Origin of the sequence: Megasphaera sp. (assembly GCF_047831605.1) — a bacterium.
GTDB classification, from domain to species: Bacteria; Bacillota; Negativicutes; order Veillonellales; family Megasphaeraceae; genus Megasphaera; species Megasphaera intestinihominis.
In genome coordinates, this window is the sequence record NZ_CP181255.1 from 57,672 (window position 1) to 115,342 (window position 57,671).

58 protein-coding genes and 1 riboswitch (2 of these 59 cut by a window edge) are annotated in these 57,671 nt (G+C 53.8%); of the genes, 51 read left to right on the top strand and 7 right to left on the bottom strand.

The window, feature by feature from the left end:
• From ACFWUB_RS00300 to ACFWUB_RS00350, 11 genes are all read left to right on the top strand, one after another.
• On the top strand, positions 1–126 hold the final stretch of the coding sequence (locus ACFWUB_RS00300) for a glycosyltransferase family 9 protein (RefSeq protein ID WP_292298862.1). Its footprint begins 939 nt before the window's first position; only the last 126 of its 1,065 coding nucleotides appear in the window; the start codon falls outside the window, past its left edge; it ends in the stop codon at positions 124–126.
• Positions 127–1,128 (top strand): glycosyltransferase family 8 protein, encoded by a 1,002-nt coding sequence (locus tag ACFWUB_RS00305; protein ID WP_020310592.1) that lies wholly within the window; start codon positions 127–129, stop codon positions 1,126–1,128.
• Between the two features lie 169 nt (positions 1,129–1,297).
• On the top strand, positions 1,298–2,464 hold the full coding sequence (locus ACFWUB_RS00310) for a nucleotide sugar dehydrogenase (RefSeq protein ID WP_416183986.1): 1,167 nt from the start codon (positions 1,298–1,300) through the stop codon (positions 2,462–2,464).
• 16 nt (positions 2,465–2,480) lie between these two features.
• Positions 2,481–3,485 (top strand): NAD-dependent epimerase, encoded by a 1,005-nt coding sequence (locus tag ACFWUB_RS00315; RefSeq protein WP_020310590.1) that lies wholly within the window; start codon positions 2,481–2,483, stop codon positions 3,483–3,485.
• 29 nt (positions 3,486–3,514) lie between these two features.
• Complete coding sequence (locus tag ACFWUB_RS00320; protein WP_416183987.1) at positions 3,515–5,569, top strand: LTA synthase family protein; 2,055 nt, start codon at positions 3,515–3,517, stop codon at positions 5,567–5,569.
• 5 nt (positions 5,570–5,574) lie between these two features.
• Entirely contained in the window at positions 5,575–6,081 is a 507-nt protein-coding gene (locus ACFWUB_RS00325; protein ID WP_020310588.1) for a methylated-DNA--[protein]-cysteine S-methyltransferase, read from the top strand.
• Positions 6,082–6,410: 329 nt separating this feature from the next.
• A complete protein-coding gene (gene thrC, locus ACFWUB_RS00330; RefSeq protein ID WP_302491336.1) occupies positions 6,411–7,913 on the top strand; it encodes a threonine synthase in 1,503 nt (500 codons plus the stop codon).
• Between the two features lie 15 nt (positions 7,914–7,928).
• Positions 7,929–8,825 carry a DMT family transporter gene (locus tag ACFWUB_RS00335; protein ID WP_337563836.1) on the top strand — a complete coding sequence of 299 codons (897 nt, stop codon included), beginning with the start codon at positions 7,929–7,931 and terminating at the stop codon, positions 8,823–8,825.
• Between the two features lies 1 nt (position 8,826).
• Positions 8,827–9,564 carry a TVP38/TMEM64 family protein gene (locus tag ACFWUB_RS00340; RefSeq protein WP_292261398.1) on the top strand — a complete coding sequence of 246 codons (738 nt, stop codon included), beginning with the start codon at positions 8,827–8,829 and terminating at the stop codon, positions 9,562–9,564.
• Between the two features lie 21 nt (positions 9,565–9,585).
• Complete coding sequence (locus ACFWUB_RS00345) at positions 9,586–10,014, top strand: C-GCAxxG-C-C family protein (RefSeq protein ID WP_292261397.1); 429 nt, start codon at positions 9,586–9,588, stop codon at positions 10,012–10,014.
• A gap of 531 nt (positions 10,015–10,545) precedes the next feature.
• Complete coding sequence (locus tag ACFWUB_RS00350) at positions 10,546–12,180, top strand: IS1182 family transposase (protein WP_416183988.1); 1,635 nt, start codon at positions 10,546–10,548, stop codon at positions 12,178–12,180.
• A gap of 322 nt (positions 12,181–12,502) precedes the next feature.
• Here the strand turns inward: ACFWUB_RS00350 and ACFWUB_RS00355 are convergent, their stop codons facing one another.
• Positions 12,503–13,897 (bottom strand): NCS2 family permease, encoded by a 1,395-nt coding sequence (locus ACFWUB_RS00355; RefSeq protein WP_302681173.1) that lies wholly within the window; start codon positions 13,895–13,897, stop codon positions 12,503–12,505.
• Positions 13,898–14,114: 217 nt separating this feature from the next.
• Between ACFWUB_RS00355 and ade the strand changes: the two genes are divergently transcribed.
• From ade to hypD, 9 genes are all read left to right on the top strand, one after another.
• On the top strand, positions 14,115–15,848 hold the full coding sequence (gene ade / locus ACFWUB_RS00360) for an adenine deaminase (protein WP_416183989.1): 1,734 nt from the start codon (positions 14,115–14,117) through the stop codon (positions 15,846–15,848).
• Between the two features lie 12 nt (positions 15,849–15,860).
• Positions 15,861–16,103, top strand: a complete 243-nt coding sequence (locus ACFWUB_RS00365) for a TIGR04076 family protein (protein ID WP_020311639.1) — start codon at positions 15,861–15,863, stop codon at positions 16,101–16,103.
• Positions 16,104–16,211: 108 nt separating this feature from the next.
• On the top strand, positions 16,212–16,988 hold the full coding sequence (locus tag ACFWUB_RS00370; protein WP_292282473.1) for a lytic transglycosylase domain-containing protein: 777 nt from the start codon (positions 16,212–16,214) through the stop codon (positions 16,986–16,988).
• 89 nt (positions 16,989–17,077) lie between these two features.
• A complete protein-coding gene (locus ACFWUB_RS00375; RefSeq protein WP_020311641.1) occupies positions 17,078–18,148 on the top strand; it encodes an ABC transporter ATP-binding protein in 1,071 nt (356 codons plus the stop codon).
• Positions 18,141–18,968, top strand: coding sequence for an ABC transporter permease (locus tag ACFWUB_RS00380; protein WP_020311642.1), 828 nt, complete (start codon positions 18,141–18,143; stop codon positions 18,966–18,968). Before ACFWUB_RS00375 ends, ACFWUB_RS00380 begins: the two co-directional genes overlap by 8 nt.
• Complete coding sequence (locus tag ACFWUB_RS00385; protein ID WP_020311643.1) at positions 18,968–19,747, top strand: ABC transporter permease; 780 nt, start codon at positions 18,968–18,970, stop codon at positions 19,745–19,747. Before ACFWUB_RS00380 ends, ACFWUB_RS00385 begins: the two co-directional genes overlap by 1 nt.
• A 15-nt stretch (positions 19,748–19,762) precedes the next feature.
• Positions 19,763–20,827 (top strand): ABC transporter substrate-binding protein, encoded by a 1,065-nt coding sequence (locus ACFWUB_RS00390; protein WP_020311644.1) that lies wholly within the window; start codon positions 19,763–19,765, stop codon positions 20,825–20,827.
• A 237-nt stretch (positions 20,828–21,064) separates the two neighbouring features.
• Positions 21,065–21,850 carry a radical SAM protein gene (locus ACFWUB_RS00395; RefSeq protein WP_296820881.1) on the top strand — a complete coding sequence of 262 codons (786 nt, stop codon included), beginning with the start codon at positions 21,065–21,067 and terminating at the stop codon, positions 21,848–21,850.
• Positions 21,851–21,866: 16 nt separating this feature from the next.
• Positions 21,867–24,284 carry a trans-4-hydroxy-L-proline dehydratase gene (hypD, locus tag ACFWUB_RS00400; RefSeq protein WP_292298878.1) on the top strand — a complete coding sequence of 806 codons (2,418 nt, stop codon included), beginning with the start codon at positions 21,867–21,869 and terminating at the stop codon, positions 24,282–24,284.
• A 164-nt stretch (positions 24,285–24,448) separates the two neighbouring features.
• On the opposite strand, the gene ACFWUB_RS00405 is transcribed toward hypD, so the two are convergent.
• Positions 24,449–25,324, bottom strand: coding sequence for a phosphoribosylaminoimidazolesuccinocarboxamide synthase (locus tag ACFWUB_RS00405; RefSeq protein WP_292298879.1), 876 nt, complete (start codon positions 25,322–25,324; stop codon positions 24,449–24,451).
• Between the two features lie 263 nt (positions 25,325–25,587).
• Positions 25,588–26,310 (bottom strand): SIMPL domain-containing protein, encoded by a 723-nt coding sequence (locus tag ACFWUB_RS00410; protein ID WP_292262609.1) that lies wholly within the window; start codon positions 26,308–26,310, stop codon positions 25,588–25,590.
• A gap of 150 nt (positions 26,311–26,460) precedes the next feature.
• Positions 26,461–26,564: riboswitch (TPP riboswitch) on the top strand.
• A gap of 79 nt (positions 26,565–26,643) precedes the next feature.
• Between ACFWUB_RS00410 and thiC the strand changes: the two genes are divergently transcribed.
• A complete protein-coding gene (gene thiC / locus ACFWUB_RS00415) occupies positions 26,644–27,945 on the top strand; it encodes a phosphomethylpyrimidine synthase ThiC (RefSeq protein WP_020311363.1) in 1,302 nt (433 codons plus the stop codon).
• Positions 27,946–28,293: 348 nt separating this feature from the next.
• Here thiC and ACFWUB_RS00420 read toward each other — a convergent pair whose 3' ends face one another.
• On the bottom strand, positions 28,294–29,172 hold the full coding sequence (locus ACFWUB_RS00420) for a LysR family transcriptional regulator (RefSeq protein WP_416183990.1): 879 nt from the start codon (positions 29,170–29,172) through the stop codon (positions 28,294–28,296).
• 125 nt (positions 29,173–29,297) lie between these two features.
• Between ACFWUB_RS00420 and ACFWUB_RS00425 the strand changes: the two genes are divergently transcribed.
• Together ACFWUB_RS00425 and ACFWUB_RS00430 are read left to right on the top strand one after the other, a co-directional pair.
• Positions 29,298–29,873 carry a chromate transporter gene (locus ACFWUB_RS00425; protein ID WP_020311361.1) on the top strand — a complete coding sequence of 192 codons (576 nt, stop codon included), beginning with the start codon at positions 29,298–29,300 and terminating at the stop codon, positions 29,871–29,873.
• A gap of 15 nt (positions 29,874–29,888) precedes the next feature.
• Entirely contained in the window at positions 29,889–30,455 is a 567-nt protein-coding gene (locus tag ACFWUB_RS00430; RefSeq protein ID WP_020311360.1) for a chromate transporter, read from the top strand.
• Here ACFWUB_RS00430 and ACFWUB_RS00435 read toward each other — a convergent pair.
• Positions 30,448–32,979 carry a 3'-5' exonuclease gene (locus tag ACFWUB_RS00435; RefSeq protein ID WP_416183991.1) on the bottom strand — a complete coding sequence of 844 codons (2,532 nt, stop codon included), beginning with the start codon at positions 32,977–32,979 and terminating at the stop codon, positions 30,448–30,450. The genes ACFWUB_RS00430 and ACFWUB_RS00435 overlap by 8 nt on opposite strands.
• 286 nt (positions 32,980–33,265) lie before the next feature.
• On the opposite strand from ACFWUB_RS00435, the gene purE reads away from it, so the two are divergent.
• The 8 genes from purE (at position 33,266) to fumC (ending at position 41,986) form a co-directional block, all read left to right on the top strand.
• A complete protein-coding gene (gene purE, locus ACFWUB_RS00440; RefSeq protein WP_302681185.1) occupies positions 33,266–33,760 on the top strand; it encodes a 5-(carboxyamino)imidazole ribonucleotide mutase in 495 nt (164 codons plus the stop codon).
• A 44-nt stretch (positions 33,761–33,804) separates the two neighbouring features.
• Entirely contained in the window at positions 33,805–35,232 is a 1,428-nt protein-coding gene (gene purF / locus ACFWUB_RS00445) for an amidophosphoribosyltransferase (RefSeq protein WP_292260939.1), read from the top strand.
• The gene (gene purM, locus ACFWUB_RS00450) at positions 35,213–36,277 is read left to right on the top strand and encodes a phosphoribosylformylglycinamidine cyclo-ligase (RefSeq protein ID WP_170101555.1); all 1,065 of its coding nucleotides are present in this window, start codon (positions 35,213–35,215) and stop codon (positions 36,275–36,277) included. The genes purF and purM overlap by 20 nt, the downstream gene beginning before the upstream one ends.
• Entirely contained in the window at positions 36,270–36,884 is a 615-nt protein-coding gene (gene purN / locus ACFWUB_RS00455; RefSeq protein ID WP_020311355.1) for a phosphoribosylglycinamide formyltransferase, read from the top strand. Before purM ends, purN begins: the two co-directional genes overlap by 8 nt.
• Before the next feature lie 12 nt (positions 36,885–36,896).
• Entirely contained in the window at positions 36,897–37,502 is a 606-nt protein-coding gene (locus ACFWUB_RS00460; protein WP_302681188.1) for an IMP cyclohydrolase, read from the top strand.
• Positions 37,502–38,776 (top strand): phosphoribosylamine--glycine ligase, encoded by a 1,275-nt coding sequence (gene purD, locus ACFWUB_RS00465; RefSeq protein ID WP_292108267.1) that lies wholly within the window; start codon positions 37,502–37,504, stop codon positions 38,774–38,776. The genes ACFWUB_RS00460 and purD overlap by 1 nt, the downstream gene beginning before the upstream one ends.
• A 158-nt stretch (positions 38,777–38,934) precedes the next feature.
• Positions 38,935–40,491, top strand: a complete 1,557-nt coding sequence (locus tag ACFWUB_RS00470; protein WP_302681190.1) for an acyl CoA:acetate/3-ketoacid CoA transferase — start codon at positions 38,935–38,937, stop codon at positions 40,489–40,491.
• A 109-nt stretch (positions 40,492–40,600) separates the two neighbouring features.
• Complete coding sequence (fumC, locus tag ACFWUB_RS00475; protein WP_020724000.1) at positions 40,601–41,986, top strand: class II fumarate hydratase; 1,386 nt, start codon at positions 40,601–40,603, stop codon at positions 41,984–41,986.
• 3 nt (positions 41,987–41,989) lie between these two features.
• Here fumC and ACFWUB_RS00480 read toward each other — a convergent pair whose 3' ends face one another.
• The gene (locus tag ACFWUB_RS00480) at positions 41,990–42,727 is read right to left on the bottom strand and encodes a vWA domain-containing protein (protein WP_292282264.1); all 738 of its coding nucleotides are present in this window, start codon (positions 42,725–42,727) and stop codon (positions 41,990–41,992) included.
• Between the two features lie 178 nt (positions 42,728–42,905).
• On the opposite strand from ACFWUB_RS00480, the gene ACFWUB_RS00485 reads away from it, so the two are divergent.
• The 17 genes from ACFWUB_RS00485 to ACFWUB_RS00565 all read left to right on the top strand — a co-directional run bounded on the left by ACFWUB_RS00485 (position 42,906) and on the right by ACFWUB_RS00565 (position 53,946).
• Positions 42,906–43,511 carry a methyltransferase family protein gene (locus ACFWUB_RS00485; protein WP_014016580.1) on the top strand — a complete coding sequence of 202 codons (606 nt, stop codon included), beginning with the start codon at positions 42,906–42,908 and terminating at the stop codon, positions 43,509–43,511.
• Positions 43,512–43,656: 145 nt separating this feature from the next.
• The gene (mscL, locus tag ACFWUB_RS00490; protein ID WP_302420845.1) at positions 43,657–44,109 is read left to right on the top strand and encodes a large conductance mechanosensitive channel protein MscL; all 453 of its coding nucleotides are present in this window, start codon (positions 43,657–43,659) and stop codon (positions 44,107–44,109) included.
• 211 nt (positions 44,110–44,320) lie between these two features.
• Positions 44,321–44,749 carry a MarR family winged helix-turn-helix transcriptional regulator gene (locus ACFWUB_RS00495; protein ID WP_020311350.1) on the top strand — a complete coding sequence of 143 codons (429 nt, stop codon included), beginning with the start codon at positions 44,321–44,323 and terminating at the stop codon, positions 44,747–44,749.
• Between the two features lie 2 nt (positions 44,750–44,751).
• The gene (locus tag ACFWUB_RS00500; protein WP_416183992.1) at positions 44,752–44,988 is read left to right on the top strand and encodes a hypothetical protein; all 237 of its coding nucleotides are present in this window, start codon (positions 44,752–44,754) and stop codon (positions 44,986–44,988) included.
• Positions 44,901–45,458, top strand: coding sequence for a DUF6198 family protein (locus ACFWUB_RS00505; protein WP_416183993.1), 558 nt, complete (start codon positions 44,901–44,903; stop codon positions 45,456–45,458). Before ACFWUB_RS00500 ends, ACFWUB_RS00505 begins: the two co-directional genes overlap by 88 nt.
• 156 nt (positions 45,459–45,614) lie before the next feature.
• Positions 45,615–45,977 carry a biotin/lipoyl-binding protein gene (locus ACFWUB_RS00510; RefSeq protein WP_292106559.1) on the top strand — a complete coding sequence of 121 codons (363 nt, stop codon included), beginning with the start codon at positions 45,615–45,617 and terminating at the stop codon, positions 45,975–45,977.
• Between the two features lie 168 nt (positions 45,978–46,145).
• On the top strand, positions 46,146–46,742 hold the full coding sequence (locus ACFWUB_RS00515) for an HlyD family efflux transporter periplasmic adaptor subunit (protein WP_292282266.1): 597 nt from the start codon (positions 46,146–46,148) through the stop codon (positions 46,740–46,742).
• A complete protein-coding gene (locus ACFWUB_RS00520; protein ID WP_292298884.1) occupies positions 46,723–47,859 on the top strand; it encodes an ABC transporter permease in 1,137 nt (378 codons plus the stop codon). The genes ACFWUB_RS00515 and ACFWUB_RS00520 overlap by 20 nt, the downstream gene beginning before the upstream one ends.
• Positions 47,856–48,320, top strand: a complete 465-nt coding sequence (locus ACFWUB_RS00525; protein ID WP_416183994.1) for a universal stress protein — start codon at positions 47,856–47,858, stop codon at positions 48,318–48,320. Before ACFWUB_RS00520 ends, ACFWUB_RS00525 begins: the two co-directional genes overlap by 4 nt.
• A gap of 301 nt (positions 48,321–48,621) precedes the next feature.
• Positions 48,622–48,843, top strand: coding sequence for a hypothetical protein (locus tag ACFWUB_RS00530; protein WP_416183995.1), 222 nt, complete (start codon positions 48,622–48,624; stop codon positions 48,841–48,843).
• A gap of 55 nt (positions 48,844–48,898) precedes the next feature.
• Positions 48,899–49,237: a transposase gene (locus ACFWUB_RS00535; protein WP_020310576.1), complete on the top strand. Its 339-nt coding sequence runs from the start codon at positions 48,899–48,901 to the stop codon at positions 49,235–49,237.
• Positions 49,155–50,048 carry an IS3 family transposase gene (locus ACFWUB_RS00540; RefSeq protein WP_292298454.1) on the top strand — a complete coding sequence of 298 codons (894 nt, stop codon included), beginning with the start codon at positions 49,155–49,157 and terminating at the stop codon, positions 50,046–50,048. Before ACFWUB_RS00535 ends, ACFWUB_RS00540 begins: the two co-directional genes overlap by 83 nt.
• Before the next feature lie 73 nt (positions 50,049–50,121).
• Positions 50,122–51,183: an RNA-guided endonuclease InsQ/TnpB family protein gene (locus ACFWUB_RS00545; protein ID WP_416183996.1), complete on the top strand. Its 1,062-nt coding sequence runs from the start codon at positions 50,122–50,124 to the stop codon at positions 51,181–51,183.
• Between the two features lie 93 nt (positions 51,184–51,276).
• A complete protein-coding gene (locus ACFWUB_RS00550) occupies positions 51,277–51,453 on the top strand; it encodes a hypothetical protein (protein ID WP_416183997.1) in 177 nt (58 codons plus the stop codon).
• A 414-nt stretch (positions 51,454–51,867) separates the two neighbouring features.
• Positions 51,868–52,545: a TerC family protein gene (locus tag ACFWUB_RS00555; RefSeq protein ID WP_020311134.1), complete on the top strand. Its 678-nt coding sequence runs from the start codon at positions 51,868–51,870 to the stop codon at positions 52,543–52,545.
• Positions 52,546–52,761: 216 nt separating this feature from the next.
• Entirely contained in the window at positions 52,762–53,565 is an 804-nt protein-coding gene (locus ACFWUB_RS00560) for an extracellular solute-binding protein (protein WP_020311135.1), read from the top strand.
• A 15-nt stretch (positions 53,566–53,580) separates the two neighbouring features.
• Positions 53,581–53,946: a thiaminase I gene (locus tag ACFWUB_RS00565; RefSeq protein ID WP_020311136.1), complete on the top strand. Its 366-nt coding sequence runs from the start codon at positions 53,581–53,583 to the stop codon at positions 53,944–53,946.
• Between the two features lie 64 nt (positions 53,947–54,010).
• Here ACFWUB_RS00565 and ACFWUB_RS00570 read toward each other — a convergent pair whose 3' ends face one another.
• On the bottom strand, positions 54,011–54,622 hold the full coding sequence (locus ACFWUB_RS00570; protein WP_292282149.1) for a LysE/ArgO family amino acid transporter: 612 nt from the start codon (positions 54,620–54,622) through the stop codon (positions 54,011–54,013).
• A gap of 130 nt (positions 54,623–54,752) precedes the next feature.
• On the opposite strand from ACFWUB_RS00570, the gene ACFWUB_RS00575 reads away from it, so the two are divergent.
• The 3 genes from ACFWUB_RS00575 to yfcE all read left to right on the top strand — a co-directional run.
• On the top strand, positions 54,753–56,225 hold the full coding sequence (locus tag ACFWUB_RS00575; protein WP_416183998.1) for a PLP-dependent aminotransferase family protein: 1,473 nt from the start codon (positions 54,753–54,755) through the stop codon (positions 56,223–56,225).
• Between the two features lie 102 nt (positions 56,226–56,327).
• Positions 56,328–57,437: an NADH:flavin oxidoreductase gene (locus ACFWUB_RS00580; protein ID WP_020311139.1), complete on the top strand. Its 1,110-nt coding sequence runs from the start codon at positions 56,328–56,330 to the stop codon at positions 57,435–57,437.
• Positions 57,438–57,671 carry the start of a phosphodiesterase gene (gene yfcE, locus ACFWUB_RS00585; protein WP_072981310.1) on the top strand. 312 nt of this gene lie beyond the right edge of the window, so only the first 234 of its 546 coding nucleotides appear in the window; the start codon lies at positions 57,438–57,440; its stop codon lies beyond the right edge, outside the window.

Sequence of the window (57,671 nt, forward strand, 5' to 3'; positions counted from 1 at the left end):
TATCTGCCTTGTTCGGGAAAACATATTTGCATTGGGCCACGCAAATGTAAGAAAAATGATTGTGTAGAGGCGGTAACTGTATCTATGGTTCAAAAAGAAATATCTCGTATAATGGAGATGATATGAGTGAAATCGTTTAGCGATAACTTTTTTAGCAAAGACAATTTTATTACTACCCAATATGACTATAATTATTTGAAAGAATCTCAGCCAAGTTGCCATATTTGTTATAATGTTAATAATCAATTTATTCACATTATGGGAGTTTCTATTATTTCTGTTTTGGAAAATAATAAAGAAATGAACTTTACATTTTATGTTTTTACGGATAGTTGTGATAGGGAAAACCGAGAAAAAATTAGAACTTTGGCTCAAAAATGGAATTGCAGATGCGTTGTGTATATTTTGAACATGAAGCCATTTGAGGACTTTCATATTAAGGTTTCTCGTTTTTCAAGAATTACATATGCACGATTATATATGCCTAAGGTGTTGAAAGGAAAGGTAAAGAAATATATTTATCTTGATGCCGATACAATGTGTGTCAATTCTATTCAGCCATTATGCCATTTAGATATGAATGGTACACCCATGGGGGCTGTATCGGAACGAGATTCAGCGATTACTTATCGAGCGGACTTTTTAAAATTAAAGAGTGGAAAATACTTTAACGATGGGGTTATGGTTGTTGATGTAAATTCATGGGAAAATGCTTCTATTACAGAAAAGGCATTTTCATATCAAAATGAACCGCGTGAACGTTTTTTAGGGCAAAGTCAAGATGTTTTAAATCTTGTTTTTGATGGAGCTAATTATCACTTACCTGCTTGCTACAATGTTTACGATGGCGGTGCATATGACCAAGGTGATAGCGTTTTTATTCATTGGACGGGGCGCCGGAAACCTTGGCAAATGGTATTGACGGATTTTGACGCACAGTGGCGGAAATACAATGCACTATCGCCTTGGCCTACTATTACTAATATTTTACCGATAAAGAAGCCTGAAAATTATCATGATTTCCAGCAGTGGGGACGATATCAGAAAGCGCATGGAAATATGGCAGGATATTTTAAAGGTATTTTTTGGTATTCATGGTTACGGATTCGTTATAAATTGCATATTTAAATACTTCGTGCTTATAATATAGCCTCTATAGATTCTTATTACAATCTATAGGGGCTATATTTGTAACAAACTCTTTGTTTCTCTTTGTTTTTCAAAAGCATCATAATGGTCTGAATGGAATTTTATGGTATAATAAATATAATGTGCTAAAAGGAAAGTAGGAATTTATATGAATATAGCGATTGCCGGGACCGGGTATGTCGGTCTTTCAAATAGTATGTTGTTGGCACAGCATAATGATGTCATTGCTTTAGATATTATTCCAGAAAAAGTGGCTATATTGAATGAAGGAAAATCGCCGATTATAGATAGCGACATCTCGGCTTTTTTGCAGCGTGATGATTTACACTTCAAGGCGACCTTGGACCCCGTAGAGGCTTTTACGGATGCAGATTTCGTCATTATTTCAACGCCGACTAATTATGATCCGCAGAAGAATTTTTTTGATACGTCTTCCGTAGAAGCGGTCATTGAAGAAGTATTGGATATCAATCCGGAAGCGGCCATGGTCATTAAATCGACAGTTCCTGTCGGCTACACTCAGCATATCAAGGAACGCTACCATACCGACAATATTATGTTTTCGCCGGAATTTTTGCGGGAAGGCAAGGCCCTGTATGATAATCTTCATCCGTCGCGTATCGTCGTCGGTGAACGGTCGGAACGGGCTAAAGTCTTTGCCAATCTGCTGGCCGAAGGCGCGGTGAAGAAGGATATCCCCATGTTGTTTACTGGTTCCACGGAAGCCGAAGCTATCAAACTCTTTGCCAATACATATCTGGCTTTGCGCGTAGCCTATTTCAATGAACTCGATTCGTATGCTGAAATGCGTAGCCTGAGTACGAAGGAAATCATCGAAGGCGTCTGCCTCGATCCCCGTATTGGTGATTTTTATAACAATCCTTCCTTTGGCTACGGCGGATACTGCCTGCCGAAGGATACGAAGCAGCTTTTGGCCAATTATCAGGATGTCCCGCAGAACCTCATTTCGGCCATTGTCGCTGCCAACCGGACGCGGAAGGACCACATTGCCGATATGATCATCGCCAAGAATCCCCGCATCGTCGGCGTCTATCGGCTGACGATGAAGAGCCATTCAGATAATTTCCGGGCCTCGGCCATCCAGGGTGTCATGAAGCGCATCAAGGCCAAAGGCATCGAAGTAGTCGTCTATGAACCGACCCTGAAAGCGGATGGCTTTTTCCATTCCCGCGTCATCCGCGACTTGAACGAGTTCAAGAAGATGAGCGATATTATTATTTCCAACCGCTGGGCAGAAGAACTTAGCGACGTTCAGGATAAAGTCTATACGCGGGATATCTTTGACCGCGACTGAAAGGGAGTCGATGATAATGACAGATTTTAAACCTTTTGATAGTGCAAACAAAGTCTTGATTACCGGTGCCGCCGGTTTCATTGGATTCCATTTGGCCAAGCGCCTGCTGGCCATGGGGGCCACCATCCTTGGCCTGGATAACCTTAACGATTATTATGATGTTTCCTTGAAAGAAAGTCGGCTGGATATTCTACGCCAGTTCCCGGCATTTACCTTCGTCAAAGGGGACTTGGCTGATGAAAAAGTCGTGAATGATATCTTTACGTCATTTCAGCCGGATATTGTCGTAAACCTGGCGGCCCAGGCCGGAGTGCGTTACAGCATCGACCATCCCCGCTCCTATATCGATTCCAACATTATCGGGTTCTTTAATATCCTCGAAGCCTGCCGTCATCATAAGGTATCTCATTTGCTCTTTGCTTCCAGTTCTTCGGTCTATGGCAATCAGCAGAAGACGCCTTTTTCGACGACCGATAATGTCGACCATCCCATCAGTCTCTATGCAGCGACGAAGAAGTCCGACGAACTCATGGCTTACACATATAGCCATCTTTATGGCATCCCGGCGACAGGGTTGCGTTTCTTTACCGTCTATGGGCCTTTCGGCCGCCCCGACATGGCTTATTTCAAATTTGCCAATAAGATTCGCAGAGGAGAGGCAATCCAGATTTATAATCACGGCGACATGTATCGGGACTTCACCTATGTCGATGATATTGTCACCGGCATTGAACACATGCTGTGCAATCCGCCGAAGAAAAATGAACTAGGCGATTCGTATAAAATCTATAACATTGGCAACCATAAACCGGAACAGCTCATGCATTTTATTGAAGTCCTGGAAAAGGCCCTGGGCAAAACGGCAGAAAAAGAATATCTGCCCATGCAGCCTGGTGATGTATACCAGACCTATGCTGACGTCAGCGAATTACAGCGCGACTTCGATTTCAAGCCGGAAACGACGATTGAAGAAGGGCTGGGGAAATTCGCCCAATGGTATAAAGCTTATTACAAAGTATAAATCCATTATTTTTATGATGAGGTGTTATCGTGTTTGAACAATTTTTTTTATCGATGCAGCAGGATATAAAACTGTTTCTAATTTTTCCTATTTTATGTGCGATATTTCGCGCTGTATTTATTAAAGTCTATTCGCCTTATGAAACGTTGAAAGGACGATGGAATGTCGTATGGCATTGCTTTCGATACGGCTTTTGGTGGGGCATGGATTTTAATGCATATGCATTTTTATTGCCACTTATTTTTGTTTCATTGCCCGGGCTATTTTTTACTTCCTATTATGCACTAGGAAATGATGTAAGGCTTTGGGCTGGCATGATATATGCTATGGTGCTTTATATTGCTTTTATTGGTAAAATGATTTTTTACAATCATTTTCATGACACTTATAATCAGATTTTACGTCTTGGTGGAAAGGCGGAAAAGCATAACTTGCTTGATATTTTTTTTCATCAGGACCATGGACTCTTATTTATACTTATAGGGATTCCTTATTGGTGGATTGTTAAATTTTCTATTCAAGCCTTCCTTTCTTTGCCAAGTGTTAGTTATCCTCATTTTTCCTCCCCTATCCTGGCGTATGGTTTTAATGTTATTGTATGTGTTGCCATTATTTTAGGGTTTTATTGGTTCCGTTATGGAGGAACTTTAAGCCACGACGATAAACCGGAATGGGATACAATTCCCAGCATTGTTAAGAAGGACATTTTTTTTGCTAAAGCTACGGTAGATGATTTAGTCGCCTTGGAACAAGTAAAAAAACACAAATTGAATGATGCTTACAAGCATAGTGATGAAGAAGATTTAACATCTTTAAAGGCTATTCTGCCAGCAGGTCGTGACAATATTGAAAAGTATCCTAATCCCGTATATGCGTTCCAACACCATGCGAAAGGTCCTAGAATCTCTAAACCATCGCATATTTTTCTTCTTGTTGGTGAAAGTTATTTACAGCAGCTATTTGATCCAGCATATGCATGCTTAAATATTACGTCAGGTGGGAAACGGCTAATGAATGATCCACATACGGCAATATTAACCAATTCCCTGTCGGCAGGTATTATTTCGAGACCCTCTATTGTTAGCTTGATGTCAGGTATTTTTGATGCTGGGTTAGAATTAAATGAAAAAGAAACGTTTTGGCAGGGAACAGTACCGACTGCACTGCCTCTTCAGTTGAAAAAGTTAGGCTATACATCGACATACTGGTATGGTGGTAATGTAACTTATGGAAATTTCAATCAGTTTGCTCCTGCTTGCGGCTTTGACCGAGTCATGACGGCTACCGATTTTTGCGGTCCTCATGCTCCCAAGACTTGGGTTGGTGTCTATGATAATGTCTTTTTGGAAAAAGCAGCTGAACTGATTCAGAAAGACAATCCGGACCAGCTATCGTTCCACTTTGTCTACACCACATCTTATCATGGGCCGTTTAAAATTAATTTGAAAAAATACGGCTATGATACAGAAGCTGTTATGCCCAATGCTCCTGAAGATATAAAACAGAGTAAAGAATTGCAAAAAAATCTAGGTACATTTTGGTTATCGGATCAGGCTATTGGGAATTTTATTGACACTATGCGTAAAGTTTACCCAGATAGCTTATTTATTGTTACGGCAGACCATGCTATTACGATGACTCCTTTACAAAAGACGTCCTTAATGAATCGTGATTGCTCTATCCGAGAACGCCATTGTCCGGTATTTATGCTGAATCATCGCGATTTAGATCAAAGCATTTTTGCTGGTAATACTATTGGCAGCCATATGAATATTATGCCGACCATTTTTGAATTAATAGCCCCTAAGGGATTTACGTATTATTCGTTATTTTCTTCTTTAACTGAACCTATTGACCACTTAGTTTCTCCATACCATTGGCTTCGTCCAGATGCTTATGGGACTTTTGAAAATAATTTTTACCAACCATTGGGGGAAAATCACGCCGAAAATGAAATTTGTGAAGGACCTATTCCCTATATCGCAGAGAATGAAGCTTGGAAAAATTTAACTGGCTATATGGTTCGCCATCCTGAATTATTGCAATCTAAAGAGATATTACTTTCAGAAGTAGAGAGAGGGTGAAACAAATGTACTACAAAATGATGTATGAATCGCCGTTGGGTCCGATGATTTTGGCGGCTAGTGATACGGCGCTGGTCGGGGCCTGGTTTGAAGGGCAGAAGTATTGTTATGGTGCCTTGCAGGGGGAAGTCCTGCGTGAAGAGGATACGCCTATCCTGCGCAAGGCGGCGCACTGGCTGGATGATTATTTTGCCGGGCGGATGCCGGCTATCATGACGCTGCCCCTGGCGCCGCAGGGCAGTGCGTTCCGCCGCCTCGTCTGGTATCTGCTCTGCCAGATTCCCTATGGTCAGACGACGACCTATGGTGATCTGGCTAAACAGATTGAAGAACGGACGGGAAAGAAGATGTCGGCTCAGGCCATCGGCGGCGCCGTAGGGCATAACCCCATTTCCATCATCATTCCCTGCCATCGCGTCTTAGGTGCCAATGGCAGAGCCACAGGCTATGCAGGCGGCATCGATAAAAAAATCACCCTCCTGCATCTGGAAGGGGTGGCTGTCAAAGCCTAGATTCACGTGGCCTTTTTGGCCTGTCAGGTGCCGACCAGCGGAAGGCGCAAGACGGTTGCCAAAACGGACAGCAGAGGCTGGACGCCTTGTTCAGGACGTCCCCTACGAAGGCCCCACTTGGGGCCTTTTTTACGAGCTGAGGTTCACTCGAGGCGATGTCGTCATTCTGAGTTTGTTGCCGCAAAGCGGCATTTTGAGTCCGAGGCGAACTGCGAACTGCGGGGCCGTTAGGCCAATTCACAGAATAGTGGACAATGTGGCTATTTCCCTTTATAATATAAATACTTATAGCTATTCTATGAGGTTAGCTGAAAAGGGGGATTTCATCGATGAATTTTAGAAGTACACGATCTGACGAATGTGTTTCGCCGTCTTATGCGCTCCTGCATGGACTGGCTGCGGACGGAGGGCTCTATGTGCCGGAATCGTTCCCGGAAAAGGTCCTGTCCTATAAAGAACTGGCTGGCAAGTCTTATCAGGAGATTGCTGAAGCCGTATTGTCCCATTTCTTTACGAATTTCACGGCAGAAGAACGGAAGCAGATGATTGCTTCGGCTTATAATGATATGACCTTCCGCGATGACCGCATCGTACCGCTCCATTCCATCGATACGGATTTGTCCATTGCCGAATTGTTCCACGGCCGGACGTTGGCCTTCAAGGACCTGGCATTGTCCTTGTTCCCGTATTTACTGACGGCTGCCAAGAAGCAGGAAAAAGAGGACCGGGATATCCTCATCCTGACGGCGACCAGCGGTGATACGGGCAAAGCCGCCCTGGAAGGCTTCAAGGACGTGGCCGGTACGAATATCATGGTCTTTTATCCCAGCGAAGGCGTCAGCCCCATGCAGAAGCAGCAGATGCAGAAGCAGGAAGGGAATAACGTCAAGGTATCGGCCATTTATGGCAATTTCGATGACGCCCAGAGCTTTTTGAAACGCGTCTTTACCAGTGCTGAAGTCAACGCCTATGCCAACGACAAGGGCGTCCTCTTCTCCAGCGCCAATTCCATCAACATCGGCCGCTTGTTCCCGCAGGTCGCCTATTACGTATCGACGTATGTCTCCCTCGTCGATAACGGCGCCATCAGCGAAGGCGAAACGTTCGATGTCATCGTCCCGACGGGGAACTTCGGCAATATCCTGGCTGGCTATTTTGCCAAGAAGATGGGCGTGCCTATCGGCAAGTTGATTTGCGCATCTAACCAGAACAAGGTCCTGGCCGACTTCTTTGAAACCGGCGTCTATGACATGAACCGCGACTTCTACACGACGTCGAGCCCGTCCATGGACATCCTCTTGTCGAGCAATTTTGAACGCTTCTTGTTCTACGTCGCCAAAGAAGATGCCGCCAAAGTGGCCCAGTGGGAAAAGGACCTCCTGGAAACGGGGAAGATGAGCGTATCGGCTGACGAATTGAAGACGCTGCGCCAGGAATTTGAAGGCGGCTGGATTGACGACGATGAAACGAAAGCCGTCATCAACCACGTCTACAATGATTTCGGCTATCTCCTCGACCCGCACACGGCCGTCGCTTACGGCGTCGGCATGAACCGCCATCGCCAGGGCCTCGACGAAGGCCGCCACACGGTCATCATGGCAACGGCTCATCCCTACAAGTTCCCGCCGGTCATCTGCGAAGCCCTGGCCCTGCGTCAGAGCGATGATCCCTTTGACATGCTGGCCGACATCAGCAGTGTCACGGGCATCGCCCTGCCCAAGCCTTTGGCTGACCTCAAGAATAAACCGGTCCGCTTCAGCGACTCCATCGACAAGGAAGATATGAAGAAAGCCGTCTTGTCCTTCGTCGACGCCATTGCGGCCAAGCACTAGGAAAGAGGCTTTGATTTGAGTAGAGGTGTCATTTACGCAATCTTATCGGCTTTGGCCTTCAGTATCCAGAATGTCATCGTAAAAGAATTATCCTATACGACGAGCACTGGAGAAATCGCGTTCTTCCGCGGTTTCCTCAGTGCCCTTCTGATATTAGGGCTCATGCGCATCCAACACGTACATCTGTCGAAGCGGGATATACCGACGCTGACTTTGCGCGGCGTCCTCGGCGGTATCGGCATGATCTGCATTTTCTATGCCCTGCGCGGGATGCCCCTGGCCGATGTATCCATCATTTCCCAGTTGTCGGCGTTCTTCGTCATGCTCTTCGCGGCGATTTTCCTCAAAGAAGTCCTGCCGCCTGGGTCGAAGCTGCCCCTCCTGGTCATCTTCATCGGCGGCTGCCTCGTCGTCCGGCCCTGGAACTTTTCGTCATTCAACGTCTATTCCCTGTTCGCCCTGGGGCAGGCCGTCTTTGCGGCCGGTGCCTATACGACAGTCAGCAAGCTCACCGGGTCCGGACGCCACCATCCTTATGAAGTGGTCCTGTACTTTTTGGTCTGTGCAGCTCTGTCGGGCATCGTCCTCATGGCCCTGACTGATGGCTTTGTCATGCCGGCTCACGGCGACTGGATCTATTACGGCGGCCTGGCCCTGTTCAGCGTCATCGCCCAAATCTGGATGACCAATGCCTATGCAACGGCCAACCCGGTTGTCGTCAGCTTTGTTTCTTATATCGGCGTCTTCTTCAACGCCCTTTGGGGCTTCGTCATCTTTGGCGAAATCCTCACCGGCTTGACCGTCGCCGGCGGTGTACTCATTATCGGCGGTTCCATGTACCTGACCAAGCTCAAGCACGATAAGATTGCTGAAATGGCCAAGATGCAGGAACGGAAGCAGAAAGAGGCATAACATGACTACGAAACAGATTCATGAAACACACATTAAAATCGCCTTTTTTGCCATGCTGCTCATCATGCTGGCCGCTATCTATGTGGCCATCCCGGACTTTTACAGCACGGTCTGGCAGCTGTCGACGAGCGGCAATATGCAGGGGACTATCGACTACCTGCGCTCTTTCGGCGCCTGGGCCGTCCTGGTCAGCATGATCATCGATATCGTCATCAACATCGTCGGCTTTTTGCCGTCTATCTTCATTTCCACGGCCAATGGCGTCCTTTTTGGCGTTGCCGGTGGGACTGTCGTTTCCTGGGTAGCCGAAACAATCGGCGTCATCATCAGCTTTTTCTTCATGCGGACTTTGTTCCGCAACAAGGCCAAGAAGGTCATTGAAAAGAGCAAGATGCTGAGCAAGCTCGACCATTACAGTACCTGGCAGGCCATGACCCTGGCCCGGGCCGTCCCGTATTCGCCGAACGGCCTGGTCACGGCCCTGGGGGCGCTGAGCCGCATCAGCTACCGCGATTATATCCTGGGCTGTTTCATCGGCAAATTGCCGTCTGTCGCCTGTGAGGTCCTGGTCGGGCACGACTTGGTCATGATGGAAGAACATTCCCTGCGCCTGACCATCGTCCTTATCGTCATTGCCATCGTCTACGGCGGCCTGTGGTACTGGCATCGCCGTCAGCAGGCCAAGAAAGTCCTCCACAAGATCGCCGACGACCTCAAAGACGGCGAAGGCCGCAGTTAATTTCAGAAAGGATAAAGTATCATGGAAAAGGAATATAAATTAGCAGAACAATACCATTTGCAGGGCAATAACTGCATCGAATCGGTCCTCAAGACCTGTAACGACACGATGAACCTCCAGCTGCCAGACGTCGCCATCCGCATGGCTTCCGGCATGGGCGGCGGTATTGGCCGGTCGGGCTGTGTCTGTGGGGCCTTGAGCGGTGCCTGTCTGGTCATCGGCGCCCTCGTCGGCCGGCTCACACCCGATGAAAAGCCCTTGCCCGAAGTCTACAAATACACCAGTGAGTTCCATGACCGCTTCAAAGAACACTTCGGCGCCACCTGCTGCCGGGCCCTCAACACCCTCAGTTTCGGAACGCCGGAATACCGCAAGCACTGCATCAAGATTACGGCCACTGCCGCCGACATGGTCTCCGACTTCGTCGCCGAAAAAGGCTTGTTGAAGTGAGGTTAGTGGCTCGTGGTTCGTATAACAAAAAAGGGCCTGTCGCACGTAATCGTGCACAGGCTCTTTTTATGTATGCAAAAACATCATAGCTTTATGGTCGTTCTTCGTGGACGGTTTGCTCGGACTCAGAAGCGGCTTTGCCGCAATAGACTCTGGAAATCAGGCGCAGGAGCGCCAAAAGGCTCCCCTGTGAAGGGGAGCTGGCCGCCAACGGCGGTCTGAGGGATTCTTCTGAAGAGGTTGGCATCGGCCACCTGGCCCCTAGCTGGTTCGCGTGCTCCACTCCTCTTGCCGAGAGTGCCATTTGCTGGCGTGCTGAAACTCGCTGCGCTCAAACAAAGCAGCACGCCGGACGCAAATAGCACGCACGGCATCCGGCACGGCCTACCCGGACCGCGCCGGACCGAGGTCGTTCCCGCAATGTCACCCGCCAGGGGCCAGGCAGCCGTATCCATTAGGGCTGAACAAAAAAATCTGAAAAAAACAAATCCCGGACTGTAAAAAGCCCGGGATTGCGCGTAAAATAGAGTTATGACGACACTAAATACGCATGTCAATTATACAATATGGGAAGCGCCTTATCAACTATCACTTCCCTTGAATATTTCATTTCAGATTCCGGATGACGATCCCGTGCGGTTAGTGAAGCTGCTCATAGAAAGGATGGATTTATCACCGCTGTACCAGACGTATTCTCGTATCGAGAAAAATCAGGCTTCACCACGCCAGTTACTGGCCATCGTTATTTATGCCAGCATGAACCAGATTTTCAGTTCCCGTCGTATTGAATCGGCTTGCCGGAGAGATTTGAATTTTCAATATCTGCTGGAAGGGAAACCCGTTCCCGATCATGCGACTATCGCCCGTTTCCGTTCTCATCATATGGCGGCATGCAGCCGGACCTTGTTTGCCGACATGGATGCCGTCTTGGCTCAGGCCGGGGCCTTATCGCTGAAGAATTTGTTCATCGATGGGACAAAAATCGAATCTGTTGCCAATAAATACACTTTTGTCTGGAAGAAGAGTGTCACGAAACGGCAGGCCAAAGTATTAGCAAAAATTCCGGGCTTTATTCTTAAGACCCAGGAACTCTTTGGCATCCAAGTGCTCCATACACACGCTGTCCATCAGTACCATTTACGGCGGCTGTTGGGGAAATTAAAACGGCTTCAACGAGAAGGACACATCGTTTTCGTCCATGGCAAAGGCCATCGTAAGACGCCATTGCAAAAGGCCATTGAAAAAGCCAAGGATTTCCTGCATAAGACAAAAGAGTACGCCGTCCAGCTTCATTACTGCGGGGACCGGAACAGCTATGCCAAGACCGATATCGATGCCACCTTCATGCATCTGAAAGAAGACGCCATGAAAAACGGCCAGGTCAAGCCTGCATATAATGTACAATATAGCGTGGACGCTGGATTCGTTACCTGGGTCACTGTCGGACCGCAGACTTCAGATTGTACCACCCTGCTGCCTTTCCTCGAAGATTTTCGCAAGCATTTCCCTTTCCAGTATACCCGTATCATTGCAGATTCCGGCTATGAAAGCGAAGAAAATTACACGAAGCTCGCCGAACAGGGGTATGATGCTTACATCAAACCGTCCGACCATGAGCAGCGGAAAAAACGCCGTTTCAAAAAAGATATTGGCAAATTCCAGAATATGGACTATGATGCGAAAAATGATGTCTTTTATTGCCACAATCACCGTAAGCTGACCTGTGTTGGGAAAAAGACCGAAACAACCAGCACGGGATTTAAAATACGCAAAAGCCATTATGTCTGTGAGGATTGTTCGGACTGTCCCTATAAGAAAGGATGCATTCATGGCAATCGCAGCAAGAAGCCGTTGGAAAAAAGGACGAAGCAATTAGAACTTTCTAAAAGGTTCCAAGCCCAACGGGCCGAAATGGAAGCTCACATCAGTTCTCCTACAGGGAAGATGCTTCGAATGAACCGTTCCATCCAGTCTGAAGGCGCTTTTTCCGACATCAAGGCGAATCTGTCGTTCCGGCGTTTTTTGAGCCATGGAACGGAGAACGCCCTGGCAACCAGCATCATACTGGCAATGGCCCACAATGTCTTGACCTTACATCACAAGCTGCAATCCGGCAATTTCGGGACATACCTTTATTCCTTAAAAAAAGTGAAAAAGAGTGCTTGAATAACCATATACATAGCAAAGGCACACGTTTTTTGCCGACTGGATGGCCGGTCTGTTTCGTGTACCTTTTTTACGTTTAGCTAAAAAAAGAGAATAGAACGATGAAATAGAATAAAAAAAGAGAGCTGTCGCACAAAGCCGAAATGGCTTAATGCGACAGCCCCTTTTTTCGTCTGTAGGGGCTCGCACGTGGCGAGCCCGTTTCAGGATATGTTCGATTTTCCCGACATGATAAAGCGTTGGAACCATTTTTCAGGAGCGGGCGCCCCACGTGGCGCCCCTACGCATTTTTGGCGAATCACTAGCCACGAGCCACCATCTCTTACAAGAAGATGTACTTCATGACGAAGATGACGGCCAGGCAGTACATGAGGAGGGAAATCTTTTCCCGTTTGCCTGTGAGCAGGTTGATGACGACATACGAGATGATGCCGAAGGAGATGCCTTCGGAGATGCTGTAGCAGAAGGGCATCGCGATGATGGTGATGTATGCCGGGATGGATTCGCTGAAGTCGTCGAAGTCGATGCCGGCGACGGACGTCAGCATGAGGAAGCCGACGATGACCAGGGCCGGTGCCGTGGCAAAGGCCGGGATGGCCATGAAGAACGGCGACAGGAAGAGGGACAGGGCGAAGAGGACAGCGACGCAGACTGCCGTCAGGCCCGTGCGGCCGCCTTCGCTGACGCCAGTAGCGCTTTCGACGAAGGTCGTCGTCGTACTGGTGCCGATGACAGCGCCGACCGTCGTGGCGACAGCGTCGGCCAGGAGGGCGCCTTTGATGTGCGGCAGGCGGCCCCGTTCATCGAGCATATTGGCCTTGGACGAGACGCCGATGAGCGTGCCCAGGGTATCGAAGATATCGACGAAGAGGAAGGCGAACATGACGACTAAGAAGTCCAGGCTGAAGACGCGGCTGAAGTCGAGCTGGCCGAAGATGGGGCTCAGGCTGGCCGGGGCAAAGGCAGCGGCGCCGCCGGACAGGTCGGGGATGACGCTGAACATCTTCATTTCCGGATTGGGCACGTAGAGGCCGGTCAATTCGCAAAGAATGGCCAGGATCCAGGTAAAGAGGATGCCCCAGAGGATGTTGCCGCGGACTTTCTTGACCATCAGGACGGCTGTGAAGACGATGCCGATCATGGCCAGGAGAACCGTAATGCCGACAGTGTGGAAGGTGCCCGTAGCGGCAGACTGTTTGAACGAGAACAGGGCAATCTTGGTTGCCGGGTTGGCGACGATGATCTGGGCGTTCAGCAGGCCGATGAGGGCAATGAACAGGCCGATGCCGGCAGAAACGGCTTTCTTCAAGGTCATGGGGATGGCGTTGAAGATAGCTTCGCGGACATTGGTCAAAGACAGGATGATGAAGATAACGCCTTCAAAGAAGACGGCGGCCAGGGCCATTTCCCAGGTGTAGCCCATCTGCAGGACGACCGTAAAGGCGAAAAAGGCGTTCAGGCCCATGCCCGGTGCCAGGGCGAAGGGATAGTTGGCGAAAAAGGCCATGCACAGCGTCCCGATAAGGGAAGCCAGGGCGGTTGCCGTGAGGACGGCACCTTTGTCCATGCCGGCGGCGCTCATGATGGTCGGGTTGACGGCCAGGATGTAGGCCATGGTCATGAAGGTCGTGATACCAGCCAGGATTTCCGTGCGGACCGTCGTGCCATTTTCGCTCAAGTGGAAGAAACGGTCGAGGAAGGACGGTTGGTTTTCCATAATACATTCACACTCCTTTAGTAATAAAACAAGTTGACATCCATCCGGAAATACATGAAGCCAAATAGCAGACGACGGACATCAACTGGTATCATTATTATAGGGTGTTCTGCCTTTTTGGGCAACTATTTTGTCAAAAAAAGGAAATCTATGGTACAATGAGTCCGAAAGATAAAAATCTTACGCCTTTACCGATAGGAAGGAGTACATTATGACTATGACACGGAATCTTTTGAAACGGCGTATTGCCGTAGCCCGGGGCTTGGAACCGGGGGACGTCGTCCTTAAAAACTGCCAGATCGTCGACGTCTATACACAGACCATCCGGCCTGGGGATATCGTCATCGCCGACGGCATCATCGCCGGCGTCGGCGGCCCTTATGAAGGACAGGAAGTCATCGATGCCCATGGTGCCTATGCCGCACCGGGCCTCATTGAAAGCCATATCCATATCGAATCGTCCTATGTCAGCCCGGAAGAGTTCGGCCGCCTGGTCGTCCCCCTGGGAACGACGACGATTGTCGCCGACCCGCATGAAATCGTCAACGTCTGCGGCCTGGCCGGCCTTCGTTACATGATGGAAGCCGCTGAAAAGACGGCCCTGGACGTCCGTTTCATGGTGCCGTCGTGTGTCCCGGCGACGCCTTTCGACCACAGCGGGGCCGTGCTGGAAGCAGACGACATGAAATCGCCCCTGGCCGACGACCGCGTTCTCGGTGTCGGTGAATTCATGAACTGCCCGGGCATCCTGAACGGCGATGATGCCGTCCTGGACAAGCTCGTCGCCGCCTATGAGGCGAAAAAGCCCATCGACGGCCACAGCCCCGGCGTCACTGGCAAGGACCTGCAGGCCTATGCGTCGGCCCAGATCCGGACGGACCACGAATGTTTCACCTTGGACGACGTCGAAGCGCGCCTCCAGGCCGGCATGTACGTCATGCTGCGCAACGGTTCGGCCTGCCATGACCTGCCAAATCTGGTCCGGGCCGTGACGCCGGCCAATCTGCGCCGCTTCCTGCTCTGTTCGGATGACCTCCATCTCAAGACGATCTTTGAGAAAGGCCACCTCAACGAACACCTGCGCCTCTGCGTCGCCGCCGGCCTGTCGCCGCAAGCGGCTATCACCATGGCGACCCTCAACGCCGCCGACTGCTACCACTTCGACGACCGCGGCGCCTTGGCACCGGGCAAGCGGGCGGACATCGTCCTCTTTGAAGACCTGAAGGACTTCCACGTTCTGGCGACCTTCATCGGCGGTCAGAAAGCAGCGGAAAAGGGCCAGTATCTCCTGCCCTTTACGCGGGCTGATTACAGCGCCGTCGGCAGCTCTGTCTGCATCGCCGGTTTCTCCGAAGAGAAAATGGTTATGCACTTGACGTCGGACCGGGTCCGGACTATCGACATCGTGCCCGGCGGCGTCGTCACGGAAAAAGGGGAAGCCCTCATCCATCGCGATGGCCGCGGCGATTTCGTCTACGACCCGCAGGCCGATATCGTCAAAGTTGCCGTCGTCGAACGCCATCACGGCACGGGCTGCGTCGGCCTGGGCCTGCTGCGCGGTTATGGCCTTAAACGAGGTGCCGTCGCCGTATCCGTGGCCCACGATTCACACAACATCATCGTCGCCGGCACGAACAATAGGGATATGGCCGCTGCCGTCGAGGCCCTGGAGGGCCAGAAGGGCGGCATGGCCATCGTCTTGGACAGAACGGTCCTTGCATCCATCCCGCTGCCCATTGCCGGCCTCATGAGCGACCAGCCGGCCGCCGCTGTCGATGCAGCTATGGACGAGCTCTACGCCAAGGCCCACCATATCCTGGGTGTCAGCGCTGACGTCGATGTCATCATGACGTTGTGCTTCATGAGCCTGCCCGTCATCCCCAAGCTGAAACTGCTGGACACGGGTCTCTTCGACGTCGAAGCCTTCGATTTCGTTCCCATTGAACCTTAAGGAGGTATGATTATGGATGCCAAGAAAGTTAAGTTAGTCGTCATCAAGTCTCATTGTGATCTTTATAAAGAAGGCGATGAAATCGTCTTCGACGGGCCTGTCATCGATAAAGCAAAGAGCGGCGCCCTCTGCATGACGGCCCTCCAGGCCCTTTATCCTTATGTCTTCGCCGGCCGCCAGGGTTCGCTCTGGCCGTCGGATATCCAGTGTCCCGACTGCGACGAAGGCGTCATCTTCCGCGTGGTGGAACAATGATGCATAACCCTAATAGGGCAGAACGAGAAGGTGTTGGCAAATGGCTTGACGACCGTGATATAATGAAAGGTAGAATGATAGTCGTGTGAGTGGGGAGGAATGTGAAAGTTGATACTCAGCAAAGCCTGTAAGACAAAGATGGCTGCTCTTTTCATCGGCCTCATGGCCTTGATGCCGGTGCAGGCCATTACGCAGGAAGAAATGGTCTATGACCAGGTCAGCAAATATATCCGCGGCAGCGAAGCGGCGGCCATTGCCAAGGATATCTGTGATGCATCCTATACGTATGACGTCGACCCGATCCTCGTCGCCGCCGTCTTTACGACAGAAAGCCATTTCGATAATTCTGCCGTGTCCGGCGTCGGTGCCGTCGGCATTGCCCAGCTTATGCCGTCTACAGCGGCATCACTCAAGGTCAATCCCTACAACCGCAGGGAGAACATCTTTGGCGGCGTCAAGTACCTCGGCCAGATGGTCGAACGCTACCGCACATGGGACCGGCCCTTCGTCTATGCCGAAGCGGCATATAATGCCGGACCGGGCGCCGTCGACCGGGCCCGAGGCGTGCCGCATTATACGGAGACCATGAATTATGTCCAGACCGTCGAACAGACGCGGCGGGAAATCTGGCGCCTTGCCGGTCATGAAGCCATGGCCCTGAAGCCCTACAAGCGGTCGGCCATGACCGTGACGGAAACGGAAGCACCCATTTTTCCGAGCCTGAAAGAATGGCATGAACAGCACAGTCAGAAAGCAGCCGCTGTCCAGACTAAGACTACGGTCCGGCCCAAGACGGCCCGCGTAGCCAATTCGGTCCGCAGCCCGCAGCCTGTGTCGTATTGGACGACGTCGCGGCTCTGGGACACGCGGAGCAGTAAAAAATAATATCGAGGAAGGGACCTTGCATCAGCGATTATGCGATCTCCCTTTTTTTACGGCCTGGAGCCGTAAGAAATGAAAAAAGGAGTTGTGAAATGGAAAAAGAATTGATTCACCTGGAGCACGTATCCAAGACCTATGATGGGCACAAGGTATTAGATGGCCTTGATCTGACGATTTCTGAAAATGAATTCGTGACTCTCCTCGGCCCCAGCGGCTGCGGCAAGACGACGACGCTCCGCCTCATTGCCGGTTTTGAAACGCCTGATGAAGGGCGTATCCTCTTCGATGGGGCCGATATCACCCAGCTGCCTCCGAACCGGCGTCAGGTCAATACGGTGTTCCAGAATTATTCTCTTTTTTCCCATATGGACGTGGCCGAAAACATCGCCTTCGGGCCGAAGATTCACGGCAAGTCCCGCGATTATATCCGCGATAAGATCCGTTATGCCCTGAAACTGGTCAACCTCGACGGCTACGAACACGCCAACATCGTCGACTTGTCCGGCGGCCAGCAGCAGCGCGTGGCCATCGCCCGGGCCGTCGTCAATGAGCCGCGGGTCCTGCTCCTGGACGAACCCCTGAGTGCCCTAGACCGGAAACTGCGCCGCAGCATGCAGCTGGAACTCATCAAGATCAAAGAAGAACTGGGCATTACCTTCGTCTTCGTCACTCATGACCAGGAAGAAGCCCTGAGCATGTCCGACACGGTCGTCGTCATGAACCAGGGTTATATCCAGCAGATCGGCACGCCCGAAAGCATTTACAATGAACCGGAAAACGCCTTCGTCGCCGACTTCATCGGGGACAGCAACATCGTCGACGGCCTCATGGTACACGACAAACTCGTGCGCATCGCCGACTACGACTTCGACTGTGTCGACGTCGGCTTCGGGACCCACCGCCCTGTCGACGTCCATATCCGGCCGGAAGATATGGAACTGCAGCCGCCTCGCGACGGCGGTTTCAACGGCGTCGTCACCAAGACGATTTTTGAAGGCATGACCTATAACCTCACTATCCAGGCGCGGGGGATCGAGTGGCTGGTCAAATCGACGAAGCACTATCAGCCCGGCGACGAAGTCAGCCTCTGGGTGGACCCCTTCAATATCCAGATCATGAATAAACCGGAATCGGAAGACGAAAGGGCGATGGAAAATGATTAATTCAGCAGCGATCCGCAACCTCTTTGCCGCGCCCTTCCTCATCTGGGCGGTCTTATTTATCTTCTGTCCCGTCGTGGCCATCGCCTGGTACGGCCTGACCGATGCCCACGGCGCCTTTACCCTGGCCAATATCAGCCTCATCGCCCACTGGGAGTACCTGAAGGCCCTGGAACTATCCATCGTCCTGGCCCTCATCAGCACGGTCATCTGCCTGGTCGTGGCTTATCCGCTCTGCCTTATCCTGACGGAAAAGAAGCGGGGGAAGGGCTCGCTCCTGTTCCTGCTCTTCGTCCTGCCCATGTGGATGAACTCCCTGTTGACGACCATGGCCTGGCAGACGATCCTGGAAAAGAACGGTATCCTCAACCAGTTCCTGCGCCTCTTGTCCCTGCCTGACGTGAGCCTCATCAACACGCCGGCGGCCATCGTCATCGGCATGATTTACAACTTCCTTCCCTATATGATCCTGCCCCTCTACGTCGCTCTGAGCAAGATCAACGGCAACGTCATCGCCGCGGCCCGCGACTTAGGGGCCAATTCCTGGCAGACCTTCACCAAGGTCATCCTGCCCTTGTCCCTGCCCGGCGCCATCAGCGGCATCACCATGGTCTTCATCCCGTCGCTGACGACGTTCTTCATCAGCGGCCTCTTAGGGGGCAATAAGATTCTGCTCATCGGCAACATCGTCGAACAGGAATTCACCATGGCCTATGACTGGCATCTGGGCAGCGGCCTGTCTCTGGTGCTCATGGTCTTCATCATCGTCAACATGGTCGTGACGGCTTATTTCGACCGCAGCGAAGGGCAGGTGAAGAAGTGATGGAAAAAGTGAAGAAACTCTACGTCGCCCTGGTCGTCCTCTTCCTCTACGCGCCCATCGGCGTCCTCGTGGCCCAGTCCTTCAACGCCAGCCGTTACCGCGGCCACTGGACAGGCTTTACCCTGCAATGGTACGGCGAGTTATTCCAGAATGAAGGCATCTTTGACGCCTTGCAAAATACCATTACCATCGGTCTCTCGTCGGCGGCCATCGCCACCGTCCTGGGTCTTCTCACCTGCATGGCCCTGCGCGGCATGGGTCGCAAACAGCGGTCGGTCTATCTCGGCGTGGCTAGTATGCCGCTGCTCAATGCGGACATCGTCACCGGGATTTCCCTGATGCTCCTCTTTTTAGGCATGGGCCTGCGCCTGGGCTACGGTTCGATTCTCATGGCCCACGTCGTCTTCAACCTGCCGTACGTCATCTTGTGCATCATGCCCCAGTTCCTGTCGCTGGACCGCAGCTGTTATGATGCCGCCCGCGACCTGGGCGCGACGCCGTTCGTCGCATTCCGCCGCGTCGTCCTGCCGGAACTGCGGCCCAGTCTCCTGGCAGGCTTCATGCTGGCCTTCACCATGTCGGCCGACGACTTCATCATTACGCACTTCACCAAAGGGGCCGGCATCGATACGCTGCCGACGGAAATCTATGCCGAATTGAAATTGGGCATCCATCCGGAAATGTATGCCCTTTCGACGCTCGTATTCGTCTTTGTCCTGGTCTTCGCCGTCCTGCTCATCGTCAACCGCCGGCGCCTGGCCCTGGGTCGGAACTGGTAGGAAAGGGGAAACGCTATGAAATATATCCGCATGATTCTCCTCGGTCTCTGCTGTATCCTGGCCCTGAGCGGCTGTGGCTTCTTTGACAGCGAAGAAGACGGGGACAACGTGGTCTATGTCTATAACTGGGGCGATTACGTCGACCCGGATACGCTCAAGCAGTTCGAAGAAGAAACGGGCATCCGCGTCGTCATGGACGAATTCGATACCAACGAGAGCATGTATCCCCTGGTCGCGGCCGGCGCCGAACGCTATGACGTCATCTGCCCGTCGGACTACATGATCCAGAAGATGATCCACAATGATCTTTTGCAGCCTCTCGATTATTCCCAGCTGCCCAACGCCCGCCAGTACGTAGGCAAACAGTTCTGGACCCAGTCCGAGTCCTTTGACCCGGGCAACCGCTATGCCGTCCCTTATTGCTGGGGCACCGTCGGCATCGTCTACAATCGGACCATGGTCGATGAACCTGTCGACAGCTGGTCCATCCTTTGGAACGAGAAATATAAGAATGAAATCATCATGCAGGACTCGCCGCGCGATTCCTTCATGGTCGCCTTGAAGCGTCTGGGCTATTCCCTGAACACGACGGATCCTCAGCAGATCAAAGAAGCGCGGGATATGCTCATCGCCCAGAAACCCCTGGTCCAGGCCTATGGCATCGATGACGTCAAGGACAAGCTCGTCTCCGGCGAAGCGGCCATGGGCGTCGTCTTTTCCGGTGAAGCCCTGCGCATGATCCTGGAAAACAGGAACCTGGAATACGTCATCCCCAAAGAAGGGACCAACCTCTGGATTGACTCGTGGGTCATCCCCAAGAATGCCGAACACGTCGAAAATGCCCATAAATTCATCGACTTCATGAGCCGTCCCGACATCGCCCTGAAGAACTTCGAGTACCTGACCTATTCGACGCCGAATACGGCCGTCCCGGCCATGGAAGAAGACGAAGACTATAAAGATAACCCCGTCGTCTTCCCGCCGGAAGAAGCTTATGCCGGCCAGGAAACGTACAAATACCTGGGCGAAGAAGGGGACAAGCGCTATAACGACGAATGGATCCAGGTCAAGGTCTGGTGATTTTTTAGGATAAATGCTTTTCAAGAATACAAATGTGTAGTATAATGAGTACAAGTTCAGAATGAGACCAAAGAAGGAACCGTTGCACGAAGGCTTTTGCCATCATGCACGGTTCCTTTTGCTTTATAGTTTGTAGTATGGAGTTTGTAGAAAATGGCTTCAAATTTAAAAACACCCACTAAAAACTACAAACTACAAACTTCGAACTTCTGTTGTATGAGATTGGGAGGCGGGGATATGGCTGAGAAAAGGCCTTTGGTTTTCAATGTGCAGAAATTTTCCGTCCACGACGGGCCGGGGATACGAACGACGATTTTCTTCAAAGGCTGTCCCTTGGCCTGCCCATGGTGCCATAATCCGGAGAGTCAGCGCTTCGAGGTTGAGAGAATGGAGCGTAGCGATGGGGGACAGGATGAGGTCGGGACCTATTATTCCGTAGCAGAACTCGTCCGCCAGGCCGTGCAGGACCAGATTTTCTATGAACGTTCTGGCGGCGGCGTCACCTTGTCGGGCGGTGAAGTCCTGGCCCAGCCCATGGGGTATATCGCCGAGCTCGTCCGGGCCCTGGCTGAAAAAGGCATTTCCGTCGGCATCGACACCAGCGGCGCTGTTCCCTTTACGGCTTTTGAACCGGTCCTGCCTTATACGGACTTCTTCCTTTACGACATGAAGCTCTTTGACGCCGAACGCCACCGACAATATATGGGCCAGGGCAATAGGCAGATACTGGAGAACATGAAGCGCCTCAGCGACGCCGGCGCCGGCCTCTATCTGCGGCTCATCATGGTCGACGGCGTCAATACCGACGGGGACCGGGATATCCGGCCCTTCCAGGACTGGCTCCAGGCGCAGCAGATACGCGTGGAAAGAATCCATCTCCTGCCGTACCATGAGCTGGGACGCCATAAATATGAGGCCCTGCATCGGACGTTCCAGCCGTTCCATGCCCCGTCAGGGCAGGCCTTGGAAGCCATCCGGCAATCTTTTGCTGTACTCGGTTATGATACCGTCATCGGCGGTTAGATAGGAGGGAATTCACATGGCAACAGCTTTGAAAGAACAGAAATTCGTGGAAGGTATCCGGGGATGTACGGACCGTATCCGCCGGCTGCGGGAAGAAAGCGTTCACGGCGCCGTCCCGACGATTTCCATGGAACGGGCCGTGCTGCTGACCGAAGCGTACCAGCAGTACGAAGGGACTTGTTCCATTCCCGTCCTGCGGGGCAAAGCCTTTTACTATCTCATGGCCCATCGGACCCTCTATCTAGGACGGGGCTCGCTCATCGTCGGCGAAAAGGGGCCGAAACCCTGGGCGGCACCGACCTTTCCGGAACTGTGCTGCCATACCCTGGAAGACTTCGACACCCTGAACAGCCGCGAACGGGTCTTCTTCAGAGTGACCGACGAAGATAAGCGCATCCAGCGGGACGTCATCATCCCATACTGGAAGGACCGGGCCATGCTGACCAAGATGAACGGCCTGCTGCCCCGGGCATGGCAGAAATTATTTGCTGCCGGTATGTTCACGGAATTCCTGCAGCAGCGCGGTCCGGGCCATACCGTGGCCGATGGCAAGATATACTGGAAGGGCTATGGCGATTTCCTGCGGGACATCCAGGAACGCCTGGCCAGCCTCGATTTCAATAACGATATGGATGCCCTGGAAAAACGGGACGAATGGGAAGGCATGGCCTGGGTCTGCCGGGGCATGATCCTCTTAGGGAAACGCTATGCCGCCCTGGCCCGGGACATGGCGGCGAAAGAAAAAGACCCGGCCTGGCGCCGGGACCTGCTGGATATCGCCGCCGTCTGCGACGTCGTCCCGGAACACCGGCCACAGACGTTCCGCCAGGCCATCCAGATGTACTGGTTCACCCATATCGGCGTGACGACGGAAATGAACAACTGGGATGCCTATTCGCCAGGCAAGTTCGACCAGTATCTGGAACCTTTCTATGACCGGGACCTGGCCGAAGGGCGCCTGACCCGGGACGATGCCAAGGAGCTCCTGGAAGCGCTGTGGATCCAGTTCAATAACCAGCCGGCACCGCCGAAAGTGGGTATTACCCTCAAGGAAAGCGCGACGTATACCGATTTCTGCAACATCAATACCGGCGCCCTGCGGTCCGACGGGACCTGTGGCGTCAGCGATGTAAGCTATCTCATCCTGGAAGTCATGGACGACATGCGCCTCCTCCAGCCGAGCTCCAACGTTCAGATTTCCCAGAAGACGCCGGAACGCTTCCTGCGGAAGGCTCTGGAAATCTCCCGCAAGGGCTGGGGCCAGCCGGCGTTCTATAACAGCGAAGCCATCGTCCAGGAACTGATGTATCTGGGCAAATCCCTCGATGATGCCCGGGCCTGCGGCATTGCCAGCGGCTGCGTCGAAGCCGGGACGGCCGGGAAAGAAGCCTATGTCCTGACGGGCTATCTCAATATCCCCAAGGTCCTGGAACTGGCCCTGCATCGCGGCTATGATGCCTATACCGGGGAAAAGGCAGGTATCGACGTCGGCGACCCGTTGCAGTTTGCGTCATATGACGATGTATGGCAGGCTTTCCTGAAAGAACTGAAATACGTCGTCGATGTCAAAGTGGTCGGCAATAACCTCATCGAACGGCTCTATATGCAGTACATGCCCGTGCCGCTGCTGTCAGTCATCACCGACGACTGCATTGCCAATGGGAAGGACTACAATGCCGGCGGCGCCCGCTATAACACGAGTTATATCCAGTGTGTCGGCATTGCGACCATTACAGATTCCCTGGCCGTGCTGAAACAGCAGGTCTTTGAACAGCGGCGGTTCACCATGGAAGACATCATCACCGCCTGCGACCGGGACTTCGACGGCGACGATGCCTTGCTCGACGTCGTCCTCCATCATACGCCGAAGTACGGCAACGATGATGACTACGCCGACGCTATCCTCCACGACGTCGACCGGGCTCTGCAAGCAACTATTGCCGGCAGGCCGACGCCGAAAGGCTCGAAGACGGTCGTCGAATTCCTGCCGACGACGTGTCACGTCTACTTTGGCCAGGTCATGGGCGCCAGCCCTAACGGCCGCCGGGCCCATGTGCCCCTGCCCGATGGTATTTCGCCGGAAAAGGGCGCTGATACCCACGGACCGACGGCGGTCATCAAGTCCTGTGCCAAACTGGAACAGCTCAAGACTGGCGGCGCTCTGCTCAATCAGAAATTCACGCCGTCCGTCGTCGCCGGCCCGAAAGGCCTGGCTTGCCTGGCTGCCCTGGTCCGGTCGTACTTCACCATGGACGGCCATCACATCCAGTTCAACGTCGTCGACAGGGAAACCCTCCTCGATGCCCAGCGCCACCCGGAACAATACGAAAACCTCATCGTCCGCGTCGCCGGCTACAGCGATTACTTCAACAACCTGGACAAAGCCCTGCAGGACGAAATCATCAACCGCACTGAACAGAGCTTTGGGGCGTAAAAAAGACCGTGCATAATGGTTTCTGCCATCATGCACGGTTTCTTTTTTTTGTTTTAAATTGTTGTAAATTTTTTTCATTGTAGGGGCTCGCACGTGGCGACCCCTACAGTGCCAAAAGCGAGTTCACAAGATTCGCGGCGGGCCTTAGAGCCACGAGCCACGAACTACTTGTCGAAGGCTTTCCCAGTGAGCATTTCGTAGGCTTCTTTGTATTTGGCAATGGTCTTGTCGATGACGTCCTGGGGCAGGAGGTAGTCGCTGTCCGGGTTGGCTTTGAGCCAGTCACGGACGAACTGTTTGTCATACGACGGCTGGCTCTGGCCGGCTTTGTAGCCTTCGAGGGGCCAGAAGCGGGAGCTGTCCGGCGTGAGCATTTCGTCGCCCAAGACGATATTGCCTTTGTCATCGAGGCCGAATTCAAACTTCGTATCGGCAATGATGATGCCTTTGGAGAGGGCGTATTCAGCACATTTTTTATACAGGGCCAAGGTGTAATCGCGGATTTTTTCAGCGTATTCCTTGCCTTTTCCCGGGAAGGTCTTGTCGATGAAAGCAGCGCCTTCTTCGAGAGAGACGTTTTCATCATGGTCGCCGAGTTCGGCTTTCGTGCTCGGTGTGAAGATCGGTTCCGGGAGTTTTTCTGATTCTTTGAGACCTGCCGGCAGTTTGATGCCGCAAACGGTGCCATTCTTCTGATAGCTTTCCCAGCCGCTGCCAGTGATGTAGCCACGGACGATACATTCCATGGGAATCATAGTCAGTTTCTGGCATTTCATGCTGTTGCCGATGAACTGTTCCTGCTGGAAGAATTCCGGCATGTCAGCGTTGTCGACGGAAATCATGTGGTTCGGGATGATATCCGACGTCATATCGAACCAAAACTTGGACATCTGCGTGAGGATGGCGCCCTTTTTGGTGATTTTGTTCTTGAGGATGTGGTCGAAAGCGGAGATGCGGTCCGTTGCGACCATGATAATGCTGTCACCTGCGTCATAGACTTCGCGTACTTTACCGGATTTAAAAGGGGTGTATTCTTTCATCTTGTCTGGCCTCCATGATTCAGAACTTATTTTATTATGGTAGAACAGTATTATCATAGCATATTTTGGGGAAAGAAAAAAGGCTTTGTCATCAAAGGACAAAACCTTTTTTCGTGGCTCGTAGGGGACGCCCAGAGGGCGTCCCGCAAATCATGTGTGATGTGTATATAATAACTCTTCTGGACGGGCGCCCCACGTGGTCGCCCCTACAATGCGGTTTGTGAGGCCACGTGGTCGTGCTTACGATACGGTCGCGGTCCGGCTTACTGCAGATAATAAGTCAGGCTGACGCTTTGGCTGAGGGTGTTGGTGCCGGCTTCGACTGGTGTCGAGTCGGCTTCCATCTTGTTGACGGCCCGCAGGCTCATGGCAGCGCCGTAGACGCGGCTGTACGACGGGCTCGTACCGGAAATGTTGATTTCCTTGACGGCACCGAGCTGGCTGCCAGCGGCTTCAGCTGCGGCCTGGGCAGCGCGCTGACCGTTGTGGACGGCTTCTTTGATCAGGTTTTCCTTGATCTGGTCGGCGTGTTCATTGGTAAAACGGACGTTGTTGATCTGGTTGGCACCGAGGCTGCCGGCCTTGTTGATGACCTGCGATACCATAGTGAGGTCGGTCAGTTTGACTTCCAGGCTGTTGGTCACCGTATACGACGTGACTTTCTGGCCCTTCATGTCATAGTTCGGTGACATATAGAAGCCCGTGGTCTTCATGTTTTCCGCTGGGATACCCATGGCCTTCAAGGCATTCGTGACCTGGTTCATGGCCAGATTATTCTTGGTCCGGGCCTGCTGGGCATCGGCGTCGGTACTGGTTGTGCCGATAGTGACATAAGCCGTATCCGGGGCGACTTCTTGCTGGGCATAGCCCGTGACGGTAACGACAGACGGTTCCGGACCAGCTGCCAGGGCCTGGGGCGCAGCCAGGACCAGGGACGATGCCAGCATAGCGGCGACGACAAGGCCTTTCAAGGGTTTATATTTCATAAGTTAAGACCTCCTTTTTAAGATATTCCTATTATACCACGGCAGGGGGATGTACGTCTATGTGGGATAAAATGGCGAAATTGTCTATGATAAATGTTACGAAAGTGTTGCATTTTTTTTCGCGGCGTACTATAATAGCCACAGATACATAGAAAAAGCTAGGGGAGCCTTCGGGCTGAGAAAAGTGACGGATTACACTTGACCCTTTACCTGATGCGGGTAATGCCGCCGTAGGGAAGCTTTACGGGATTATAAAGCTCACCTGCGGAGGACCGCCAGGCGAGCTTTTTTTATTGCATTAAGGATTATTTTTATATAGGAAGGATGTTTGTAATGGATTACACAACACAGATGGACGCTGCCCGCAAAGGCATCGTCACGCCGCAGATGAAGATTGTCGCTGAAAAGGAACACATGCCCGTTGAAAAACTCATGGCCCTCGTCGCCAGCGGGAAAGTCGCCATTCCGGCCAACAAAGTCCATACCAGCCTGTCGCCGGAAGCTGTCGGCCAGGACTGCCGCACGAAAATCAATGTCAACCTCGGCGTTTCTCCGGAACACAACAACCACGAAGAAGAACTGCAGAAAGTCCAGAATGCCATCGACATGAAAGCAGAAGCTATCATGGACTTGTCCAATTTCGGCAAGACCCGTGACTTCCGCCGCAAACTGGTCAAGATGTCTACGGCCATGATCGGCACGGTCCCCATGTACGATGCGGTCGGCATGCTGGAAAAAGACTTGAAAGACATTACCGTCGATGAATTCTTCTCCGTCGTCGAACAGCACGCAGAAGATGGCGTCGACTTCATGACCATCCACTGCGGCATGAACCGCAAGACGGCACAGCGCATCAAAGACAACCCGCGCCTGACCAACGTCGTTTCCCGCGGCGGTTCGCTGCTCTTCGCCTGGATGGAAATGAACAACCAGGAAAACCCGTTCTACGAATATTATGACCGTCTCCTCGACATCTGTGAAAAATACGACGTCACCCTCAGCCTCGGCGATGCCTGCCGTCCAGGCTGTACCCATGACGCTACCGACGCCGCTCAGATCGAAGAACTCATCACCTTGGGCGAATTGACCAAACGCGCCTGGGCCCACAACGTCCAGGTCATGATCGAAGGCCCGGGCCACATGGTCCTCAACGAAATCGCAGCCAACATGAAGATTGAAAAACGCCTGTGCCACGGCGCTCCGTTCTACGTCCTCGGGCCCTTGGTCACGGACATCGCACCGGGCTATGACCACATCACCAGCGCCATCGGTGGTGCCATCGCCGCTTCCTGCGGTGCCGACTTCCTCTGCTATGTCACACCGGCTGAACACCTGCGCCTGCCGACCGTCGACGACGTCAAGGAAGGCATCATCGCTGCCCGCATCGCAGCCCACGCTGCCGACTTGGTCAAGGGCATCCCAGGCGCTCAGGAATGGGATGACGCCATGAGCAAAGCCCGCGTCGACGTCGACTTCGACAAGATGATTTCCCTGTCCATCGACCCGGAAAAAGCCCGCAGCTATTACGAATCGAGTAAACCGGAATGTGAAGGCACCTGCACCATGTGTGGTAAGATGTGCCCGGCCCGTACGATGAAACGCATCCTCGCCGGCGAAGACGTCTCCATCCGCTAGGCTCCAACCTAAATTTACCTCATAGATACTGAAAAAGGCCCGTCGCCAGATGACGGGCCTTTTTCAGGTACAGACCGCCGACCTGTAGTAGGGGCTTCCACGTGGGAAGCCCGCTAGAGAGATTTGACCACAGCCTATACAGTTTTGATGGTATATTTTTACGAATCACGAACGACGGCCTTTTCCACGAGCCGAGGGTCACTCGAGGTGATGTTGTTACGCTGAATCTGTTGCCGCGCAGCGGCATCTGAGCCCGAGGTGGCCTGCGAACGGCGGCCTGCGGGGCCGTCAGGCCCCAACCGCGATGAACGACGAACGACCTACGATGAACGGTTTTATGCCCCGTCGTCAGGCCTCAGGATTTGTCAAAGCATCTATGAACTGGCGGGCTATGCTGGACAGGTAGCGGTGTTTGGGTGTGATGACGGCCAGTTGGGTGCGCAGGCGCGGTTCGTCGATGGCTTTGGTCTGGAGCTGGGGCAGGCGGGCCGGCGAGATGGCCGATGCCGGGACGACGGCGTAGCCCAGGCCGGTTTCGGCCCAGAGCAGGGTCGTCCGGGCGTCGTCATTGCGGCAGAGGAGGTTCGGCGTGAGGTTGTGGGCTTTGCAGACGTCGTGGAAGAGCTGGTCGAAGCGGCGGTAGAGGATGAGCGGCAGGCCTTGCAGTTGTTCTATGGTCAGGGTCGGCTGGCCCGGGCTGGGGTCGGCCAGGGTATCGGCATAGGCCAGGACCATCGGTTCTTCAGGCAGCAAGGTGCAGTCGAAGGCGTCCTGCTTGAAGGGCGTGCGGACGATGCCGATTTCGATGAGACCTTTGCCCAGCATGTCCAGGACGCGGAAGGTGTTGCCGTCATAGATTTCAAAGCGGATGCCCCGATGACTGGCGTGGAATTGGCGGAGCGCTGGCCGGAGAATGACGCTGCCCGACGAGGACACGGTCCCGATGGACAAGGTGCCGCGCAGACCATTCTTGAAATCGGCGATTTCCCGTCGTGTCGAGTCGGTGAGGGTAAGAATCTGACGGGCCCGGCGGTAGAGGATTTCGCCCGCGTCGGTCAAGGTCACGCTGCGCGGTTCCCGCTGCAGGAGCTGGACGCCCAGTTCTTCTTCCAGAGCTTTCATCTGCTGGCTCAACGGTGGCTGAGCCATGTGCAGGCGACGGGCTGCCGCCGTAATCTGACCTTCTTCGGCGATGACCATGAAGTACGTAAGTTGACGGATATCCATATCGATGCCTCCTTGACATATAATTTACGTATATTATATCAATCATACAAATATTTTCAATATAGTAAAGGCCGTGTTATACTAAGACCATAGACAAGATGATCGTCAAGAAAGGATGATAGATGATGAACGATATTGTGACACCGAAACGGGACGCCCATTTTTTTTGGACCCTGTTCAAATCGACTTTTTTAATCAGCGCCTTCACCGTAGGCGGCGGCTTCGTCATTATTCCTCTTTTGAAAGGGAAATACGTCGATGAATATCACTGGATCAGCGATAAGGATACCCTCGATATGGTGGCCATCGCCCAGTCCATGCCTGGCGTCATTGCGGTCAACAGTGCGGTCATCCTCGGCTACCGCATGGCCGGGGTCCTGGGGACGCTGGTCGCCCTGGTCGCGACGGTGCTGCCCTGCCTGATTACGCTGTCGATTATTTCTTACTGCTATGATTTCTTTATCCAGAATCTCTATATCAAGATGATCCTCCGCGGTATGCAGTGCGGGGCGACGGCGCTTATCGTCAATGTCGGCATCGACCTCCTCATCAAACAGGGAAAAAAGAAGCTCCTCCTGCCGCTGGCTATCATCGTAGCGACGTTTATTGCTAACTTATGCTTTGATGTCAATATCATGGCGCTCATCGTCATCGACGGCATCATTGGCTTTGCCTTCATGCGCGACAAGAAGTACGATTAAGGGGAGGGACTTATCATGATATATTTATTGCTTTTTTGGGAATTCTGTAAAGTCGGGGCTTTCTGCGTCGGCGGCGGCTATGCGTCTATGCCGCTGATTCAGGCCAGTGTCGTCGATACCTTCCATTGGCTCTCGATGAGCGAATTTGTCGATATATTCACCATTTCTCAGATGACTCCGGGGCCGATCGGCATCAATGCCGCGACCTTCGTCGGCACCAAAATCGCCGGATTAGGCGGAGCTGTGGCTGCCACCCTGGGCTTCGTCACGCCGTCGTTTTTCTTGGGGATTCTGTTAGCACGCGTCTTCCTCAAGTACGGTGATATCGGTCCTATCCGGGGCATCCTCAACGGCCTGCGGCCGGCAGTCGTCGCCCTTATCTGCGTCGCCAGTCTGAGTTTCATCCTCCTGGCCTTGTGGAATACGGAGACCTGGCCTGATGACTGGTCGGCTTTCAGCCTTGGCGGCTTGGTCATCCTCTTCTTGGCTATTGCAGCGACGCGGCGCAAAATCGGCGTCATCAAGGTCCTCATCGGATCCGGCGTCTTAGGCCTCCTCTTAGGCATAGCCGGCCTCATCTAACTTCGATATATTGGGAGTCCAGGCTCTGGAGGAAGCGGCTCGGCGCATAGCGCTGATTGCCGATTCCCTGGTGCCAGCTCAGATACAGCCTCTTTTTGGCCCGCGTAATGGCGACATAAAAGAGGCGTTTTTCTTCTTCGATATTGCCTTTCTTTACGGACCAGAAGGTCGGGAAGACCCGGTCTTCCAGGCTGGCCAGGAAGACGTAGTCGAATTCCAGTCCCTTGGCCTGATGGATGGTGATGATCGGGATTTTCGGGTCCCTGGCCAGCATGCTGTCCAGTTCGCTGTTGGACAGGGCTGTCAGCTTGAGAAATTCCGCCAGGGCGTCGCGGGGGTCCTGGGCCGGGTCGTCCGTTTCCTTGGCGATGCGGTAGAGTTTGCGGACGTTTTCCAGGCGGTCGATGTGATGGGCCGCATCGCTGGCATCACGATGGCTCTCGTACCAGGCCTTGACACCGCCTTCGTTCATGACGGCGGCGATGATGGCTATGGGCCGGTCCTGGTAAGATTGGCGGCGGAAACGGGCCATGTCGCGGCTGAAGGGAGCGAAGAGGGGCAGGTACATGGCCAGGGAAGCGCGGCGGGCTGCCGTGGCCGGAGCTATCTTTTCTTTTACGGCGTAGCACAGGAGACCGGCCGTGGCCAGGATGTCGTCGAAGGCGTCGTGCGACGGCTGATGGTCGATGGGGAAGGTTTCGCTCAGCGTAGCCAGTTTATGGTTGATAAGATTGGGATAGAAGCGGCGGTATATGTCCAGCGTGTCGTAATAGGGGAAGTCACCGCTTTCGGTCATGCCCAGGCGCTGGAGCTCGCTGTGCAGGATGGACAGGTCATACGTGACGTTGTGGCCGACGATGACGGCGTCTCTGGCAAAGTCCAGGAAGGTTGCCAGGGCTTCTTTCGGATCCCGGCCATCGGCGGCTAACTGGTCGTCGCTGATGTGATGGACGTAGAATGAGGTACCGACAGAACGGCTGGCGTGGACGTAGGTGTTGAACGTGTCTGTGACCTGGCCGGCGGCATTGAGGCGGACTGCGGCAATCTGGATGATTTCGTCTGTCGTCGTGTCGGTCCCCGTGCTTTCGACGTCGAAGACGACGATGCGGCCTTCTTCCAGGGCCGTCAGCAGGAGGCCGTAAGGGTCGCCCGTTTCCTGGGAAATGGGGTCGATGAAGTCGCAGAGCCGCAGGCCCAGGCGGCGGTAGGATTCGCTTTCGATGGTTTCGATGGTCCGCCGGCCGATGCGGGGGACGAAGCGCAGGAGGATGCGTTTCAGGCTGAGGTTGTCGTGCTTGTTCAGGAGCAGCCGCAGGTAGGCCAGGACGTCTTTACATTCCTGGCGCTTGAACAGGTGGAACTGGTCGATGCAGGTGACGGGCAGACGGGATGCTGGTGGATAGTGGAGATTATGGGCCGTAATACCTGTCCACAGCTGCTGGGCCTGGCGGTTGCCGCGGACGAGGATGCAGGCCTTGAGGCGCTCTTCAGGCGGCAGCTGGCTCAGTTCCTGGAAAATCCAGCGGCTTTCGTCGAGAAAGGTATCGGCCTGGTGGACGACGATGGGCTCGCCTGGGACGGCGGCTGCGGCCTGGCCCGGCTGGGGGTAGATGTGGTGGACCGTCACCTGGCCGAAGAGGTGATTCAGGCAGCTTTCGGCGGCCTTCAGGAGGAGCTGCGTAGCCCGGTAGTTGGTCGTAAAGGTGATTTCCCGGGGATGGTAGGTCTTGCGGAATTGTTCCAGAATATATTCCGGATAAGAACCGCGCCATTCGTAAATGGTCTGGAAGTAATCGCCGCAGAGGAGGACGTTGCGCCCCGGGAAGAGGCGGCTGATGACGGCGTATTCGACTTCGCTCGTGTCCTGCATTTCGTCGACGGCGATGAAGCGGAAGCGGTCCCGCCAGCGCTGGCAGCAGGCATCGTCAGTGAGGAAGTCGTAGGCGCCGGTGATGAGGTCCGTGAAGTCGACGGCGTGGTTGTCGGTCAGGACGGCATCGTATTGCTGGACCAGGGTGTCGCCATGGTCGCTGAGCCAGGCCTGGAGGGCTTCTTTGGGTGCCGTGAAATCGTGGAGGTCCGGGATGACGCGCTGTTTCTTCCTGAATTCGATGAAGTTCTGCAGGGCCTGGGTGTCGTTGCCCGGGGCTGACGCCGCCGCAGGCAGGCTGTCGATGATCTGCCGGCAGTCTTCGTCGTCGTAGAGCAGGAAGTCGTTGTAACGGTCGCTCTGGCGCTTCGTTTCTTCTTTGATGAGGCTGTAACAGAAACTGTGGATTGTCTTGACGACGACAGCCAGGCCCTTTTCGCGGGCCGTGGCGATGATGCGGTTCTTCAGTTCTTTGCAGGCCCGGTTGGTGAAGGTCAGGCAGAGTATCTGCGAGCCTTCGGCGGCGCCTGTTTCCAGTATGTGGGCGACCCGGCAGGCCAGGACGCGGGTCTTGCCCGTGCCGGCTGGCGCGTTGAGCAGGATCGGCTGCGACAGGTCGCTGACGACTTGCTGCTGCTGGTCATTTAATTCCATAATCTATCCCTCCGTGTCGGTCATTTTCCTCCATTGTAACATAGTCGGCGCTATCCGTGTACAAACTGCGATAGAACGGGTGATTTTCATTGACAGTCCCGGAGGTTTTTGATAGAATCAAAGTGTATTTGATAATCTTTCAATCAATAAGGAGATGCACTATGACAAGACGTTTATGGACAGGTTCTTTGCCGTTTGTAAACAGTCTCCGTGTGTCTAACTGAAAAAAGCCCAAAGGTGACGTGTGTCACTTTTGGGTTTTGTTTTTCCTAAGGAGGGGTCTCTGTTGAAGGTCGGTTTGATCATGGGAAGCGATTCTGATTTTCCCGTTATGAAAAAAGCGATTGCTATTTTTAAAGAATTTGGTGTTGAATATGAAGTCTTGTTAGCGTCGGCCCACCGCACGCCGGCTGCTGTCCGGGAATTCGTTTCGACAGCCGAAGAACGGGGCATCAGTGCCTTTGTCGTCGGTGCCGGTATGGCAGCTCATCTGCCCGGTGTCGTCGCCAGCTATACGACGCTGCCTGTCATCGGCGTCCCCTTGGAAAGCGGCAGCCTCCAGGGCATGGATGCCCTGCTGGCCATCGTCCAGATGCCGTCGGGCATCCCCGTTGCCACCGTCGCCATCAACGGTGCCAAGAACGGAGCGCTCCTGGCCGTACAGATCGGCGCTGCCAGCGATGCCGGATTAGCCAAGAAATACAAGGCCTATCGCGAAAACATGGCTAAGGAAGTCATGGAAAAGAACCAGAAGTTGCAAGAAGCCGTAAAGTCCCTCTAAGGGCAGATACAGACTATTTTTCGTTATAACAGGAGGTTTAATTCATGTTTTACGATCCGATTTGGGATAAGCAGCATGAAGAATGTGGTGTCTTAGGTATTTACGATAAACACCTCGATATTCCCCGCTATATTTACTGGGGGTTGTTCGCATTACAGCATCGTGGCCAGGAAAGCGGCGGCATCGCCCTGACTGACGGCCAGGATATCCATACGTTCCGCGGCATGGGCCTCATCAGCACGGTCTTCGCCAACGGCGTACCTGAAGAAGAAGGCGGCCCCGTCGGCATCGGCCATGTCCGCTATTCGACGACAGGTTCCAATAATCCCCGCAATATCCAGCCCCTGGCCGTATACACGCCTATGGGACAGCTGGCACTGGCTCATAACGGCAACCTGACCAACACCCGGACCCTGCGGGAAGAACTGGACCGCGGCGGCGCGACCTTCCAGACGACCATGGACAGTGAAATCATCGTCAATCTCATCAGCCGCAGCCAGAAAGACACCATCGAAGAACGCATCATGGAAAGCATGAACCGCATCCAGGGGGCGTACTCACTGGTACTCATGACGAAAGATACGCTCTATGGCGTCCGCGACCCCTATGGCTTCCGCCCGCTGTGCATCGGCCGTACCGATGAAGGCGGCTGGGTCTTGGCTTCGGAAACGTGTGCCCTCGACGCCATCGGCGCCAAGTTCGTCCGCGACGTACAGCCCGGCGAATTCGTCCAGATCAATGAAAAGGGCGTCAAATCGACGATCTTTGCCAAGGCACCGCGCAAGCAGGTCTGTTCCTTTGAATACATTTATTTCGCCCGTCCGGACAGCGTCATCGACGGCCAGGACGTCTACCAGGCCCGCCTGAACATGGGCCGGGAAATGTGGAACGAAACGCAGTATGATGCGGACATCGTCATTTCCGTCCCGGACAGCGGCAACACGGCAGCTATCGGCTACGCCCAGGCTTCGGGCATCCCCTTCAAGCACGGCCTCATCAAGAACCGTTACATGGGCCGTACCTTTATCAAGCCGAACCAGAAACAGCGCGAACTGGCTGTCCGCATGAAGCTGAATGTCGTCAAGTCCGTCGTCAAGGGCAAGCGCATCGTCATGGTCGACGATTCCATCGTCCGCGGCACGACGAGCGGCATCATCTGCAAGCTCCTGCGCGAAGCCGGCGCCAAGGAAGTCTACATGTGCGTATCGGCACCGCCTATCAAGTATCCCTGCTTCTACGGCATCGACACGTCGGTCCGCAAGGAACTCATCGCTTCGACGTTCAGTGTCGAACAGATCCAGAAATACATCGGCGTGGACAAACTCCATTTCATTTCCATCGACGGTCTCAACCGGGCTGTCGAACATATCCCCAAGGAAGATATGTGCTTAGCTTGCTTCAATAACGACTATCCTACGGACACTCCGCAGGCCAATGAGGAAGGAGAAAAATATGCTCTCGAACACAAATAAAGGATTGACTTATGCTGATGCCGGCGTCGACATCGATGCTGGCAACAAAGCCGTAGAATTGATGAAAGATTCGGTCAAAGCCACGTACCGTCCGGAAGTCCTCGGCGACCTCGGCGGTTTTGGCGGTCTCTTTTCCCTGATGAACAGCGACATCAAGAAACCGATCCTGGTCAGCGGTACCGACGGCGTCGGCACGAAGCTGCGCCTGGCCATCATGATGGGCAAACACGATACAGTCGGTCAGGACTGTGTCGCCATGTCCATCAATGACGTCCTCGTCCAGGGTGCTGAACCGCTCTTCTTCCTGGACTACATCGCTGTTGGCAAGCTCGACCCGGTCCAGGTTGCGACCATCGTCAAAGGCGTTGCCCATGCCTGCCAGGAATCGGGCTGCGCTCTCCTCGGCGGTGAAACGGCTGAAATGGCCGGCTTCTATGCCAAAGACGACTATGACCTGGCTGGCTTCGGCGTCGGCATCGTCGACCGCGACAAGGTCATTACCGGCGAAAACATCAAGGCCGGCGACGTCCTCATCGGCCTGCCTTCGACAGGGGTCCACTCCAACGGCTTCTCCCTGGTCCGCAAGATCGTCCTGGAACGGCAGAACATGAAGCTCGACCAGTACGTCGATGAACTGGGCATGACCATCGGTGAATGCCTGCTCACGCCGACCCGCCTCTATCCGCGTCCGTGCCTGCCGATCATCAAGAACTTCACCGTCAAGGGCATGGTCCACATCACTGGCGGCGGTTTCTATGAAAACATCCCCCGCGTCCTGCCGAAAGGCGTCGGCGTCGATATCGACGTCACGTCGTGGCCGCAGCTGCCGATTTTCGGTCTCCTCCAGAAATGGGGCAACGTCGATGCCAAGGAAATGTACCGTACCTTCAACATGGGCATCGGCATGATCATGATTGTCGATGAAAAAGACGCTGACGCCGTCCTCAAGAACCTGGCCGACCGCGATGAAAAGGCCTATGTCATCGGCAAAGTCGTCGATTCCGACGTACCCGTAACCTTGCGGGGAGGCGTATTCCATGACTAAGAAGAAGATGGTCATTTTCGCATCGGGCCGCGGCTCCAACGCCATCGCCCTCCACGATGCCGTCGAAGCCGGCACGATCAATGCGGAAATCAAGGCCCTGGTCTGCGATATCCCGGGCGCACCGGTCATGGACCGCGCTAAGGAATGGGGCGTACCGGTCATTTTGGCCGACCGCAAATCCTTCGACTCGAAAGCGGCCTTTGAAAAATATATCCTCGACGCCATTGAACCGTATCAGGCCGACATCATCTGCCTGGCCGGCTTCATGCGTCTCTTGAGCGGTGACTTCATTTCCCATTATGAACACAAGATGCTCAACATCCATCCGGCCCTGCTGCCGTCGTTCCGCGGCCTCCACGCCCAGCGCCAGGCCGTCGAAGCCGGTGTCAAGATTGCTGGCTGCACGGTCCATTTCGTCGTTCCCGACATGGATGCCGGCCCGATCATCTTGCAGTCAGCCGTACCGGTCTACGAAGACGATACGGAAGACACGCTGGCAGCCCGGATCCTCACCAAGGAACATCCGACTTATGTCAGAGCGGCAGCGCTCTTTTGCGATGATAAATTGACTATCGACGGCAATGTCGTCAAAGGGACTCAGGAATAGGAGGAATTTTTCATGAAAGTAAAACGCGCACTCATTAGTGTATCTGATAAAACGGGCGTCGTCGAACTGGGCAAAGCCCTGGCTGACCTCGGCATTGAAATCATTTCCACGGGCGGCACCATGCGGTCCCTGAAAGAAGCGGGCGTACCGGTCATCGCCGTTCAGGACGTCACGGGCTTCCCGGAAATGATGGACGGCCGCGTCAAGACGCTGAATCCGAAAATCCACGGGGCTATCCTGGCTGTCCGCGATAATCCGGAACACGTCAAAGCCATGAAAGAACACGGCATCAAACCGATCGACCTGGTCGTCGTCAACCTCTATCCGTTTCAGCAGACCATTGCCAAACCGGATGTCACCTTGGCTGAAGCCATTGAAAACATCGACATCGGCGGTCCCTGCATGGTCCGCGCTTCGGCAAAGAATAACAAATACGTCGCCATCGTCACCAACCCGTCCAAATACGGCGAAATCATTTCCATCCTCCAGAAAGACGGCGAATTCTCCGACCAGTACCGCCTGGAACTGGCTCAGGAGGCATTCCATCACACGGCTGTCTATGATACGGCCATTGCCGCATACCTGGCAGAACAGGTTCAGAAGGGGGCCGCAAAATAATGAAAGTAGCAGTCATCGGCGGCGGCGGCCGCGAACATACTTTGGCCTGGAAATTGGCTCAGAGCCCGAGCGTCGATAAGCTCTATGCCATTCCCGGCAGCGCCGCTATGAGTGAAGTCGCCCAGTGCGTCGACATCGCCCTGTCCGATTTGGACGCCATCACGGACTATGCCAAAAACGAAGGCATCGACATGCTCGTCGTCGGCCCGGAAGTCCCCTTGACCGAAGGCATTGCCGACCTGGCCCAGTCCAAAGGCCTGGCTGTCTTTGGCCCGAACAAGGCCGCAGCCCAGATGGAAGGGTCCAAAGTCTTTGCCAAGAACCTCATGAAGAAATACCACGTCCCGACGGCAGCTTACGCCTCCTTTACCGATGGCGAAGCCGCCAAGGCCTATATTAAGGAACAGGGCGCACCGATCGTCGTCAAGGCCGATGGCCTGGCTGCCGGCAAGGGCGTCGTCGTCGCCCAGACGGAAGCAGAAGCCATCGAAGCCGTCAACGCCATGATGGAAGACCACATCTTCGGTGCTTCTGGCGGCCGCATCGTCATTGAAGAATGTATGGTCGGCGAAGAAGCAAGCCTCCTGGCTTTCGTCGATGGCAAGACCATCGTGCCCATGATTTCCGCCCAGGACCACAAGCGTATCTTCGATAACGATGAAGGCCCCAACACGGGCGGCATGGGGGCTTATGCGCCGGCACCGGTCGTCACGCCGGAAATCCGCAAGGAAGTCGAAGAAAAGATTCTGAAACCCGTCGTCGATGGCCTCAAACAGGAAGGCATCACCTACCAGGGCTGCCTCTATGCCGGCCTGATGATCACGGCCGATGGCCCGAAAGTCGTCGAATTCAACTGCCGCTTCGGCGATCCCGAAACGCAGGCCGTCTTGCCGCTCCTCGACGGCGACCTGGCCCAGATCATGTATGCCTGCGCCAAGGGCACGCTGACGGCCGATATGGTCCACTGGAAAGACGCTGCATCCTGCTGCGTCATCATGGCTTCTGCCGGCTATCCCGCTTCGTCCCATAAAGGCGATGTCATCAGCGGCCTCGATGCTGTCGATAAAGAAGATGTCATGGTCTTCCATTCCGGCACGGCCAAGAAAGACGGCCAGTACGTCACCAACGGCGGCCGCGTCCTCGGCGTTACGGCCGTAGCAGGGGACCTCAAGAGCGCCATCGAAAAGGCCTATGCCAACGTCAAACGCATCCACTTCGACGGCCAGCAAGTCCGCAGCGACATCGGCGCCAAAGGATTGAAACACTTGAAATAAAGTTTAGAGTTTGTAGTATGGAGTTTGTAGTTTGTAGATGAGGGCTTTGAAATTAAAAAGGGCTTCACTAAAAACTACAAACTGCAAACTTAAAACTCAAAAGGGGTTGTCGCACGTGCGATAGCCCCTTTTGACTACCACACGAAAGGAAGGTCGTTATGACACAGTTTATTACGCCTGTGGAAGCGGCGCGTCTCGTCGGCGATGATATGACCCTGGCTGTCAGCGGTCATGCCGGCTTCGGGACGCCGGACGGGCTGTTCAAGGCCCTTCACGACCGTTATGGTGAGGAAGGCCATCCCCGTAATGTGACCTTGGTCAAGATTGCCGGGACCGGCGACGGCGGCCAGCGCGGCGGCGACCGCCTGGCAGCTGACGGCCTCATCGGGACGATCATTACCAGCCATTTCGGCATGGAAAAGAAGTTGGCCGATAAAGTGGCAGCCAATCAGTGCCTGGCCTATGTCGTTCCGGCCGGGACGATACTGGCTCTCTATCGGGCCATCGCCGCCGGTCACAAGGGCGTCTGGACCGATATCGGCCTGCACACGTTGGCTGACCCGCGCCTGGACGGCAGCAAGGCCAACGAAAAGACCGTCCGCGAAGGCAAGGATATCGTCCGCCTGGTCTCGTTCGACGGCGACGACTACTTATATTATCCAACCTTTCCCATCCAGGTCTGCTTCATCCGCGGCTCCCTGGCCGATGAGGACGGCAACATTTCCCTCCAGCGCGAAGCCATGATCGGTGAACAGCTGGAAGTGGCCGAAGCGACGCATAATTCCGGCGGCATCGTCGTCGTCCAGGTCGAAGACGTCGTGCCCCGGGGCAGCCTCGATTCGCGGCTCGTGAAAATCCACCATTTCCTCGTCGATTACGTCGTCGTGCCGCGGCCGAAGTACCACGTCCAGAGCTTTTCGACCCACGGCTACCGGCCGGAACTGAGCGGCGAAGGGCGCAAGTCCATCCAGTCCCTGCCGCCGCATCCTCTGGACAATCGCAAAATCTGTGCCCGCCGGGCGGCGATGGAACTGAAAAAAGGCGACGTCATGAACCTGGGCATCGGCATCCCGGAAATCATCGGCTCTGTCGCCGCTGAAGAGGGCTTCGGGCCGAGCCTGACTCTGGCGGCCGATTCGGGCATCATCGGCGGCATCCCCTTGTCGGGCCTCGATATGGGGGCCGCTGTCAATGCCGAAGCGGAACTGAAGATGGCCGACATGTTCGATATTTGCCACGGCGGCGGCCTCGACCTCTGTGCCCTGGGCCTGGCGGAAATCGACGCCATGGGCAATGTCAATGTCTCAAAATTCCACGGCCGCGTCACCGGGCCCGGGGGCTTCATCGACTTGGCCCAGCACACGAAGAAACTCATCCTCATGGGGACCTTTACAGCCGGCGGTCTGCGAGAACACTGTGAAGGCGGGAGGCTGGTCATCGACCGGGAAGGGAAGTACCAGAAATTCAAGACGGATATCGAACAGGTCACCTTTTCCGGGGACTACGCCGCAGCCCACGGCCAGCACGTCCTGGTCGTTACAGAACGGGCCGTCTTCCGCCTGACGCCGCAGGGACTCATGCTGACAGAAATCGCCCCGGGCGTCGACCTTGAACGGGACATCCTGAGCCAGATGGAATTCCGCCCGCTCATCGCCGATGACCTGCAACTCATGGACGGCCGCATCTTCCAGCCCAATCCCATGGGCTTGTCGTAGGTCGTTCATCGTTCCTCGAATGGTCCCCTGTGGGGACCCAACGTAGGGGCGACCCAAAGGGCGCCCGCCTGAGTCCGCTATGTTTTATATAATCTGATTGGAGGTTTTCATGGAATACCGTATAGAAAGAGATTCGATGGGAGAAATCAAAGTCCCGGCTGATAAACTCTGGGGTGCCCAGACACAGCGCAGTTTCGAGAATTTTAAGATCGGCACGGAAAAAATTCCGCCTGAAATGGTCACGGTCTTTGCCTATTTGAAGAAGGCTGCTGCCTTGACCAACAAGGAATTGGGCGTCGTCGACGGCGACCGGGCCGACGCCATCGTCCAGGCCTGCGATGACATCCTGGCCGGCAAGCTCGACGGCAATTTCCCTCTGGCCGTCTGGATGACCGGCAGCGGCACGCAGTTCAACATGAATGTCAACGAAGTCGTCGCCAACCGGGCCAAGCAGATTTTACAGGCCCAGGGCAAGGACTTGAACGTCCATCCCAATGACCACGTCAATCATTCCCAGAGCTCGAACGATACCTTCCCGACGGGACTGCATATGGTCGGCGTCCTGCTCATCGAAGAAAAATTGTTCCCCGCCATGGAAGCCCTCTATCAGGCGCTCCGGGCCAAACAGGAAGCCTTCAAGGACATCGTCAAGATCGGCCGGACCCACTTGCAGGATGCCACACCGTTGACGCTGGGCCAGGAATTCAGCGGCTGGGCCCGCATGGTTCAGCGCGACCGGGATATGCTGGTCCAGGGCGTCGATTTCCTCCGCGACCTGGCCATGGGCGGCACGGCCGTCGGCACGGGCATCAACTGCCCGAAAGGCTACGATGTGCGCTTTGCCGAAATCGTCAGCCAGCTGACGGGCACGACCTTCCATACGGCGCCGAACAAGTTCCATTCCCTGACCAGTAAGGATGAACTCGTCGTCGTCCACGGCATGCTCAAGGCCCTGGCCTGTGACCTCATGAAGATCGCCAATGACGTCCGCTGGCTGTCGTCGGGACCGCGCTGCGGCATCGGCGAAATCCGTATCCCCGAAAATGAACCGGGCAGCTCCATCATGCCCAGCAAAGTCAACCCGACGCAGTGCGAAGCCGTCACTATGGTCGCCGTCCAGGTCATGGGCAACGACGCGACCTTGGGCATCGCCGCCAGCCAGGGGAACTTCGAGCTCAATGTCTTCATGCCCGTCATCGCCTACAACCTGATCCAGTCTATCCGCCTGCTCACGGACTGCATGGATTCCTTCCGCAAGCACTGCGTCGTCGGCATCGAACCGAACCGCGAACGGATTGCGACCAACCTCTACAACTCGCTCATCCTGGTCACGGGCCTGGTGCCCCTCGTCGGCTATGACAAGGCCTGCACCATTGCCAAACAGGCAGCCAAAGAAGGGCTGACCCTGAAAGAGTCAGCCCTGAAGACGGGATGGGTCACGGCAGAGCAGTTCGACAAAGCCATGGACCCGGCCAAATTGGCAGGTTTGAAATAAGCCTTACTTATCCTTTTCGATGTTATCTTTCCAGGAGTCGTCGTCTTGCTGCTGGACGGCACTGCGCGTATAAGCGGCAATGGCGGCGAAGTTCTTCTGGACGCCCGTCGATGTATTGCGGTACTTGACGGCATGGTCGGCATCGATACCCAGGTTCTGGGCTTCCGAAGCGGCGTCGATATTGGCTCCGAGGAAAATGAAGTCCCAGCCTTGGGCTTTTTTATCGGAAATCATTTTCTGGATCGTCGCCTTGGAATATTCCGTGCTGGCATTTTCCTGTCCGTCCGTGATGATGACGAAGATGACCTTATGATCTTTGTCAGAAATACCCGGCGTGTCGGAAATCTTGGCAATCGTGTTGCCTACAGCATCGAGGAGAGCCGTCGAGCCGCCGACGCGGTAATCCTTGGTTGTCATGTCCGACAGGCTGTTAATGTTGCTGCGGTCCGTCAGGATGTCGACTTTATTGTTGAACAGGACCGTCGTGACCTTGGTGTCGACGTCGAGGTCTTTTTCTTTGGCAATCATGGCGTTGTAGCCGCCAATAGTATCGCTTTCCAGGCCATACATGGAGCCGCTCTTATCGAGGACCAGGACCAGGTCGAGATGTTTGATCGTCGACGGCAGGGACTGTGTTTCAGCCTGGCGGGCCTTGTCGGTCATGGTCGTCGTGTCGGCCGCGACAGCCGCGCCGCAGCAGAGCAGGGCGCTGAGGGTAAATATGAGTAATTTTTTGAACATGGCAGATGCCTCCTTAAAAATGGACGAATGACGTTTCTTTTATTGTATCATAAAAGTTGTTACAAAGAATACGCAGTCTGTTCACAAATCTTTATAACTCCTTTAACTTTTGCCTAATCTTTCGTTAGAAATGACCGTTATACTGGCCTTATCAATTAGGACAAGAGGAGGAGTCACCATGTATTTTCTGGACCATTACCGCACCCGTATTTCCCAAGTCATTGGGCTTCTGTTTTTATTTTTATTCATGTTCTCGCAAAAGGAATTGGATGTCACGGCCCCGTATATCTCGGGCATCTTATTCCTCGTGGGCTGTCTCTGCGTCGGCGCCGCCATGGCAGGCCGCATGTGGTGCGCCCAGTATATTGCCGGCTATAAGAATGACGTCCTGGTCCGCGAAGGGCCGTACTCGGTCTGCCGGAATCCGTTGTATTTCTTCAGCTTCCTCGGCGGCATCGGCGTCGGTCTGTGCACGGAATCGCTGACCCTGACGGTGCTGCTGGTCCTCCTCTTCGCCGTCATGTACATCCCGGTCATCCATACGGAAGAAGCCCGGCTGCACCGCCTCTTCGGGGAACCGTACAGCGCCTACATCCGGGAAGTGCCTCGGTTTTTCCCGAAATGGTCGCTCTACCATGAACCTAAGGAATATACAGTCAAACCGAAAGTTTTCCGCCACGCTGCCGGCGACGTCCTCTGGTTCGTCCTGGCCGTCGGCATCCTGGAATGTATCGAAGCCATACAGGAATCAGGCCTGTTGCCGCAGCTCCTGTCGCTTTATTAAATAAATATAACAAAAACAAAAAATCATTGTCAGCTTGCCCTTTTTCCGCTATGATGAATAGGGACTCGCACGACGGTTTCTGCCATCATGCGAGTCCCTATTTTTTTATAATTTATTTTTTACACCACAGATAGGAGTGGAAAACATGGGCATCATCAAGGAATTCAAAGAATTTGCCATGCGTGGGAACGTGCTGGACATGGCAGTCGGTGTCGTCGTCGGCGGAGCTTTTGGGAAAATCGTCACGTCACTGGTCAACAACATTATTATGCCCCCATTTGGGGTCCTCCTCGGCGGGATTGATTTTTCGGACTTCTTCATCCCTTTGAGCACAGAACACGTCGATTCCCTGGCCGAAGCGAAAGCCGCCGGGATCCCTGTCATTGCGTACGGTTCCTTTCTCAACACGGTCATTGAGTTCCTGATTATCGCCTTTGCCATCTTCATGGTCCTCAAACAGCTGAACCGCTTCCTGCCCAAACCGGAACCGGCTCCAGAACCGCGGCTCTGCCCGTTCTGCCGCCAGCCCATCGCGGACGATGCAACCCGCTGCCCGCACTGCACCAGCGAACTGCCTGCTGCCGAAACGGCTCATTGATTGCAGACCGATGTTATTTTGCAGTTTGTAGGGGCTCGCACGTGGCGAGCCCGTCTCAGAATATGGAGGATTTTTCTAGCAAAGTGGTTGGTAAATCGTACATGTCCTGGAGTGGGCGCCCCTCGTAAGGGGCGCCCTGTTGACTTTTCTCCTTCTTGCGATATAATAAGGAATGTAGTTGGAATTAAAACTAATTAAAAGGGGAATCGCCATGGACGAAGAAGCGTTGCATATTTTACTGTTGTTAGGGTTCCACCGGTCGAACCGGGAAATCGGCCGCCGCATCAAGCGGGAAGGGCTCATGCCCGGTCAGCCTAAGATACTGGAATATTTGTGGTTCCATGACGGCGCCAGCCAAAAGGATATCAGCCGGGAATGCATCATCGACAAGTCGACGGTGACCAGCCTGCTGAAGCGCATGGAAAAGCTGGACCTCATCCGCAAGGAAACGCGGCCTGAAGACCAGCGGGGCGTGGCCATCTTCCTGACGGAAACGGGCTGGGAAAAGGCCAAGCGGATCCGTGAGGTCATTTATGGCATCGACGATGAAATGTGGCAGGGCATCGAGCCGGAAGCACGCCAGCAGTTCATGGCGACGTTTCATCGCATTATGGAGAATGAAAAGAAGTGGGGCGATTGAGTATGCGTCATATGCATCATTTGAAAATACGGGTCAGTGTATTTCTTTGCAGTATCTTGATGACGGCCTTCGGCATCGACTTGATTACTGTCGCCAGCCTGGGGACGTCGCCCATTTCCAGCGTGCCCCTCGTCGTCAGCCTCTATACGCCGTGGACCTTCGGCCAGCTGACCTTTGTCCTCAACATGGCCTTCATCGTCTTGCAGATTGCCCTGCTGCGCGCCAGTTCCGGCCCGTAGAGCTGCTGCAGATTGCCATTAACTTCGTCTTCAGCGCAGCCATCGACTTTTTCATGCACGCCATGGCAGGATTACAGGGACTGAACTGGCCTTTTGCCGCAGTTCTCTTAGTGGCCGGCTGTGCGACCCTGGCCTTCGGCATCTGCATCGAAGTGGCGTCGCAGGTCCTGATGGTGCCTGGCGACGGGGCCGTCAAGGCCATTGCCCAGACGGGGAAATGGCGGATGGGCTCGACGAAAGTCGCCTTCGATTCGACTATGGTCACCATTGCCGTCATCTTGTCGACCCTTTACGGCGGCCTGGGGACCCTGACCGGCCTTGGCGTCGGCACGCTGGTGTCGGCCATGCTCGTCGGGCACTTCGTCAATTTCTTCAATCGCCGCGTCTTTTTCATCGAACGCCTGGCCCGGCTGTCCTTGGAGGATGAAACCAAGGCGGCCCGAGCTTTGTCCAAAGAAGTCCAGTCCTGATTCAGGGACTGGACTTTATTCTTTTTCGGGCATATAATTATAATTAACAAGCTAATCAATGTGTTCGGATACGGTTACGCTATAATGGAGCGTAACCTCTTGATTCACCTATGTAGTTAGTTGGCTAATTATAATAGAGAGAAAGGATTGATTACCATGAAGGGACAAACAGTGCATCTGCCAAAGCGGGCATGGCGCCTGGGCCTCTTTTTCATCGGCATCCTCCTGGCAGGTGGTGTCCTGCTCATGTATAAGGGAAATGATGCCGTGGCCCAGGGTATCGCCAATAAGGACGGGATATTGACGGCAGAGCAGGTCAAGGTTTCTTTTCAGTCCGTAAGTGGCAAGATGGTGAACGAAGCTGTCCAGGAATCACAGGAGGTCAAGGCCGGCGACATCCTCATGCAGCTCGACAGTACCGACGTTGACTTGGATATTGCCAAGACCCAGGCTCAGATAGCTCAGCTCGACGCCCAGATCCAGTCGATGGAAGGGACTATCGCCATCGGCTTTGTCTAGACCGATACGTCGCAGGAAGAAAGCCGGCGCCAGCTCGACCAGCAGCGAGCAGCCATCGATTCGGCGACGGCAACGCTGGTCAATGCTCAGCGTGATTATGACCGTAAATCGTCGCTGTATCGCCAGGGAGCCATTGTCAAGGCTGATTTTGACGATTCCCAGGCGGCTTTGTCCGTAGCCCAGGCCAATATGAACCAGCAGCAACAGGCCTTATCGAAATTATTGGGCGGTGCCGTCGATACGGGAGACAGTGATTCCCTCCAGCTGCCGCAGATCGAAGAACAGCGGCAGACCATTGCCAACAAGCGTCACGACCGGGAATCGCTGGTCCAGCAGCGCAATCAGCTCCAGGTCCGGCTCCAGCAGCTGGAAGTCCAGAAAGACCGCCTGACCCTGCGGGCGCCGGAAGACGGGAAAGTCCTCAAGCTCCTGGCCAAGCAGGGGGAAATCGTCCAGGCCGACACGCCGGTCATCCTCTTGGAAAGTAAGCGCCAGTATTACGATATCTATGTCAGTGAAAAGCAGGCCGTCCATCTCCATGAAGGCCAGGCCCTGGCCGGTGTCGCCGTATCCGATGGCCAGCCCATTGCCGGGACGATCCGCTTCATCACCCAGGCGCCGGGGTTTGCCGATTTGAAGGAAACCCGGGAAAAAGGGCAGGCCGATTTGACGGCTTTCCAAATCCGTATTTATACCGACCCAGGCCAGGCTGTCCGGCCGGGCCAGACTATCGAGGTGACGGATCATGAACTCCCTGAAACATGAAATCGCCTTCCTCTTTTCCGGCATGGGCATGCCCTATGAAAAAGTCGCCATGCTGGTCGCCGTCGTCTGTGCCGTCCTGTTCACGGTCCTGCTTGGGAATAACTTTATCAAAGAAGCGCCGGTGGCCGTCATCGACCTGGATAATTCCAAGTACAGCCATGAACTCATCCAGGAAATGGATGCGTCGCCCTATATCGACATCAACACGGTCTTTCACAGTGCTGTCAACCCCAAGGTCTTATTTTACCGCGACCATTTTGCTGCCGTCGTCTATTTCCCCAAGGACCTGGAAAAGAACCGCTACAGCGATGCAGCAGGCCAGATCGGCGTCTTTTATGACAATACCAGCATCGCCCAGAACGCGGACATCATGGAAGCCCTCAATACTATCGTAGCCGAAGAGAACAACAAACTCAGTGCGCCTGAGACATCGCGGGCCGAACGGGGCATCACCCTGCGCGACCGGCTCCTCTTCAATCCCCAGGGGTCGGCGGCGAATAACGACGAAGTCCAGGGCTTTCTCTTCTTCTTTTCGTCCATGTTCTTTACCTTTGCCACCATTGGCATGATTCCCCGCCTGCGCATGACGGGCCAGCTGGCCCAGACCATGGAAGAGGGGACGCCCTTTGCCATCCTGTCCCGCCTCGTCCCATACTGCGCTTGCTTGATGACGGCCCTGACCGTCGGCATGGTCATTCTCCACTATTTGAACGATATGGCCTTTGCCGGCAGTGTCTGGCTCTTTTTCCTGACCCAGTGCTTCTATATCCCGGCCGTCGGCGTCATGAGCCTGCTCTTTGGCTGGAACGCGGCCAATCCCGGCGTCGCCGCCAGCCGCATGATCTTATTCATCCCTATGGGCTTCATCCTCGGCGGGGCGACGAGCCCGCTCATGGAACAGAGCCTGTGGGTCCGCTATTTCGCTCATTTTTTCCCGCTGACCTGGGAATATGAATTTACCCGCGACATTACCCTGCGCGGCGCCGGTTTCTGGGATATCGCTCCGGAATTCGGCGGCTTTCTCATTTATTTCGCCTGCCTCATTATCGTCTTCTGCCTCGTCTTCTATGGGACCCGGCAGAAAGAACTGGCACGGCAGAAGGAGGAACATGCATGATGGAAGAATTTCAGCACATCCTGGTCCCTGTCGACGGTTCGGAACCGTCTGTCAGAGCCTTAGAAAAGGCCGTATACCTGGCCGAAAAATGCGGCAGTCAGGTGACGCTGCTGACCGTCGTCGATATGAATAAGGAAATCAGCTCCTTTGAACAAGTCAGTACCGGCGGCTACGTCCCGGGAGAATTGAAGGAAAAAGGCTATCAAATCCTGCTCAAGCTGATGCCCAGCATCCCCAAGGAAATCCACGTCCAGGCCGTCGTCCAAATCGGCGACCCGGCCAAGAACATCGTCCAAATCGGCGACCCGGCCAAGAACATCGTCCAATACAGCGAAGATCACCCGACGGACCTGATCATCATCGGCAACCGCGGTCTGTCGGGCTTAAAGAAAATCCTCCTGGGCAGCGTCAGCAACTACGTCCTCCTGCGCAGTCAGGTCCCGATTTTAATCATGAAATAAAGGCGCAGGGCCTTATGCGTACCAAATCTTACCTAGATACCAGACTTGCCAGGATTCCTTGAAGAAGTAAGGATTTCAAAATAGCGGAGCTGTTACAGAAAGCAGAATTTGCTTCCTGTGACAGCTCCGCTCTATTTTATCACAGTTTCGCCAGAAGACTCCTCCCTCTTAGGTAAGGGCATCAAATGGCGATGGATTTCGCAGGTTCGATGCCTGCGAAATTCACCCTATGTATTTTCCATCTTAGCCTTTTCACTACGTCTACGGTATAATGGTAGATAACAGAGGAGGTGGATTCCAGATGTACTTGACGCAATCGAATGTCATCCGTGGCTTGTCGAAACAAGAGTATACGATGCTCCGGGAAATGTGCCAATACAGCAATAACCTGTACAATGTAGCGGTCTATACGATTCGGCAGCATTACTTCGATACCCAGCAATTCTTGCGGTACGAAGAAAATTACCCCATCTGCAAGGAAAATGAAAACTATAATGGGCCTGTGAATTCAGACCAGTACTGAAAATTTTAAGAGTGCATGATATAGTATTAAGTAACGAAAATTGGAGGATGCTATCATGCCAAGAAAAAAGTACACTTCTGAATTTAAGACCAAGATTGTTCTGTCAATTCTTCAAGGCGACAAGGAATTCAATGTCATCTGTTCTGAAAACGGCCTGAACCCAAACATGGTCAGAAAATGGAAGCAAGAATTCCTGCAAAATGCCCATCTTGCCTTTGGTGCAGATTCTGAGCGTAAGGCCGTTCAGAGGAAGGAGGACGATCTGAAGAAAAAGAATGACCAGATGCTAAGGACCATCGGTCAGCTTACGCTTGAGCGCGACTTTCTTCAGGACTGCTTTCGCCAAGCTGGGGAGGCCATCCCAAGAATCCCGGAATATGATCAGAAAGGATAACGGCCTTTCCATACGTCGTCAGTGCGAATTACTGGGACTGAACCGTTCCGGCCTATATTACACACCTACAGGACCAAACCAAGCTGCTGTTAGGCTTGATGAATCGTTAATGGAACGTATCGACCACTGGCATACCAGGTGTCCCTACCTAGGCTCTCGTAAGATTGTTGCCAAACTGCAAGAAGAAGGTTTTTCAGTATGTCGCAAGACAGTACGGCGACTTATGCTGAAGATGGGCATCTATGCTATTTATCCTAAGCCTAACCTGTCCAAGCGCAATTTCAAGGAGTCTATTGTGCCTTATCTGTTGCGCGATTATACCGTGTCTTTTCCAAACCAGGTGTGGTCCATTGACATCACCTATATTCCGATGCCGCATGGGCATATGTACCTAACTGCAATAATTGATTGGTATAGCAGGCGGTTGGTCGGCCACTATCTTTCAGACAGTCTGGAAGCAGAATCTGTTATTCATGCCGTGACGGAAACCGTTAAAGCATGCGGCGTTCCAGCCATTATCAATTCAGATCAAGGCAGCCAGTTTACCAGTGATGATTACAAGAATCTGCTTCGTAACCTCAATATCCGTCAAAGTATGGACGGCAGGAGCCGCTGGGCAGACAACATCATGATTGAACGTTGGTTCCGTAGCCTCAAAACGGAGCAGCTCTATCCGAACGAATATCGCACCCCAAGAGAGCTTCGACGTCTGATTAACCAATACGTAGATGATTACAACAACATACGGCCCCACGAGGCATTAGGCTACAAGGTTCCCAACGAGTTTTACTTTGCTTGCTTCGCTGCTTAGAATAATTCTGCTTACTGCCACTCTTAAAATTTTAGAACGTGGTCTTGACAAGGGGCCCATTATAAACTATGGCTTGTTACAGGCCGGTGTCGCCCAGCAGATATTGAAGATGGCCGACCGAAGTTTTCGTTCTTTTTTCGGGCTTTTGCAGAAAGTCAAGTCAGGTGACTATGGTTCAAAGGTTGTCTGCCTGCCACACTATCGTGAAAAAGGCGGTCTCTTCAATCTCATCTTGTCGACGAACGCTATTACCATTAAGAATGGCTTCTTAACAGTGCCGATGAGCCGTGAATATATGAAACGCCATAATGGACATCGGATTCGGATTCCTGTTCCCGACAGGCTGAAGGATAAGACAATTCAGGAAATCCGTATCTGTCCCATGTATGGTGGACGGTATTTCAAGATTCAGTATGGCTACTTACAGGAACCAGAGCCGGTGAAAACCTCGCCAGAACGTATCCTGGCTATCGAATTAGGGCTGGACAATCTGGCCGCCTGCGTTACCAATACGGGGACGTCGTTCCTCATGGACGGTCGTAAACTCAAATCTATCAACCAGTATTGGAACAAACGCAAAGCCAGACTCCAAAGCATTGCCGCCAAGCAGGGCCGGAAGACGACGAACCAGCTCTGTCAGTTAGCGAAGAAACGCAATTTCCGGATGAAGGACATCCTTTGCAAGACAGCCCGTTACATTGTTAATTTCTGCATTGACCATCAGATAGGTACCATTGTTTGCGGCTATAATCGCGATTTTAAACGAGGACTAAAGCTGGGCAAAGTGATGAATCAGCATTTCACTCAAATCAGTCTGAGCTATCTTCGTAGTACCTTGAAACACCTGTGTGAACGCTATGGGATAACCTATCTGGAACAGGAAGAATCGTATACCTCTCAGGCCAGCTGCCTGGATTTGGACAACATTCCCGTATACCAGCCGGATACACCCTATACAGGAACGTTCAGTGGGAAACGAATCCGGCGCGGCCTGTACCGTTTCGCCAACGGCAGGACGGCCAATGCCGACATCAAGGGCGCTGCCAACATACTCCGTAAAAATAAGCAGAACTTCGATTTCGAGGGACTGTGTAAGGGGCTTTTGGACAGCCCTTTGAGAATAAGGCTATCCTGATTTCAGGAGGAAACTTAAACAGCAACCTTCTCAAGAATCTCCCGCTTCTATAAGCGGGAGAGGTTCAGCTACCGTCTCATCGATACGGCCCACATGTACGATAACGAGGCCATCGTCGGCCAGGCTGTGGCCGAAAGCGGCCTTCGCCGGGAGGATGTCTTCATTACGACGAAACTGTGCCAGACCCGGGCCGGTTATGAGCTGGCCTGGCAGGGCATCGAAGAATCGCTGGCCCGGTTGCAGACCGTTCAATGCTCGGGAATATCTTGATTTTATCGGAAGCTGTGATGTTATCCCCATGGTCAACCAAGTCGAGTGCCACATCTATTACAGACGAAAAGAGCTCCAGCAGGCACTTGTGACACAGGGGACACAAATACAGGCATGGAGCCCTTTTACAGAAGGGAAAAAGCCCATTTCATGATGATGCCTCCTCTGTGTTTTCTTTTATTATATCATGAAACGGGAAGAAACGATATTGACAAAGAACGAATTGCCTGTTATAATTAGCCTACAATCGAATCGCGAAGGGGAGTAACCTCTCGTCAGTTGTCATCAACATCGTGCCGTCATTGACCGGCTGGTGGCAGCGTTGCTATCGCAATGGGTGAGACTTTCGCATGATACCAGTTTTGCTGATACCATGCGGAAGTCTCTTTTGTTTTTCAGAGAAAGAGGTATATTATGGAAATCTTATCGATGCAATTTTTCATGGCTTTAGGCTCTATCATTTTACTGGATATCCTCCTCGGCGGCGATAATGCCGTCGTCATCGCCATGGCGGCCAATAAACTGCCGGCCAATCTGCGCCGCAAAGCCATCCTCATCGGGACCGGCGGCGCTGTCGTCATCCGTCTGGTCATGACCCTCATCGCCGTCTGGCTGTTGACGATTCCCTTTTTACAGGCCTTAGGCGGCCTCATCCTGCTGCCCATTGCTGTGAAATTGCTCATTCCGGAAGAACACGATGAGAACGTGACGGCTTCGGACAGCCTCATGGGAGCCATCAAGACCATCATCATCGCCGACGCAGCCATGGGCGTCGACAACGTCCTGGCCATCGCCGGGGCTTCGCACGGCAGCTTCCTCCTCGTCGCCTGCGGCTTCCTCATCAGCATCCCCATCATCGTCGGCGGCAGTACGGTCATCGGCAAGCTCATGGACCGCTTCCCGGTCATCCTCTATGCCGGCGCCGGGTTGCTGGGCTGGACAGCTGGTTCCATGATCGGCCACGATAAAATCTTGGGGACCCTGATGCAGCAAATCGCCGGTGCCTGGGCACCCATGACCCTTCAGGCCGTACTAGCTGCCGGTGTCATCGCCATCGGCCTGTGGATGAGCCGGAAACGAGCTGTACAGTAATAAAAAGGCACTGTCGCATGAAGACAGTGCTTTTTTAGCAGTCAGCGGTTAGCAGTTAGCGAATGGTTTTAAATTTAAAAGGTTTCTCTGTAAACTACAAACTCTGTGCTCCAAACTATAAAGTAAAAGTGACTACGCATGATGACATATGCTACAATGTAAATTGGCTGGCAGGGCTTTGCCTGCTGGCTAATTTATGTTGAAGGGGATAAGCATATGAGACAACGATTATTTCGTATCATTTTAAGCCTGGCCTTTTCCATGATGACTGTGGTGACAGGGATGGCCAGTGAACCGGGACAGGGAACGGAGATAGACAAAAAGGTGCTGACCGTAGGATTGTTCCGCTATGTTCCTGATATTAAGGCCTTTGAAACGGCTTTAACTGCGCAATGGAAGAATATCGAACCCGATGTGACATTGCGTTTCGTCGATTGGGATTGCTATTTTGAAGAACCGAAAAGTGATGTTTTTGTCTTCGATGGCCTTTATGCGCCGCAATATATAGAAAAAGGGCTGCTTTATCCCTTAGGAGAAACCATTCCAGCCCGCTCTGCCTATCCAGACTGGACGTTAGAACAGGGGTACTCTCGGGGAACGTATTACGGCATCCCGCAGATGGTCTGCATGGATACGCTGTTTTACCACAAAGAGGATCATGCCGTATCCCGTGTCCAGACGATGCAACAGCTTTATGAAGCCATCGGTCCACGGAAGACCCAGGCATTGCTTCCCGGACGAGACGAAGGTGTCATCGCTGATTTCAGCTTAAATAATGAAATGAAGTACTATAATATTCTTCAGGACCATACAGGAAAGGTCGTTCCCGTGCAGGCCATGGGAGACGTTCAAGCAGATGCCATGCAGTATTTGAAGGAATTGTACGCGATGACGGGCACTGCGACGGGCCGTTATGACGATGGCAATGAATTTACGCGGGCTGAATGGTTTGCCCAGGGCCATGGCCGGGCGTTGTATGCCTATCCGGAAGCGATGAGTGCCATTGTCCGCTTCGGGTAGGGTAATTATACAGAAGTGAAGGCCATTTCCAGCTGTGAACATCCCGATGTAGCGACGGCCTATGTTGATTACGTCAGCATCTCTTCCCAGATTCCAGTGAATAAGGTGGAACCGGCTAAAAAATTAGTTGCCTTATTGACTTCTAAGCCTTTCATGATGGCCGCCCTGAAACCGGCTTCGAAAGAAGGCGTACCGCAGTATCTCTTAGCGGCTCGTCGGGACGTCATGCAGGAATTGGCTGCGTCGGACCCGAATTATCAGAAGTTGTACCGGCATTTATATCGTGCTAAATCGTGGCATGTCATGACGGGAACAAAAGATTTTGCTGCATGGGAAGCTAAAGTCGGGCCCGTTATCGAAAAAGGGTTGAAAAATCAGTAAAGTTTGGTAATCAAGGTGTGGCTCATACCGATGCAGAAATCCTCCATATCATGGAGAATCCGTCTCAGATTTGAAAGAACTGCACGAAGGTATAGCCTAAATGGAGGCCGTACAGCATGAGGACGGTGCCGCAGAGGACGTTGATGGTGCGCAGGATGCGGGGTGTCATGGCGTGGCGGAAGGCGGCGACGCAGCCCGTGAGCGAGAGGAACCACAGGCCCGATGCCAGGAGGACACCGGTCAGGAAGGTCGTGGCTTCGGCGGCAGGCAGGGTGATGCGGAAGGCGCCGAGGAGCATCGTGCCGTCTAAAATGGCCTGAGGATTCATCCAGGTGACGATACAGGCTTTGGAAACGGTCTGGCCCAGAGAGGCCGGCTGACCTTTAAGGGTCAGCGCATCCGGTACCTGGCGAATCATGCCATAGGCCATGTAGAGGATGAGCAGCGTACCTGCGCCCAGAATGACCGCTTTGAGCCAGGGAAGATGATCCAGCAGGCTGCCGATGCCGTAAAAACAGCTCAGCGACAGACTGATGTCGAAGAACAAGACGATGAGCGCTGTCACGACGGCGCGGCGCAGGGAATGGGATAACGCTGAATGGATGACGAAGAGATTCTGCATGCCAATGGGAGCGACGTAAGCCAGTCCCATGGTCAGGCCTTGGAAAAAGAACATAAAAAAGCCTCCTTCTTTTCCAACCAAAGAAAGTTGGTTCGTATGGTATAATCACAGTATAACAGAGCTATGCCGGATTCCAACCAGCCAAAGCGATGTGAATTATACCAACCAAAAAGGAGACGATGTGATGAAGCGGCATATTCCCGTGCAAATCGAATGGCATCCCGACCCGGCGCAGGCCGTGCCCGTATACCGGCAAATCCTCGAATGGATGTATGGAAAAATGGAAAGCGGTGAATGGCCGGCTGGGACGCGCCTGCCGTCTCAGCGCGAGATGGCCCGGCATTTCCAGGTGAACCGGAGTACTCTGAACCAGGCTCTGAAGCCGCTATTGGAAGCGGGCGTACTCCAGGGCCGGGGCAGCCAGGGGACGGTCATAGCCAGTACGGCCTGGTCCCTGCGCCTGCCGGTTCAGCCGGATTGGAACCGTTACATGACGGCTGGCTATTTCCGGGCCAATCAGGAAGTCGTCCAGGCCATCAATACCCTGGAGTTCGATGACCGCCTGGTCCGTCTCGGTACGGGCGAACTGGACCCCAGGCTGTTCCCGCAGGATGCCTTCCGCCAGACTTTGCGGGATGTGGCCGATGCCATTACCTCCCTGGGCTATGTCGAGCCGTTGGGGATGCTCGCCCTGCGTCAGGCTCTGGCTGGGTATGCCAGAAAGCGGAATTCAATCGTGGCGCCGTCGTCCATCCTGATTACGTCTGGCGCCCTACAGGGGCTCCAGCTCATATCGGCAGGGCTTCTCCGCGGCGGGGCGACGGTTTACGTCGAAGACCCGACGTATGTCAAATCGCTCCAGGTCTTCCAGTCTGCCCATCTTCGCCTCTGCGGCCTGCCCATGGACGACCAGGGCCTGTCGCTGGAAGCCCTGGAAAAGCACTTGCGCCAGTCTTCAGATAGGGGCAACAGCGTCCTCTATACCATCCCGACGAACCACAATCCGACAGGCCGGACCCTAAGCCGCCGACGCCGCATCCAGCTCCTGGAATTATGCAGCCGCTATGACCTGCCCATCATTGAAGACGGGGCATATGAAGAACTGACCTTTGACGGAACGCCGCCGCCATCTCTGAAAAGCCTGGACCCTGGCGGCCGGGTCCTCTATTTGGGGAGTGTTTCCAAATCTTTGGCGCCCGGGCTGCGCATCGGCTGGATGATAGCGCCGGAACCGGTCGTACAGCGTTTGGGCGACGTCAAGATGCAGATCGACTATGGCGCCAGCTCCCTGTCTCAGCAAGTCTTGGCCCGGTTCTTGACCAGCGGCCGTTATGAACAGTATCTGGATGGGCTGCGCTGTGAATTGCAGCGGCGCTGCCAGGCAGCCTGTCAGTCCTTGTCCGAAGTCTTTGCGGACATGGCAGACTGGCAGGTGCCGCAGGGCGGTTTTTATATTTGGCTTACCTTCCGCAGCAGACTTCCCATGGAACTGCTCTTCCGCAAAGCCGTATCGGCTGGCGTCCTCATCAATCCCGGCGATATCTATTCCAGCCGCCACACCCAGTCTCTGCGCCTGTCCTATGCCTATACGACGCCGGAAGAATTCCGCCAGGCTGTCAGTCAGCTGGCTGTGGTTGTCCGTTCGCTGGAAGGATGAAAGATACCGTTAAGCCTTCAGCCTTGCAGTTTCAGCAAAAAATTCGTATACTGGATTAGTGGCTAGTGGCTAACTAATCGATAAAAAAGGGGGATTATATATATGAAATTATTGGAACATGCCGTCATCGCCGGGATGCCCGTGCGCAATCGCATCCTCCGCAGTGCGACGTGGGAAGCCTTGGCCGATGCCAAGGGTTATATGTCGGAAAAACAGTACCGCATCTACGACCAGCTGGCCAAGAACGAAGTGGGCCTGATCTGTACGGGCTATGCCCGCGTCGATGGGGAAGACCGGCCCAACGCCGGCATGATGGGCATTTATGACGATGCCTTTATCCCGCAGTATCAGGAGTTAACCCGGCGCGTCCATGCCTATGGGGCGAAGATCATGATGCAGATCGCCTATGGCGGGACCAAGACGACCTTTGAGCGGGAAGGGCGGACTATCTTTTCGCCGTCAGCCGTGCCGGAACGAAAGACCGGGACTGTCGGTGTCGCCATGAGTCCGGCCGATATCCAGCACCTCATCGGCGAATATGCCCAGGCGGCCAAGCGCGTCCGCGACAGCGGATTCGATGCTGTCGAAATCCACGGCGGCCATTCGTACCTGCTCAATCAGTTCCTCAGTCCCTATTACAACCGGCGCTGCGATGCCTATGGCGGTTCGCCGGCCAATCGCTACCGTATCGTCGGCGATATCATCGCGGCTATCCGTCAGGCAGCGGGCCCGCATTTCCCCATCTGGATCAAGATTACCTGTTCCGATTTCTTTGAAGGCGGCCTGACCTTTGAAGATTCGCTGGATATCTGCCGGCGCCTGCAGCAGTCTGGTATTGACGCCATCGAAGTGAGCGGCAATATCCACGGCAAGGCCCAGCAGGAAATCGGCCTGGAATGGGATGGCCACGTCATCCGCGACGGCGGATATTTCCTCGATTATGCCAAAGACATAGCCGACGCCGTACGCGTCCCTGTCTATGTAACGGGCGGCTTCAAGGACCCGCGGCAGATGGAAACGGCCTTGAAGACATCGAAACTGGCCGGTATCGGCCTGAGCCGGCCCTTATTATCGGAACCGGGTTTGGTCCGCCGCTGGAACCAGGGCGATTTGCGGCCGGCCCGCTGTGTCCACTGCTCGAAATGCCGGACGCCGGAAGGCAACTACTGTACGGTCTTTGCCGCCATCGATGCCAAGAAAGGGGCGAAATAAATGAAATTCTTCATTGCTTCAGATATCCACGGCTCGGCTTATTACTGCCGCCGTATGCTCGACGCCTGGAAGCGGGAAGGGGCTGACCGCCTGGTCCTGCTCGGCGACATCCTCTATCACGGACCGCGCAATGACTTGCCCAAAGACTATGCCCCGAAGGAAGTCTTTGCCATGCTCAACGAAGTCAAAGACTCCATCTTCTGTGTCCGTGGAAATTGTGACGCCGATGTAGAC

Bases quoted from the DNA above. Each gene is read 5' to 3' on its own strand.
- ACFWUB_RS00310 (WP_416183986.1), top strand. From the start codon at position 1,298: ATGAATATAGCGATTGCCGGGACCGGGTATGTCGGTCTTTCAAATAGT.
- ACFWUB_RS00315 (WP_020310590.1), top strand. From the start codon at position 2,481: ATGACAGATTTTAAACCTTTTGATAGTGCAAACAAAGTCTTGATTACC.
- ACFWUB_RS00325 (WP_020310588.1), top strand. From the start codon at position 5,575: ATGTACTACAAAATGATGTATGAATCGCCGTTGGGTCCGATGATTTTG.
- thrC (WP_302491336.1), top strand. From the start codon at position 6,411: ATGAATTTTAGAAGTACACGATCTGACGAATGTGTTTCGCCGTCTTAT.
- ACFWUB_RS00340 (WP_292261398.1), top strand. From the start codon at position 8,827: ATGACTACGAAACAGATTCATGAAACACACATTAAAATCGCCTTTTTT.
- ACFWUB_RS00345 (WP_292261397.1), top strand. From the start codon at position 9,586: ATGGAAAAGGAATATAAATTAGCAGAACAATACCATTTGCAGGGCAAT.
- ACFWUB_RS00350 (WP_416183988.1), top strand. From the start codon at position 10,546: ATGACGACACTAAATACGCATGTCAATTATACAATATGGGAAGCGCCT.
- ACFWUB_RS00355 (WP_302681173.1), bottom strand. From the start codon at position 13,897: ATGGAAAACCAACCGTCCTTCCTCGACCGTTTCTTCCACTTGAGCGAA.
- ade (WP_416183989.1), top strand. From the start codon at position 14,115: ATGACACGGAATCTTTTGAAACGGCGTATTGCCGTAGCCCGGGGCTTG.
- ACFWUB_RS00365 (WP_020311639.1), top strand. From the start codon at position 15,861: ATGGATGCCAAGAAAGTTAAGTTAGTCGTCATCAAGTCTCATTGTGAT.
- ACFWUB_RS00375 (WP_020311641.1), top strand. From the start codon at position 17,078: ATGGAAAAAGAATTGATTCACCTGGAGCACGTATCCAAGACCTATGAT.
- ACFWUB_RS00380 (WP_020311642.1), top strand. From the start codon at position 18,141: ATGATTAATTCAGCAGCGATCCGCAACCTCTTTGCCGCGCCCTTCCTC.
- ACFWUB_RS00385 (WP_020311643.1), top strand. From the start codon at position 18,968: ATGGAAAAAGTGAAGAAACTCTACGTCGCCCTGGTCGTCCTCTTCCTC.
- ACFWUB_RS00390 (WP_020311644.1), top strand. From the start codon at position 19,763: ATGAAATATATCCGCATGATTCTCCTCGGTCTCTGCTGTATCCTGGCC.
- ACFWUB_RS00395 (WP_296820881.1), top strand. From the start codon at position 21,065: ATGGCTGAGAAAAGGCCTTTGGTTTTCAATGTGCAGAAATTTTCCGTC.
- hypD (WP_292298878.1), top strand. From the start codon at position 21,867: ATGGCAACAGCTTTGAAAGAACAGAAATTCGTGGAAGGTATCCGGGGA.
- ACFWUB_RS00405 (WP_292298879.1), bottom strand. From the start codon at position 25,324: ATGAAAGAATACACCCCTTTTAAATCCGGTAAAGTACGCGAAGTCTAT.
- ACFWUB_RS00410 (WP_292262609.1), bottom strand. From the start codon at position 26,310: ATGAAATATAAACCCTTGAAAGGCCTTGTCGTCGCCGCTATGCTGGCA.
- thiC (WP_020311363.1), top strand. From the start codon at position 26,644: ATGGATTACACAACACAGATGGACGCTGCCCGCAAAGGCATCGTCACG.
- ACFWUB_RS00420 (WP_416183990.1), bottom strand. From the start codon at position 29,172: ATGGATATCCGTCAACTTACGTACTTCATGGTCATCGCCGAAGAAGGT.
- ACFWUB_RS00425 (WP_020311361.1), top strand. From the start codon at position 29,298: ATGAACGATATTGTGACACCGAAACGGGACGCCCATTTTTTTTGGACC.
- ACFWUB_RS00430 (WP_020311360.1), top strand. From the start codon at position 29,889: ATGATATATTTATTGCTTTTTTGGGAATTCTGTAAAGTCGGGGCTTTC.
- ACFWUB_RS00435 (WP_416183991.1), bottom strand. From the start codon at position 32,979: ATGGAATTAAATGACCAGCAGCAGCAAGTCGTCAGCGACCTGTCGCAG.
- purF (WP_292260939.1), top strand. From the start codon at position 33,805: ATGTTTTACGATCCGATTTGGGATAAGCAGCATGAAGAATGTGGTGTC.
- purM (WP_170101555.1), top strand. From the start codon at position 35,213: ATGCTCTCGAACACAAATAAAGGATTGACTTATGCTGATGCCGGCGTC.
- purN (WP_020311355.1), top strand. From the start codon at position 36,270: ATGACTAAGAAGAAGATGGTCATTTTCGCATCGGGCCGCGGCTCCAAC.
- ACFWUB_RS00460 (WP_302681188.1), top strand. From the start codon at position 36,897: ATGAAAGTAAAACGCGCACTCATTAGTGTATCTGATAAAACGGGCGTC.
- purD (WP_292108267.1), top strand. From the start codon at position 37,502: ATGAAAGTAGCAGTCATCGGCGGCGGCGGCCGCGAACATACTTTGGCC.
- ACFWUB_RS00470 (WP_302681190.1), top strand. From the start codon at position 38,935: ATGACACAGTTTATTACGCCTGTGGAAGCGGCGCGTCTCGTCGGCGAT.
- fumC (WP_020724000.1), top strand. From the start codon at position 40,601: ATGGAATACCGTATAGAAAGAGATTCGATGGGAGAAATCAAAGTCCCG.
- ACFWUB_RS00480 (WP_292282264.1), bottom strand. From the start codon at position 42,727: ATGTTCAAAAAATTACTCATATTTACCCTCAGCGCCCTGCTCTGCTGC.
- ACFWUB_RS00485 (WP_014016580.1), top strand. From the start codon at position 42,906: ATGTATTTTCTGGACCATTACCGCACCCGTATTTCCCAAGTCATTGGG.
- mscL (WP_302420845.1), top strand. From the start codon at position 43,657: ATGGGCATCATCAAGGAATTCAAAGAATTTGCCATGCGTGGGAACGTG.
- ACFWUB_RS00495 (WP_020311350.1), top strand. From the start codon at position 44,321: ATGGACGAAGAAGCGTTGCATATTTTACTGTTGTTAGGGTTCCACCGG.
- ACFWUB_RS00500 (WP_416183992.1), top strand. From the start codon at position 44,752: ATGCGTCATATGCATCATTTGAAAATACGGGTCAGTGTATTTCTTTGC.
- ACFWUB_RS00510 (WP_292106559.1), top strand. From the start codon at position 45,615: ATGAAGGGACAAACAGTGCATCTGCCAAAGCGGGCATGGCGCCTGGGC.
- ACFWUB_RS00520 (WP_292298884.1), top strand. From the start codon at position 46,723: ATGAACTCCCTGAAACATGAAATCGCCTTCCTCTTTTCCGGCATGGGC.
- ACFWUB_RS00525 (WP_416183994.1), top strand. From the start codon at position 47,856: ATGATGGAAGAATTTCAGCACATCCTGGTCCCTGTCGACGGTTCGGAA.
- ACFWUB_RS00530 (WP_416183995.1), top strand. From the start codon at position 48,622: ATGTACTTGACGCAATCGAATGTCATCCGTGGCTTGTCGAAACAAGAG.
- ACFWUB_RS00535 (WP_020310576.1), top strand. From the start codon at position 48,899: ATGCCAAGAAAAAAGTACACTTCTGAATTTAAGACCAAGATTGTTCTG.
- ACFWUB_RS00550 (WP_416183997.1), top strand. From the start codon at position 51,277: ATGTACGATAACGAGGCCATCGTCGGCCAGGCTGTGGCCGAAAGCGGC.
- ACFWUB_RS00555 (WP_020311134.1), top strand. From the start codon at position 51,868: ATGGAAATCTTATCGATGCAATTTTTCATGGCTTTAGGCTCTATCATT.
- ACFWUB_RS00560 (WP_020311135.1), top strand. From the start codon at position 52,762: ATGAGACAACGATTATTTCGTATCATTTTAAGCCTGGCCTTTTCCATG.
- ACFWUB_RS00570 (WP_292282149.1), bottom strand. From the start codon at position 54,622: ATGTTCTTTTTCCAAGGCCTGACCATGGGACTGGCTTACGTCGCTCCC.
- ACFWUB_RS00575 (WP_416183998.1), top strand. From the start codon at position 54,753: ATGAAGCGGCATATTCCCGTGCAAATCGAATGGCATCCCGACCCGGCG.
- ACFWUB_RS00580 (WP_020311139.1), top strand. From the start codon at position 56,328: ATGAAATTATTGGAACATGCCGTCATCGCCGGGATGCCCGTGCGCAAT.